At 73.5% G+C, this 42,459-nt stretch carries 32 protein-coding genes and 1 other RNA gene (1 of these 33 only partly in view); 16 read left to right on the top strand and 17 right to left on the bottom strand.

Annotated features, from left to right (window positions below):
- Together ACWDCZ_RS06620 and pulA are read right to left on the bottom strand one after the other, a co-directional pair.
- Nucleotides 1-2,051: M4 family metallopeptidase (locus ACWDCZ_RS06620; protein ID WP_449815378.1), on the bottom strand; the 2,051-nt coding region annotated here is incomplete at its 3' end.
- Between the two features lie 629 nt (nt 2,052-2,680).
- Entirely contained in the window at nt 2,681-8,215 is a 5,535-nt protein-coding gene (gene pulA, locus ACWDCZ_RS06615) for a pullulanase-type alpha-1,6-glucosidase (RefSeq protein ID WP_449815377.1), read from the bottom strand.
- A gap of 318 nt (nt 8,216-8,533) precedes the next feature.
- Here pulA and ACWDCZ_RS06610 point away from each other — a divergent pair, with 318 nt between their 5' ends.
- On the top strand, nt 8,534-9,502 hold the full coding sequence (locus ACWDCZ_RS06610; RefSeq protein WP_416873412.1) for a phosphatase PAP2 family protein: 969 nt from the start codon (nt 8,534-8,536) through the stop codon (nt 9,500-9,502).
- 76 nt (nt 9,503-9,578) lie between these two features.
- Here ACWDCZ_RS06610 and ACWDCZ_RS06605 read toward each other — a convergent pair whose 3' ends face one another.
- On the bottom strand, nt 9,579-12,605 hold the full coding sequence (locus ACWDCZ_RS06605) for a bifunctional [glutamine synthetase] adenylyltransferase/[glutamine synthetase]-adenylyl-L-tyrosine phosphorylase (protein ID WP_074000859.1): 3,027 nt from the start codon (nt 12,603-12,605) through the stop codon (nt 9,579-9,581).
- 184 nt (nt 12,606-12,789) lie between these two features.
- On the opposite strand from ACWDCZ_RS06605, the gene ACWDCZ_RS06600 reads away from it, so the two are divergent.
- Complete coding sequence (locus ACWDCZ_RS06600) at nt 12,790-13,998, top strand: acyltransferase family protein (protein WP_449815376.1); 1,209 nt, start codon at nt 12,790-12,792, stop codon at nt 13,996-13,998.
- Here the strand turns inward: ACWDCZ_RS06600 and ACWDCZ_RS06595 are convergent.
- Nucleotides 13,965-15,389 (bottom strand): hypothetical protein, encoded by a 1,425-nt coding sequence (locus ACWDCZ_RS06595; protein WP_449815375.1) that lies wholly within the window; start codon nt 15,387-15,389, stop codon nt 13,965-13,967. The two genes, ACWDCZ_RS06600 and ACWDCZ_RS06595, sit on opposite strands and share 34 nt — an antisense overlap.
- A gap of 182 nt (nt 15,390-15,571) precedes the next feature.
- Entirely contained in the window at nt 15,572-16,933 is a 1,362-nt protein-coding gene (gene glnA / locus ACWDCZ_RS06590; protein WP_049652796.1) for a type I glutamate--ammonia ligase, read from the bottom strand.
- 174 nt (nt 16,934-17,107) lie between these two features.
- On the opposite strand from glnA, the gene ACWDCZ_RS06585 reads away from it, so the two are divergent.
- A complete protein-coding gene (locus ACWDCZ_RS06585) occupies nt 17,108-18,862 on the top strand; it encodes an NAD+ synthase (protein WP_449815374.1) in 1,755 nt (584 codons plus the stop codon).
- A gap of 33 nt (nt 18,863-18,895) precedes the next feature.
- Here ACWDCZ_RS06585 and ACWDCZ_RS06580 read toward each other — a convergent pair whose 3' ends face one another.
- The 3 genes from ACWDCZ_RS06580 to ACWDCZ_RS06570 all read right to left on the bottom strand — a co-directional run bounded on the left by ACWDCZ_RS06580 (nt 18,896) and on the right by ACWDCZ_RS06570 (nt 22,594).
- On the bottom strand, nt 18,896-19,951 hold the full coding sequence (locus ACWDCZ_RS06580; RefSeq protein WP_049652793.1) for an endonuclease/exonuclease/phosphatase family protein: 1,056 nt from the start codon (nt 19,949-19,951) through the stop codon (nt 18,896-18,898).
- Between the two features lie 245 nt (nt 19,952-20,196).
- Nucleotides 20,197-20,826, bottom strand: a complete 630-nt coding sequence (locus ACWDCZ_RS06575) for a TetR/AcrR family transcriptional regulator (RefSeq protein WP_074000856.1) — start codon at nt 20,824-20,826, stop codon at nt 20,197-20,199.
- A gap of 160 nt (nt 20,827-20,986) precedes the next feature.
- Nucleotides 20,987-22,594: an MFS transporter gene (locus ACWDCZ_RS06570; protein ID WP_117487485.1), complete on the bottom strand. Its 1,608-nt coding sequence runs from the start codon at nt 22,592-22,594 to the stop codon at nt 20,987-20,989.
- A 322-nt stretch (nt 22,595-22,916) separates the two neighbouring features.
- On the opposite strand from ACWDCZ_RS06570, the gene panB reads away from it, so the two are divergent.
- The 3 genes from panB to ACWDCZ_RS06555 all read left to right on the top strand — a co-directional run bounded on the left by panB (nt 22,917) and on the right by ACWDCZ_RS06555 (nt 25,791).
- Nucleotides 22,917-23,786 carry a 3-methyl-2-oxobutanoate hydroxymethyltransferase gene (panB, locus tag ACWDCZ_RS06565; protein WP_049652786.1) on the top strand — a complete coding sequence of 290 codons (870 nt, stop codon included), beginning with the start codon at nt 22,917-22,919 and terminating at the stop codon, nt 23,784-23,786.
- Nucleotides 23,787-23,938: 152 nt separating this feature from the next.
- Complete coding sequence (locus tag ACWDCZ_RS06560; RefSeq protein ID WP_387966165.1) at nt 23,939-24,961, top strand: ATP-binding cassette domain-containing protein; 1,023 nt, start codon at nt 23,939-23,941, stop codon at nt 24,959-24,961.
- Nucleotides 24,958-25,791, top strand: coding sequence for an ABC transporter permease (locus ACWDCZ_RS06555; RefSeq protein WP_074000854.1), 834 nt, complete (start codon nt 24,958-24,960; stop codon nt 25,789-25,791). Before ACWDCZ_RS06560 ends, ACWDCZ_RS06555 begins: the two co-directional genes overlap by 4 nt.
- A 200-nt stretch (nt 25,792-25,991) precedes the next feature.
- Here ACWDCZ_RS06555 and ACWDCZ_RS06550 read toward each other — a convergent pair whose 3' ends face one another.
- Nucleotides 25,992-29,342: an ATP-binding protein gene (locus ACWDCZ_RS06550; RefSeq protein WP_449815373.1), complete on the bottom strand. Its 3,351-nt coding sequence runs from the start codon at nt 29,340-29,342 to the stop codon at nt 25,992-25,994.
- Nucleotides 29,343-29,526: 184 nt separating this feature from the next.
- Here ACWDCZ_RS06550 and ACWDCZ_RS06545 point away from each other — a divergent pair, with 184 nt between their 5' ends.
- Nucleotides 29,527-30,342 (top strand): site-2 protease family protein, encoded by an 816-nt coding sequence (locus tag ACWDCZ_RS06545; RefSeq protein ID WP_049660242.1) that lies wholly within the window; start codon nt 29,527-29,529, stop codon nt 30,340-30,342.
- Nucleotides 30,343-30,361: 19 nt separating this feature from the next.
- Here the strand turns inward: ACWDCZ_RS06545 and ACWDCZ_RS06540 are convergent, their stop codons facing one another.
- Complete coding sequence (locus ACWDCZ_RS06540; protein WP_074000852.1) at nt 30,362-30,550, bottom strand: hypothetical protein; 189 nt, start codon at nt 30,548-30,550, stop codon at nt 30,362-30,364.
- Between the two features lie 118 nt (nt 30,551-30,668).
- A complete protein-coding gene (gene npdG / locus ACWDCZ_RS06535; protein WP_049660247.1) occupies nt 30,669-31,361 on the bottom strand; it encodes an NADPH-dependent F420 reductase in 693 nt (230 codons plus the stop codon).
- A gap of 47 nt (nt 31,362-31,408) precedes the next feature.
- On the opposite strand from npdG, the gene ACWDCZ_RS06530 reads away from it, so the two are divergent.
- Entirely contained in the window at nt 31,409-32,110 is a 702-nt protein-coding gene (locus ACWDCZ_RS06530) for a hypothetical protein (RefSeq protein ID WP_449815372.1), read from the top strand.
- Between the two features lie 86 nt (nt 32,111-32,196).
- Nucleotides 32,197-33,534 (top strand): MFS transporter, encoded by a 1,338-nt coding sequence (locus ACWDCZ_RS06525; protein WP_375874052.1) that lies wholly within the window; start codon nt 32,197-32,199, stop codon nt 33,532-33,534.
- Nucleotides 33,535-33,562: 28 nt separating this feature from the next.
- Here ACWDCZ_RS06525 and ACWDCZ_RS06520 read toward each other — a convergent pair whose 3' ends face one another.
- A complete protein-coding gene (locus tag ACWDCZ_RS06520) occupies nt 33,563-33,790 on the bottom strand; it encodes a hypothetical protein (RefSeq protein WP_049659898.1) in 228 nt (75 codons plus the stop codon).
- 112 nt (nt 33,791-33,902) lie between these two features.
- Between ACWDCZ_RS06520 and map the strand changes: the two genes are divergently transcribed.
- Complete coding sequence (map, locus tag ACWDCZ_RS06515; RefSeq protein WP_049659897.1) at nt 33,903-34,748, top strand: type I methionyl aminopeptidase; 846 nt, start codon at nt 33,903-33,905, stop codon at nt 34,746-34,748.
- A gap of 22 nt (nt 34,749-34,770) precedes the next feature.
- On the opposite strand, the gene ACWDCZ_RS06510 is transcribed toward map, so the two are convergent.
- Nucleotides 34,771-35,466: a bifunctional DNA primase/polymerase gene (locus ACWDCZ_RS06510; RefSeq protein WP_049659894.1), complete on the bottom strand. Its 696-nt coding sequence runs from the start codon at nt 35,464-35,466 to the stop codon at nt 34,771-34,773.
- A gap of 413 nt (nt 35,467-35,879) precedes the next feature.
- Between ACWDCZ_RS06510 and ACWDCZ_RS06505 the strand changes: the two genes are divergently transcribed.
- Nucleotides 35,880-36,098 (top strand): hypothetical protein, encoded by a 219-nt coding sequence (locus ACWDCZ_RS06505; RefSeq protein ID WP_053112518.1) that lies wholly within the window; start codon nt 35,880-35,882, stop codon nt 36,096-36,098.
- Nucleotides 36,099-36,160: 62 nt separating this feature from the next.
- Nucleotides 36,161-36,358, top strand: coding sequence for a hypothetical protein (locus ACWDCZ_RS06500; RefSeq protein WP_380776478.1), 198 nt, complete (start codon nt 36,161-36,163; stop codon nt 36,356-36,358).
- Between the two features lie 75 nt (nt 36,359-36,433).
- Here the strand turns inward: ACWDCZ_RS06500 and ACWDCZ_RS06495 are convergent, their stop codons facing one another.
- Nucleotides 36,434-37,030 carry a PadR family transcriptional regulator gene (locus ACWDCZ_RS06495; RefSeq protein WP_107418642.1) on the bottom strand — a complete coding sequence of 199 codons (597 nt, stop codon included), beginning with the start codon at nt 37,028-37,030 and terminating at the stop codon, nt 36,434-36,436.
- A gap of 289 nt (nt 37,031-37,319) precedes the next feature.
- On the opposite strand from ACWDCZ_RS06495, the gene ACWDCZ_RS06490 reads away from it, so the two are divergent.
- Together ACWDCZ_RS06490 and ACWDCZ_RS06485 are read left to right on the top strand one after the other, a co-directional pair.
- The gene (locus tag ACWDCZ_RS06490) at nt 37,320-37,718 is read left to right on the top strand and encodes an ACT domain-containing protein (protein ID WP_049658024.1); all 399 of its coding nucleotides are present in this window, start codon (nt 37,320-37,322) and stop codon (nt 37,716-37,718) included.
- A 103-nt stretch (nt 37,719-37,821) separates the two neighbouring features.
- On the top strand, nt 37,822-38,079 hold the full coding sequence (locus ACWDCZ_RS06485; RefSeq protein WP_049658025.1) for a hypothetical protein: 258 nt from the start codon (nt 37,822-37,824) through the stop codon (nt 38,077-38,079).
- A 20-nt stretch (nt 38,080-38,099) separates the two neighbouring features.
- On the opposite strand, the gene rnpB is transcribed toward ACWDCZ_RS06485, so the two are convergent.
- The 3 genes from rnpB to ACWDCZ_RS06470 all read right to left on the bottom strand — a co-directional run bounded on the left by rnpB (nt 38,100) and on the right by ACWDCZ_RS06470 (nt 41,573).
- An RNA gene (rnpB, locus tag ACWDCZ_RS06480) (RNase P RNA component class A) lies at nt 38,100-38,497 on the bottom strand.
- A 13-nt stretch (nt 38,498-38,510) separates the two neighbouring features.
- A complete protein-coding gene (locus ACWDCZ_RS06475; RefSeq protein ID WP_449815371.1) occupies nt 38,511-40,025 on the bottom strand; it encodes an MFS transporter in 1,515 nt (504 codons plus the stop codon).
- A 96-nt stretch (nt 40,026-40,121) separates the two neighbouring features.
- Nucleotides 40,122-41,573, bottom strand: a complete 1,452-nt coding sequence (locus ACWDCZ_RS06470; protein ID WP_449815370.1) for an RNB domain-containing ribonuclease — start codon at nt 41,571-41,573, stop codon at nt 40,122-40,124.
- 111 nt (nt 41,574-41,684) lie between these two features.
- Here ACWDCZ_RS06470 and ACWDCZ_RS06465 point away from each other — a divergent pair, with 111 nt between their 5' ends.
- On the top strand, nt 41,685-42,134 hold the full coding sequence (locus ACWDCZ_RS06465) for a DUF3995 domain-containing protein (protein WP_079271747.1): 450 nt from the start codon (nt 41,685-41,687) through the stop codon (nt 42,132-42,134).
- A gap of 10 nt (nt 42,135-42,144) precedes the next feature.
- Nucleotides 42,145-42,459, top strand: partial view of a peroxide stress protein YaaA gene (yaaA, locus tag ACWDCZ_RS06460; protein WP_049659172.1) — the start only. 471 nt of this gene lie beyond the right edge of the window; 315 of the gene's 786 nt are visible here — the first part of the coding sequence; its start codon is at nt 42,145-42,147; its stop codon lies beyond the right edge, outside the window.

Below are 42,459 nucleotides of genomic sequence, written 5' to 3'. Positions count from 1 at the left end.
TGCGACAGCGAGTCCGAGTGGGTGGAGCCGTAGCCGTTCAGCCACGCCTTCCAGGAGCCGCTGTGGGCCGCCTGCGAGGCGCTGCTGTCCACCACACCGCTCGACGCGGTCCACGGCGTGGCCGTGCCCGACTCGAAGCCCTCGTTGCCCAGCAGCTGGGCCGGGGTGCAGCCGCCGCCACCGGTGGAGACGGTCCAGGTGAAGCTGGTCGTACCGGTCTTGCCGGCCGAGTCCTTCGCCGTGACGGTCACGTTGTAGGTGCCCGCGGTGGAGGCGGTGCCGGTGATCGCGCCGGTGGAGGCGTTGATCGACAGGCCGGTGGGCAGGCCGGTGGCCGAGTAGGTCAGCGGGGCGGTGCCACCGGTGGCCTTGATCGCCAGGTTGACCGCGCCGCCGACGGCGGTGGACTGGTTGCCCGGGTTGGTGACGGTGACGCCGCCCGGGTTGGGCGCCGTGCCGACGTTGACGCCCGCCCAGGCGGTGCCGACCGCGGCCAGCTCGGCGCTGCCGGCCCCGTACAGGTCGGTGGCCGCCTTCTCCGTCGCGGTGCGCGCCGCGGCGTAGTTGGTGCTGGAGGTCATGTAGGTGGTCAGCGCGCGGTACCAGACGGCCGCCGCCTTGTCCCGGCCGATGCCGGTGACCGCGATGTTGCCCTGGGTCGGCGAGTCGTAGTTGACGCCGTTGATGGTCTTCGCGCCGCTGCCCTCGGACAGCAGGTAGAAGAAGTGGTTGGCGACGCCGGACGAGTAGTGGACGTCCTTGTTGCCGACGGTGGAGGACCAGTAGTCGGCCGAGGCACCGTCCTTGGACGGCTTGTCCATGTAGCGCAGCGGGGTGCCGTCCCCGTTGATGTTGATCAACTCACCGATCAGGTAGTCGGGGTTGTCGGTCGGGATGTTGGCGTAGAACTCGACCATCGTGCCGAAGATGTCCGAGGTGGCCTCGTTGAGGCCGCCGGACTCGCCGGAGTAGGTCAGGTTGGCGGTGGCCGCGGTGACGCCGTGGCTCATCTCGTGGCCCGCGACGTCCAGCTCGGTCAGCGGCGCGGTGTTGTTGCTGCCGTCGCCGTACGTCATGCAGAAGCAGGAGTCGTCCCAGAACGCGTTCACGTAGTTGTTGCCGTAGTGGACGCGGCTGTAGGCGCCGACACCGTCGTTGCGGATGCCGTTGCGGCCGAAGGTGTTCTTGTAGTAGTCCCAGGTGGCCGCGACGCCGTAGTGGGCGTCGACCGCGGCGGACTCGCCGTTGTTGACGGTGCCGTCGCCCCAGGTGTCGGTGGACTTGCTGTACAGCGTGCCGGTGCCCGAGGTCCCGTGGTTCAGGTTGGTGGTGTACATCCCACCGCGGGTGCCGTCCTTCAGCTGGTACGACGAACCCGACTGGGTGGTGCCGATGGTGACGTTGCCGACGAAGACGCCCTTGCCGGAGCCGGTCTCGATGCCGTCCCACTGCTGGATGACCTGGCCGCTGGTGGCGTCGGTGACGACGTGCATCTTGCTCGGGGTGCCGTCGGACTTGGTCGAGGAGACGACGGTCTCCCAGGCCAGCCGGGGGCTGTTGTCCGCGGCCCAGACCACCAGGCGCGGCGCGGTGTCGACCGCGGTGCCCTGCTCGGCGGCGAGCGCGGCGGTCTGCGCGGCCGGAGCGGCCAGCTTCGGCGTGGTGCTGACACCGCTCAGCGGGGCGGTGCTGGCCCGGTCAACGCTCTTGGTCGCACCGGTGGGCGCCTGGTGCACCACCAGGTCCCCACCCAGGACGGGCAGTCCGTTGAGGGTGCGCTCGTACCGCAGGTGGCGGGTGCCGTCCGCGTCCTGGAAGACGTCCTTGGTGACCAGCTTCTCCTCACCGCTCAGCCCGAGGCTCTGGGCGAGGCTGGTGGTCTGCTGGTTCGCGGCGGAGATCAGCTGGGCGCGGTTCGCCTGCTGGGCCGCGACGGCGGCCGGCGCGTCCGGCGTGGCCGCCTGGGCGATCACCGGTATGCCGGTGACCAGCAGCGCGGTGGAGGCGGCCATGACAACCGCCGCCTTCCGTGCGTGAGCGTAACGGGACATGCGGACTCCTTTTCCGACCGGCGCTGGGTCGCGCACGGTGGAGAGAAACCTGAGCCGCGGGGTCGCGGCGCAGTGGGGGCCCCCGCCGGGTGCGACGGGAGTGCGGATGCGGTGCTCACAACTCGTTGCAGGGTCGGACGCGCTGCACCTGAACTGGAACAGCTGCACCGGGGGGTGGGGTCCCCTCGTCTACAGCCGGGGGAATCGTGGCAGCAAACGAGCCGTTAATGACAGATGCATGCCACGGATTGGCCGATTCATTACCGAAACCGTATGGAGGGCGCTCCGTCAGTTGTGTTACCCCACGACGAACTCGTGAACACGGTTTTCATGGCCCCGGACAAAGTTCGATCACCACCGGCAGTCGGTGACCAGCACTCAGGGCCGGTTCCGGCCCCGGCGGGTGGCCGACAGCGCCCGGCAGACCCGGCACGTCACAGTTCCGGCCGTGCCATCAACGGTTTCCGGCCATCGCGCGTCCGGAACGCAACCGTGCCCCCGCCGCCCGCGAACGGGCCCCGCACCACCTGAACAGTGGTACGGGGCCCGGGAGTTGTCGGGGTGTACGAATCAGTGTCGGACGGGTCGGCGCCGGAACGAACCGGTGCCGACCGGTCGGCGACGGCGGGTCAGCGCTGGACGAACACCGCCACGGTGCGGCCCGGCACGGTGAAGGTACCGGTCGCGGCGTCGAAGCCGGACCGCTGCACCACCCGGTCCGCCCCGCCCGCCTGGACGGGGTGCAGCGCCTGGCCGGTGCCCTTCAGCGCCGGCACGGTCTGCGCCTGCGCCGTGGGCGTCGCGTTGAAGACCACCGTGACGCCCTTCTCCGCCCCCGGCAGCCCGGTGCCGTCCAGGTGCAGGGTGATCACCCCGGGCGTCTCGCCGGCGGTGCCGGAGAGCGGGTAGGAGAGCCGCTGCTGGACGGCGGCCAGGCTCGGCAGCGAGAACAGCGGCGAGGACTGCTTGATCCGCAGGAACTCCTGGTACTGCGCCGAGGCCGACCGGATGTCGGCCGCGCCGACGGTCAGCTCCGGGTTCGCCAGCAGGGACCGGGCGGCCGGCCACTGCTCCTGGTTGTCCTTCGCCATCGGCAGGCCGCGGCCCCAGCCGTTGCCCTGGGCCGGGTCCCAGTGGATCGCGTTGAACCAGTCCCCCGAGTCGTAGGAGTTGGAGTCGAGCGACTTGGAGCGCAGCAGGTCGCTGCCGGCCTGGGCGAAGCCCGCGCCCTGGGTGAGCGCGGTCAGCGAGAGCCCGAGCGCCTGCATCCGGGCCCGGTCGGCGGGCGCGGTTCCGGTCGGCAGCTTGTACGCGAGCGCGTCGAAGAGGTCGGTGTTGTCGTGGGCGTCCACGTACTCCACCGCCTCGCCGGGCTTGGCCGCGTACCCGGTCGGGGCGCCGTTGTAGTCGACCTGGGCGCCGGTGACGGGCTTTCCGGAGCTGTCGGTGAAGGAGTAGCCGGCCAGGTTGCCGGTCAGCCCGACCTTCAGCTGGTCCATCTGGTGCAGCAGCCGGGCCTTCTGCTCCTCCGGGGTGCCGTTCGCGGCCGAGCCGTTCGGGTCGGTGTACAGGCCCGAGGCGAAGCCCTGCTGCGGGGCGGAGTTCAGCATGAAGTTGCCGCCGCGGGCGGCGTCCCGGATCCGGTCGTCGAAGGTGGCGATGCCGGTGCCGGCCATGTTCTGCTGGGTGGCCTGCTCGAACCGGGCGTTGTTCGCGACGGCGCCGAAGTTCCAGCCCTCGCCGTAGAGGAACACGTTCTTCCCGTCCACGCCGTCCGAGTCCGGCGTCATCTTCCGCAGCGCGGCCTGCACGTCCAGCATGGTGGACTTCGGGTCCAGGCCCATCAGGTCGAAGCGGAAGCCGTCCACCTTGTACTCGCGGGCCCACAGCGTCACCGAGTCGACCACCAGCCGGTTCATCATGGCGTGCTCGGGCGCGGTGTCGGCGCAGCAACTGTCCGCCGTCACCTTGCCGTCGGCGTCCAGCCGCTGGTAGTAGCCGGGAACCACCTTGTCCAGCACCGAGTGCTCGGCCTGGCCGCTGGCGGCGGTGTGGTTGTAGACCACGTCGAGCACCACCCGCAGCCCGGCCGCGTGCATCGCCTGCACCATCTGCCGGAACTGCACCGTGCGGGCGACCCCGTTCGGGTCGGTGGCGTACGAGCCCTCCGGCACGTTGTAGTGCAGCGGGTCGTAGCCCCAGTTGTACGCGTCGTCGGCGGCCACGGCCGCCACGCACTCCTGCTGCTTCGGGCCGTCCGCCGGAAGGGACTTGAGGTCGCAGGCCGGCAGCTTCTGGTCGGCCCGGTTCTCCCGGACGGTGGCGATGTCGAAGGTCGGCAGCAGGTGGACCGTGGTCACCCCGGCCTTGACCAGGTCCCGCAGGTGCCGCATGCCGGCCGAGTCCGACTCGGTGAACGCCAGGTAGGTGCCGCGCTCGGCGGCCGGGACGGTGGGGTCCTCCACCGAGAAGTCCCGGACGTGCAGTTCCTGGATCTGCTGCTGCGCGGGCGGGACGGCCTGCGGGCGAGCGTGGTCGTCCCAGCCCGCGGGCTTGAGCGCCTTGGCGTCGAGGTCGGCGACCAGGCTGCGCCGGGAGTCGGTGGACAGCGCCACCGAGTACGGGTCGGTGACGGTGTTGACCACCAGCTGCTGGGTGGACGGCGCCCAGACCTTCACCTGGTACAGGTAGTACCTGCCGTCCAACTCGCCCTTGTCGCGGACGACTTCCCAGACGCCGGTCTCGTCGTCGAGCTTCAGCGGCAGCGTCTTCGGGGTGCCCCCGGTGGCGCTGTCGAAGACCTGGACGGAGACCTCCTGCGCGGTCGGTGCCCAGAGCGACAACGCCACCTTGCCGTTGTAGTAGGCCGGGCCGAAGTCGACCTTGCCGGTCCGCCCGGCGTACAGGTCGTCCAGCACGCCCGGGGTCTGCACCCCGGTGCCGGCCAGGACGGCGCCGCTGGGCAGGTGTTCGGTGAACAGCAGCTGGCCGCGGAGTGCGGCCGGGACGCGGGCGGCGTCCCTGGGGTCCACGGTGAAGGCCCGGTAGCCCGCCAGGTGCGGGTACTCGGCCTTCTGCGCGTCGGTCAGCCCGCCCTTGGCCGGGGTGAGCCGCAGCCACTTGCCGGGCTTGGTCAGCGCGCCCTTGTCGGCCCGGATGCCGCCCTCGGGGTCGTAGACCAGCTGGGCGCTGGTGCCGCCGGCCAGGGCCTCGTCGCCCGCGCCGTAGTTCGCCGGGACGACGACGGTCCTCGCGTCGATCCACTGGGCCTTGGCGCCGGTGAGGTCGATCTGCGAGGAGGCGGCCGGGTTCTGCGGCAGCAGGTAGCCCTCGCGGCCGCCGAGCACCCAGACCTCCCTGCCGTTGACGGCGAGGTCCAGCGACTGGTCGGCGGGCAGGTCCTTGTCGTTGCCCTTGTGCAGGATGTAGCTGAGGCTGGTCGCCCCGGGGGCGAGCGGCACCTCGAAGACGGCGCCGAAGGCGTCGCGGCGGGCCGGGGTCAGCGGCTTGCCCCAGTCGGTCGGGGTGGCGGCGCCGGTCCAGTCGTGCAGGCCCCAGCCGTCGTAGTCGCCGTCGGCCCGGTTGTAGTGGATGACGGCGGTGTTCGCCGGCTGGCCAGGACCGGTCGACCCAGCCGGCGGTCCCGGGTTCGCCGTGCGGACGGTCGCGTCCCCCTGCTTCAGCCACACCTCGCCGGTGCTGCCGACGTCGAGGTGCCGGTCGGCGTCGACGTCCTTGACGCCGTCCTTCTCCACGATGAAGCCGACGTCCGAGGCGCCGGGCTTGAGCTTCACGTACGCGAAGGCGCCGTACGCGTCCCGCCCGGTGAAGGCGTGCCCGGCCGGCCACGGGGTGGCCTCGCCGTCGGCGAGGTCGCCCCAGGCGTAGAGGTTCCAGCCGTCGTAGTCGCCGTCCGGCCGGTTGTAGTGGACGACGGCGTACGGGCGGGAGCCGGCGGTGGGCGCGGACTTGGGCGCGGGGGTGCCGGTGGTGAAGCTCGCGGTGGCGGAGCGCAGGTGGCCGCTGGAGTCCCGGACGACGGCCTTGTAGCGGACCACCGTGCCGGGGGCGACGGCGGCCAGGTCCTGGGTGACCTTGTACCCGCCGTTGTCGGCGGTGCCCAGGGTCTGCCAGGGCCCGTTGCCGATCTGGGCGGCGAAGCTCACCCGGTTGAAGCCGCCGTCCGTGGTGGCGCCGACCGTGACGAGCCCGGTCGAGCCGTCCGCGGGCGGCTGCACCGAGAGCTGCGGCGCGGCGGCCACCGGCGCGAGCCGGCCGCCCGCCTTGAGGACGAGCGAGGACAGCGCGGGCACGGTGACCGTCACCTTGCGGTCGGCGCCGCTGGTGACGCGGGCGCCCGCCGCCGGGTAGACCGGGTCGAAGCCCATCCCCGCCGAGAAGGTGTCCAGGGTGACGGTCTTCGCCTCGGCGGCGTTGTTGACCGCGACCAGGTACTCGACCTGCTGCCCGGCGTCGATCCGGGAGAAGGCGTACACGCCGGCGCCGTCGGCGGCGTACCGCTCGATCTGGGCGCCGTCGGCCAGAGCCGGGTTGTCGCGGCGCAGCTTGGCCAGTCCGGCGATGCCCTGGTAGAGCTCGCCGCCCTGCCCGTACCGGTCGGCCGGGCCGGAGGGGCCGCCGAGCACCCGGTCGCCGTTGTAGGAGGCCGTCTTCGAGGCGAACAGGTCCTGCCGGGCGTCCTTGTCGCCGCCCGCGCCGGTGAAGCCCTGCTCGTCGCCGTAGTAGACGACGGGCTGGCCGCGGGTGAGGAACTGCAGCTCGTTGCCGAGCCGGTCCTTCCTGAGCAGGGTGGCGTCGTCGGCGCCCGGGTTGTCGGCGAGCAGGAAGGAGCCGAAGCGGCCCATGTCGTGGTTGCCGAGGAAGGTGGGCAGCTCGTACGCGTCGGTGTCGGCGCTGGTGTAGCGGTAGTCCTGGGCGTAGACGTCGGCGAGGCCGCGCGCCGAGCCGCCCTGCGAGACGTAGGAGCGGGCCGCGCCCTGGAACGGGAAGTCCAGGGTGGCCTGGAGCCTGCCCTTGGTGACGTACGGCGAGGTGACCGCCGGGTCGCCGGAGTAGACCTCGCCGAACATGAAGAACTTCTTGTTGCCCTGCTTGGCGGCGAAGTCCTTGAGCGCGGGGGCCCACTGCTGCCAGAACGCCATGTTGACGTGCTTGACGGTGTCGATCCGGAAGCCGTCCACGCCGGCGTCCTTGACCCACTGCTGGTAGACCTTCTCGAAGCCCTTCACCACCTTGGGGTTCTGGGTGTCGAGGTCGTCCAGGCCGCTGAAGTCGCCCTCGGTGGCGGACTCGCCGACGAAGGTCGAGTCGCCCCGGTTGTGGTAGAGCGCCGGGTCGTTGAGCCAGGACGGGGTCTTGGCCGCGGCGTCTGCCGGGGTGCGGAAGACCGGGGTGTAGGGGAAGGAGTCCTTGGTGGTCCGCGGCCAGGGGGCGCCCGCGTCGGCGACGGCGGTCTCGTCCACCGGGTTCCCGTCCGCGTCGAGCGTCGGGTAGGCGCCGGCGGAGCGGTAGCCGTACTGCTTCTCGGCGTAGTCGATGACGTCGGCGGTGTGGTTGGTGATGACGTCGAAGAAGACCTTGATGCCGCGGGCGTGCGCCTTGGCTATCAGCTCCTTGAGCTGCTCGTTGGTGCCGAAGTGCGGGTCGACCTGGGTGAAGTCGGTGATCCAGTAGCCGTGGTACCCGGCCGAGGCGTCGGCCCCGCTGCCCTGCACCGGCTTGTTCTTGAAGATCGGGGCCAGCCAGATCGCGGTGGTGCCGAGGTCCTGGACGTAGTCGAGCCGCTGGATCAGCCCGGCCAGGTCGCCGCCGTGGTAGAAGCCCTTGTCCGCGGGGTCGAAGCCGTTCTCCAGCCGCCCCCCGGTGATGCCTCCGGCGTCGTTGGCGGTGTCGCCGTTGGCGAAGCGGTCGGGCAGGACGAAGTAGAACTGCTCCCGGGTGAGGTCGTGCCGCCCGGCGGTGGCCGCCAGCGCGGCGTCCGAGGGCGGGGCAGGCGGGGCGGCGGCGAGGGCCGCGGGGGCGCCGCCGAGGGTGGCGGCGGTCAGGGCCGCGGCCAGCAGGACGGCCGTGCGGCCCGGGGGTCTGCGGCGGCCAGGGGTTCGTTCGGCAGTGCTCCGTCGGGGGCGGAGCGGGGCATCGGCCACTGAGGGCTCCCTTAGGGGGAAGGGGCGATCGATTTCCCAGGAAGCTAGCGGCCTGCAATATGTTTCAGCAAGATGCAGAAATCGTTTCGTCGCCGGAAGTTCCAGCTGGAGGACCGTCTCCGACCACCCCGATTACTCCCCTGGAGCGACGCGCGTGACAATGGGACGTATGTCCGTCCCACCGGTATGCACCCAACCCCCGAGCACCCCCTACCCCGGTGGGCGCCGGCCCCTACCCCTCAAGGGGGACAGCCGGTGAAGAATCCACTTCCAGAGGATGAGCAGACGGCTACGAGCGGTCTGGCAGACTTGCCGTCCATGGGGGAACCGACCGAGATCCAGCGAGGCGACGCCCGGCGCGCCGACGCGGCCAGCGGTGGCGGTTCCGAAGCAGCGAAGGCCGTCCCCGGCCGCCTGCCCGATGGAGCCACCCGTGCCGCCCAGTCCCGTACCGCCGCCCTGCGCAGCCGCATCAGCGCCCAGCGCCGCTCACCGGCCAGGCCGCGGATCTGGTTCGAGCTGGCGCTGATCGGGATCAGCTACTGGGTCTACTCGATCGTGCGCAACGCGGTTCCCGAACAGGAAGCGATAGCCCAGAAGCACGCGAGCTGGATCTGGGACCTGGAGAACCACCTCGGCATCGCCGTCGAGCGCTCGATCAACCACGCCGTGGACAGCGTCGGGTGGCTCATCACGGGGATGAACTACTACTACGCGACCCTGCACTTCGTGATCACGATAGGCGTGCTGGTCTGGCTCTACCGCAGCCACCCCGGGCGCTACGTCGCGGCCCGCACAGTGCTGTTCGTGACCACCGGGATCGCCCTGGTCGGCTTCTACTTCTTCCCGCTGGCCCCGCCCCGGCTGATGACCGACGGCGGCTTCATCGACACCGTGAAGGTCCACGGCACCTGGGGCTCGATGGCCTCCGGGCCCGCCGCGCACGTCTCCAACCAGTACGCGGCCATGCCCTCGATGCACATCGGCTGGTCGATGTGGTGCGGCCTGGCGATCTTCTTCCTGGCCCGCCGCACCTGGGTCAGGGTGCTCGGCCTGATGTACCCGGCCGCCACCCTGGTGGTGATCGTCTCCACCGCCAACCACTTCTGGATGGACGCCGTCGGCGGCGAGCTCTGCCTGATGGTGGGCTTCCTCACCGCCCGCTGGATGTACCACGAGTGGGTCTACCGGCTGCCGAAGGTGCCCGCCCGGGAGACGCCGGCCGACCGGCCGATCACCGTCCCGGAGCAGTGGAGCGAGCCCGCGGTCAGCAGCGCGCGCCGCTAGCGCCCGTCTTCGAAGGGGCCCCGACCGGGGCCCCTTTCGCGTACCCGGGGCGGGCCGTCCCCGTGCGCGGCCCCGGTCAGTCGGCGCCGTAGAACAGCCGGTCCACCACCGCCCGGGCCCGCCGGGTGGTCCGCCGGTAGTCGTCCAGCAGCTCGCCGCTGTGCCCGGAGCCGTACCCGAGGTAGCGGGCCACCCCGGCCAGCTCCCGGGCCTCCCCCGGGAAGCTGTCCCCGGGCCGCCCGCGCACCAGCATCACCGCCGCCCGCACCCGGGAGGCCAGCACCCAGGCCGTGTCCAGCACCTCGGCGTCCTCCGGCTCGACCAGCCCGGCCTCCGCGGCCGCGGCCAGCGCCGCCCTGGTCCGGGTGGTGCGCAGGGCCGGCAGCTCGTACCCGTGCCGGAGCTGCAGCAGCTGCACCGTCCACTCGACGTCCGCCAGCCCGCCCCGGCCGATCTTGGTGTGGGTGGTCGGGTCGGCCCCGCGCGGCAGCCGCTCGGCCTCGATCCGCGCCTTGATCCGGCGGATCTCCACCAGGTCCCGCTCCGGCACCCCGCCGCCGGGGTAGCGCAGCGGGTCGATCAGCTGCCGGAAGCGCGCGCCCAGCTCCTCGTCCCCGGCCACCGGTTCGGCCCGCAGCAGCGCCTGGCTCTCCCAGGCGTGCGACCAGCGCCGGTAGTACGCCGCGTACGAGGCGAGGGTGCGCACCAGCGGGCCGCTGCGGCCCTCCGGTCGCAGGTCGGCGTCGACCAGCAGCGGCGGCTCGGTGGACGGCGCGCCCAGCTGGGCGCGCAGCTCGTGGCAGACCGCCTGGGCGGCCCGGGCGGCCGCCTCCTCCAGCGAGCCGAGCAGCGGCTCGTGGACGAAGAGCACGTCCGCGTCCGAGCCGTAGCCCAGTTCGTGGCCGCCGAAGCGGCCCATCGCGATCACCGCGATCCGGGTCGGCAGGTCCCCGTGCTCGGCCTCCCAGCCGGCCACGCAGGCGCGCAGCGCGCCGCCCAGGGTGGCGGCGTTGAGCGCGGTGAGCGCCTCCCCGGCGGTGTCCAGCGCCTCGGCCGGGTCCTCCCCGAGCCGCCCGAGCACGTCCGCGGCGGCGGTGCGGAACAGCTCGCGGCGGCGCACCGAGCGGGCGGCGGCCACCGCGGCGTGGGTGGACCCGGCCCGGCCGACGGCGGCCAGTATCTCCGACTGCAGCGCCGCCCGGCCGCGTGGTTCCAGGCCGTGCGGGTCGCCCAGCATGGCCACCGCCTCGGGGGCGCGCAGCAGCAGGTCGGGGGCGAGCCGACCGGCCGACAGCACCCGGGCCAGCTGTTCGGCGGCGGCGCTCTCGTCGCGCAGCAGCCGCAGGTACCAGGGGGTGCGGCCGAGCGCGTCGGAGACCTGGCGGAAGTTGAGCAGCCCGGCGTCCGGGTCCGCGGACTCGGCGAACCAGCCGAGCAGCACCGGCAGCAGGGTGCGCTGGATCGCCGCCTTGCGGCTCACCCCGGAGGCGAGCGCGCTGAGGTGCCGCAGCGCGGCGGCCGGGTCCGCGTAGCCCAGCGCCTCCAGCCGGGCCCGGGCCGCCTCCGGGCTGAGCCCGGTGGCGCCCGGCGGCAGTTCGGCGACGGCGTCGAGCAGCGGCCGGTAGAACAGCTTCTCGTGCAGCCGCCGGACCTCCATCGCGTGCCGCTTCCACTCGCGCTGCAGCGCGGCCACCGGGTCGGCGCGGGTGTCGTCGTTGATCAGCGCCGCCAGTGAGCGGGCCAGCCGGCGCAGGTCCTCGGCCCCGGTGGGCATCAGGTGGGTGCGGCGCAGCCGGTACAGCTGGATGCGGTGCTCCAGCGAGCGCAGGAAGCGGTACGCGGCGTCCAGCGAGGCGGCGTCCGCCCGGCCGACGTAGCCGCCCCGGGAGAGCGCGGCCAGCGCCTCCAGGGTGTTGCCGCTGCGCAGCGCCGGGTCGGTGCGGCCGTGCACCAGTTGGAGCAGCTGGACGGAGAACTCGACGTCGCGCAGCCCGCCCGGGCCGAGCTTGAGCTGGCGGTCCAGCTCGGTGGCCGGGATGGAGTCGATCACCCGGCGACGCATCTGCTGCACGTCGGCGACGAAGTTCTCCCGGGCGGCGGCCTGCCAGACCATCGGGGCGAGCGCCGCCACGTACGCGGCGCCGAGCTCCGCGTCCCCGGCGACCGGGCGGGCCTTGAGCAGCGCCTGGAACTCCCAGGTCTTGGCCCAGCGCTGGTAGTAGGCGAGGTGGCTGGCCAGGGTGCGCACCAGCGGGCCGTTGCGGCCCTCGGGGCGCAGGTTGGCGTCCACCGGCCAGATGGTGCCCTCGCCGGTGGTGTCCGCGCACAGCCGGGTGAGGGCGGCGGCCAGCCGGGTGGCGGCCTTGAGCGCCTCGTGCTCGTCCACGCCCTCGCGCGGCTCGGCGACGAAGACCACGTCCACGTCCGAGACGTAGTTGAGCTCGCGGCCGCCGCACTTGCCCATGCCGATCACGGCGAGCCGGCAGGCCGCGGCCGCCTCCGGGTCCTGCTCGGCGGCGAGGTCCAGGGCGGTCTGGAGGGTGGCGCCGGCCAGGTCGGCGAGTTCGGCGGCGGTCTGCGCGAGGTCGGTGGTGCCGGTGAGGTCGCGGGCGGCGATGGCGAGCAGGCAGCGGCGGTAGGCGACGCGCAGCGCGTTCGCGGGGCCGAGGGTGTCGTCCCGGACGCCCTCGGCGAGGGAGCGGCGGAAGTCCTCCGGGCCGGGGTGCATGTCGCGCAGTTCGAAGGTGACCAGCACGTGCCAGTCGTGCGGGTGCCGGGCCAGGTGGTCGCCGAGCGCGGTGGAGACGCCGAGCACGCCGAGCAGCCGGTCGCGCAGCGGCTTGGAGGTGGTGAGGGTGTCGCGCAGGGTGTGCCGGTCGGCCGCGTCGGCGGCCTCCAGCAGCCGGGACAGGCCGAGCAGCGCGAGGTCGGGGTCGGCGGTGGCGCCGAGCGCGTCCAGCAGCACGGGGTCGTCGGCCAGGCCCTCCAGCCCGGGGCCCTCCAACAGCCGCACCGCCCGCGCCGGGTCGGTGAACCCGCGCCGGACCAGCCGGTTCTCCGGCCGGCTGACCCGGCTCCCGGCCCGCTGCTCCTCCACCGCCATCGGCCCCTCCATCCGTCCGCCCAGGGGCCCGTCCGGGCCTGGCAGGTCCGTCCGGGCCCTAGCAGGTTACGCGCCCCGGCACCCGGTCGCCGGACGCGACCGCCCGCCGCCGTCGGCGTGACCTCGGCCCCGCCGTGCTCGTTCACCCGGGCGCCGCCCCCGTCCCCCCGCCCCCGGAGCGCCGATGCCCACGACCGGCCCCAGCCGCCTGCCCTCGCTCACCGGGCTGCGCTTCTGGGCCGCCCTGCTGGTGGTGCTCTACCACCTCTCCCGCAAGGTGGGCGAGGTGCCGCTGCTCAGCCCGCTCGCCTGGTACGGCCGTTCGGGCGTGACGTTCTTCTTCGTGCTCTCCGGTTTCGTGCTGGCCTGGACGTACGGGGCCTCGCCCGCCCGGCCGTGGGTCTTCGCCCGCCGCCGGTTCGCCCGGATCTGGCCGTTGCACGTGCTGACCACCGCGCTGTCCCTGGGCGCGGACGCGGCGATCGGCGCGGTGCTGCCGGTGGCGGCGGCGCTCTGGTCGCTGGCGCTGGTGCACCCGTGGACGCTGCCCACCCTGTACGGCGGCAACCCGGCCTCCTGGTCGCTGGGCGCCGAGGCCTGGTTCTACCTGCTGTTCCCGCCGCTGCTGCGCCTGCTGGCCCCGCGCCGGCGCGCCTGGCTGCCGCTCGCGGCCCTGTGCGCCGTGCTCGGCCCGGTGCTGTGGGCGGCCGGTGCCGTGCTGCCCGCCGACCCGACGGTGCGCGGCTGGCTGCTGGACTACCTGCCGCCGGCCCGGACCCCGCAGTTCGTCCTGGGCGTGGTCACCGGCCTGGCCGTGCGGCACGGCGTGCTCCCCCGGGTGCGCCTCCTGCGGCCGGGGCTCCTCCCGGCGGCCGCCGCCGTGCTGCTCTTCCACGTCCTGCTGGTCCCCTGGCACGCCGCCGTCCCGGACTCCTCCTGGTACGGCCCGTACAGCGCCTCCCAGTTGCTGTCCGCACCGCTGTTCGCCGCCCTGCTGGCGGCCGCCGCCCGGCGGGACGCCTGCGGGGCCCCGCCCCGGCTGCTGGCGGGCCGGACGGCCGTACGGCTCGGCGAGTGGTCGTACGCCTGGTACCTGGTGCACGAGATCGGCGTCCGCTGCTGGCTGGCCGTCCAGGACCGCCCGGCGCCGGGGGCCGCGACGCTCGGCGTCTGGCTGCTGCTGGCGGGCGGCTCGCTGGTGGCCGCGGGGGCCCTGTACCGCTGGGTGGAACGCCCCTGCGAGCGGCTGCTGCGCGGCGCCCCGCGGGGCCAGGACGCGGCGGCGCCGCTGCCGCCCCGCGCGGTGCGGGTGGTGCGGCAGCGGCGCCGTGGCCGGACGGTGGATCAGCCCTCGGCGGATCAGCCCTCGGTGGAGCCGTCCAGGTTGACGTAGGCGTAGAAGACGCCCAGGTCGTAGCCGTCCTTGTCGGTGTCGAACAGCACCTTGATGTCGGTGTCGCCGTTGCGCAGGAACGGCGAGATGTCCCAACGGTTGGAGTCGTAGCCGAAGTTGTTGCGGTTGTACGGGGTGCGGATGAACTGGTCGGCCGGGGTCAGCTCCTCGATGGTGGAGTTGAACGCGTCGTTGGAGGCGTGGTTGAGGTCCGAGAAGAGCGCCTGCGGGCCGTTGGTGGACTTGATGGCGAGGGTGTCGCCGGTCCACTTGAGGTCGCCGTCGTAGACCACGAAGCCGAGCTTGCCCGCGACCGGGCCGGCGGCGGGGGTCCGGAGCCCGGTGAGGTCGAACTCGCGCGGCGGGCTGTCCGGCAGCTCGACCCGGAAGCCGTCCCACAGGTGGATGTGCCGGTACGGCTTGCAGTCGTTCTCGTACGCGACCACGATCGTCCAGCCGCCCCAGCTGTGCGGCTTCACCACCGAGTCCATGTTGGCGACGGTGTAGGTGCCGTTGCCGGCCTGCCGGACCAGGTCGGTGATGTCGGCGGAGGCCTGGTAGCTGCTCTCCACGTCGGTGGTGATGTAGCCGATCGAGGGCTGGTCGTTGGCGATGTTGCGGTACTGGCCCTCGCCCGGGACCTTCAGGTACACCTCGTCGATCTGGTTCTCCGGCAGCACGACGTCGTCGATGCCGCGGGTGCCGCCCCAGTACAGCCGGGCGTACTTGACCCGGGAGCCGTCGATCAGGCCCAGGTCGGCGGAGCTGGCGGAGTAGATCCCGTCGCCGAGCGGGCCGACCGAGCCCGGGTCGATGTTGATGTACTTCATCTCGTACTTGTTGTTGATCGGCCGGGAGCCGAGGCCCTTGCGGGCGTCCTCGCAGGGCGGCTGCTCCGGGTCGAGCGGCGCCTTCGTCTCGTCGCAGGTCATCAGCGAGTTGCTGATCCGGGTGATGGAGCCGTGGAAGTCGCCCTCGAAGCGGGTGGTGAACGGCAGCTGGTTCTCGGCGATCGTGGTGGCCCGCTGCTGCGGGCGGTGCGGCTGCGGCGCCTGCAGCGCCTGGAACGACTGGAGCGGGTTCTTCGACTGCAACGACTGCAGCAGCTCCAGCGGGTTCTTCGGGTGCAGCGGGAGCTGCGGGAGCTGCGAGCTCTGCGGGCTCTGCGAGTTCTGCGAGCTCTGTGGGGCCTGCGAGTTCTGCGAGTTCTGCGAGCTCTGCGGGTACTGCGCACCCGCGTTCGCACCGGTGCCCGTACCCGAACCGCGGGCGTCGGCGACGGTCGGGACGGCCAGCAGCTGGCCCGCGACGGCGGCCACGGCGGCACCCACGACGCAGGTCCGGCGGACGAGCAGTCGGGTGGCGGCGGCGCGACTGACGGAGGAGGTCATGTGATCCTCTTTCAGGATGAAACGGACATTCAGGCCCCATCGGACCATGACACCCGGTCATACAAGCTTCACATTCCGCCACCGCGACCGGCGATCCGTCGCAGATCCACTCCATAGGACGGCCCGCCGTCGTCCCTTCGGGCGACAGCGGGCCGGAAACGGTTTGAGCGGCCGTCAGCCGCTCACAGCACCTGGAGGTTCTTCCGCAGCTCGAACGGGGTGACCTCGGAGCGGTACTCCTCCCACTCCTTGTGCTTGTTGCGCAGGAAGAAGTCGAAGACGTGCTCGCCGAGGGTCTCGGCGACGAGTTCGCTGCGCTGCATCAGGTCGATGGCCTCGCCGAGGTTCTGCGGCATCGGCTGGATGCCGAGGGCACGGCGCTCGGAGTCGGTCAGCGCCCACACGTCGTCGTCGGCGCCGGGCGGGAGCTCGTAGCCCTCCTCGATGCCCTTCAGGCCGGCCGCGAGGGTGACGGCGTAGGCGAGGTACGGGTTGCAGCCGGTGTCCAGGGAGCGGACCTCGATCCGGGTGGAGCCCTGCTTGCCCGGCTTGTACATCGGCACCCGGATCAGCGCCGAGCGGTTGTTGTGGCCCCAGCAGATGTACGAGGGCGCCTCGCCGCCGGCCCCGGCGGTGCGCTGGGAGCCGCCCCAGATCCGCTTGTAGGAGTTCACCCACTGGTTGGTGACGGCGGCCGTCTCGGCGGCGTGCTTCAGCAGACCGGCGATGAAGGACCGGCCGACCTTGGAGAGCTGGTACTCGGCACCGGACTCGTGGAAGGCGTTGCGGTCGCCCTCGAACAGCGAGACGTGGGTGTGCATGCCGCTGCCGGGGTGCTCGGAGAACGGCTTGGGCATGAAGCTCGCGTGCACGCCCTGCTCCAGCGCGACCTCCTTCATGACCAGCCGGAAGGTCATGATGTTGTCGGCGGTGGAGAGCGCGTCGGCGTAGCGCAGGTCGATCTCCTGCTGGCCGGGGGCGCCCTCGTGGTGCGAGAACTCGACCGAGATGCCCATCGACTCCAGCATGGTGATCGCCTGGCGGCGGAAGTCGTGGCCCACCCCGCGCGGGGTGTGGTCGAAGTAGCCGGACTGGTCGGCGGGGATCGGCGGGGTGCCGTCGCCGGGCAGGTTCTTCAGCAGGAAGAACTCGATCTCCGGGTGTGTGTAGAAGGTGAAGCCCTGCTCGGAGGCCTTCTCCAGGGTGCGCTTGAGCACGAACCGGGGGTCGGCGAAGGAGGGCGAGCCGTCCGGCATCAGGATGTCGCAGAACATCCGGGCGGTGCCCGGGGTCTCCGAGCGCCACGGCAGGATCTGGAAGGTGGTCGGATCCGGCTTGGCGATCATGTCGGACTCGTACACCCGGGCGAACCCCTCGATCGCCGAGCCGTCGAACCCGATGCCCTCCTCGAAGGCCTGCTCCAGCTCGGCCGGCGCCACCGCGACCGACTTCAGGAAGCCGAGCACGTCGGTGAACCACAGCCGGACGAACCGGATGTCACGCTCTTCGAGCGTCCGAAGCACGAACTGCTGCTGCTTGCCCATGGGGACAGTCTCACCTCTGCTCTTTACGCTCGTGTTACGCCCCGGAGGCCGTGGAAAGACCTCGTAAAGCGGTTGCCCCCATCATGGCCGATCCCCGCCCGGCCCGGCAGTGCCGACCCCCGCCGCCGGATCCCGCCCAGGACATCGCGTCAGTTAGACGATTACACTCGGGGCATGCCCAATCTCCGTCTCGCCCTGTGCCAGACCGACCCCTGGGTCGGCGACCTCGCCCGCAACGGCGACGAGGTGGTGCGCCGGACCAAGCAGGCCGCGGAGGCCGGCGCGCAGCTGGTCGCCTTCCCCGAGATGGCCCTCACCGGGTACCCGGTGGAGGACCTCGCCCTGCGCCACTCCTTCGTCGAGGCCTCCCGCGCCGCGCTGGTCGCCCTGGCCGCCCGGCTGGCGGCGGAGGGGCTGGGCGGGGTCCCGGTGGTGGTCGGCTACCTCGGGCGCTCCGAGCACGCCTCGCCGCGCTTCAACCGCCCGGCCGGCTCCCCGCAGAACTGCGCCGCCGTGCTGCACCGGGGCGAGGTGGTGACCCGCTTCGCCAAGCACCACCTGCCCAACTACGGCGTGTTCGACGAGTTCCGCTGGTTCGTCCCGGGCGACCAGCTGCCGGTGCTGCGGCTGCACGGGGTGGACGTCGCGCTGGCGATCTGCGAGGACATCTGGCAGGACGGCGGCCGGGTCACCGCCGCCCGCGAGGCCGGCGCCGGGCTGCTCCTGGTGGTCAACGGCTCCCCGTACGAGCGGAACAAGGACGACCAGCGGCTGGAGCTGGTGCGGCGCCGGGCCGCCGAGGCGGGCTGCGCCCTGGCGTACGTCAACATGGTCGGCGGCCAGGACGAGCTGGTCTTCGACGGCGACTCGATCGTGGTCGGCGCGGACGGTGAAGTCCTGGCCCGCGCCCCGCAGTTCGAGGAGCACCTGCTGGTGCTGGACCTCGACCTGCCGGCCGCCGCCGGCGACGACACCGACGGCCTGCTGCTCAGCGACGGGCTGCACCTGGTCCGTACCGAGCTGGGCGGCGGGCCGCAGGCCGCGCCCGCCGAACCGCTCACCGCCGGGGTGGCGCCGCGGCTGTCCGACGAGGCCGAGATCTGGGCCGCGCTGGTCTCCGGCACCCGGGCGTACGTGGCCAAGAACGGCTTCGACTCCGTGCTGATCGGCCTGTCCGGCGGCATCGACTCGGCACTGGTGGCCGCGATCGCGGTGGACGCGGTCGGCGCGCCGAACGTGCACTGCGTCTCGATGCCCAGCCGCTACTCCTCCCAGCACTCCCGGGACGACGCGGCCGAACTGGCCCGCCGGACCGGGCTGCGCTTCCGGACCGTCTCCATCGCCCCGATGTTCGACGCCTACCTGGGCGCCGTCGAGCTGACCGGCCTGGCCGAGGAGAACCTCCAGTCCCGGCTGCGCGGCACCCTGCTGATGGCGATCTCCAACCAGGAGGGGCACCTGGTGCTCGCGCCCGGCAACAAGAGCGAGCTGGCGGTCGGCTACTCGACCCTGTACGGCGACTCGGTGGGCGCCTACGGGCCCGTCAAGGACGTCTACAAGTCGCTGGTCTTCCGGCTGGCGCGCTGGCGCAACGAGGAGGCCGGACGGCGCGGCGAGGTGCCGCCGATCCCGGAGCACACCATCACCAAGCCGCCGTCCGCCGAACTGCGGCCGGACCAGGTGGACACCGACTCGCTGCCCGACTACGACCTGCTGGACAGCCTGCTGGCCCGCTACATCGAGGGCGACGAGGGCCGGGACGCGATCGTGGCGGCCGGCTTCGACCCGGCCCTGGTGGACCGGGTGGTCCGGCTGGTCGACACCGCCGAGTACAAGCGGCGCCAGTACCCGCCGGGCCCGAAGATCTCGGCCAAGAACTTCGGCCGGGACCGCCGCCTGCCGATCACCAACCGCTGGCGGCGCGGCTGATCCCCACCCGGCCGACCCGTACCCGGCCGACCCTCAGGAGGAGTACCGGTACGTGGCGGCCACCGGGAGGTGGTCGCTGCCGTCCCGGGGCAGGGTGCGGGAGTCCACCGGCTTCAGCCCGCCCTTGCTCATGATCTGGTCGATCCGGGCCATCGGGAAGGCGGCCGGCCAGCTGAAGCCGAAGCCGTCCCCGGCGGCGCCCTGGGCCGAGCGCATCTGCGAGGTGACCGGCGCCAGGCTGCGGTCGTTCATGGTGCCGTTGAGGTCGCCGAGCAGCAGGACCTTCTTCAGCGGCTCGGCCTGGATCGCGTCGCCGAGCGCCTGCGCGCTGACGTCCCGCTGGTTGACGGTGAAGCCGCCCTCGGCCTTCAGCCGCACCGAGGGCAGGTGCGCGACGTACACCGCGACCGGGCCCTGCGGGGTGGTGACCTCGGCCCGGAAGGCCCTGGTCCAGCCGATCTTCAGGTCCACCGGGGTGACGTCGCCGATCGGGTACTTCGACCAGAGCCCGACGGTGCCCTCCACGGTGTGGTGCGGGTAGGCGGCGGCGAGCCCGGTCTCGTACGAGCGCAGCTGCTTGCCGGCCAGCTCCTGCAGGGCGACGATCTGGGCGCCGGAGTCCACCAGGGTGCGGACGGTGCCCGGCACGTCGGTGTTGGCGGCGGCGACGTTGTGGCTGACCACCGTCCAGTCGCCCTTGCCGCCGCTCTTGTCGCTCAGCAGGCCGCCGAACAGGTTGGCCCAGAGCACGACGGGCAGCAGCAGGGCGATCAGCGCGGTGGCGGAGCGGCGCAGCAGCGCGGGCACCAGCAGCACCGGGACGGCCAGGCCCAGCCAGGGCAGGAAGGTCTCCAGCAGGCTGCCGAGGTTGCCGGCGCTGTTGGGGACCTCGGCGTGCAGGGCGATCAGCGCGGCGGTGAGCACGGCCAGCACGGCGACCACCAGGCCGCGCCGCCAGGTGGTGCTGCCGCGGGCGTCCCGGCCCCAGTGGCGCAGGCCGAGGAAGCCGCCCCGACGCGACGCGGGGGCCGGGCCGTCGGCGCCGCCCCCTGGGGCCGCGATCCGTTCGGTCCTGTCCGCCTGCGCCATGAAGTGGCTCCCGTTCGCTCGTGCCGCCGCCGTTCCGGTACCCGGACCGTCGAAGGTGCGGGCACGACCGGACCGGTGCCGGTTTGATCGGATACCCGGCTCAGCCTATGCCGGGACAGACGTCGGGCCCGCTGAGCGGGTTCCGGCGTGGCCCGGTTTGGTGAGCGAGGCCACGTCCGGTCCGGTGAGCGAGGCCACGTCCGGTCCGGCGGGCGAGGCCGCGTCCGGGGCACCGTCCGGCCGGGTCAGCGGGGTGCCAGGCCTTCGAGCATGGAGTCGACCAGCTTGCGGGCCAGGTCCGGGTCCTCCAGGTCGGAGTCGTCCCACAGGATGCTGCGGTAGAGGATCGGCCCCATCAGCAGGTCGTTGAGCAGTTCCAGGTCGAGGTCGTCGCGGATCACGCCCTCGGCGACGGCCCGGCGGATCAGGCCGAGCCCGACCTCCCGGCGGGGCTTGATCACCCGGTCCCGGTAGGCGGTGTACAGCTCGGGCAGGGTCTGCATCTGGCCGAGGGCGGCCTTGAGCACCCAGCGGGTGCGCTTGGCCAGGCCGCGCCGGCGGACGTGGTCCACCAGGGCGATCAGGTCGGCCCGGGCGCCGGCGCCGGTGGGCTCCGGCAGCGGCTCCTCCAGTCGGCTGACCACGTCGACCAGCAGGGCCTCCTTGTTGGGCCAGCGCCGGTAGATGGTGGCCTTGCCGACGCCGGCGGCGGCGGCGATGCCCTCGATGGTGAGCTCGGACAGCGCGGTGCCGCCGGCCATCAGGTCCTCGACGGCCCCGAAGATGGCCTGCTCGGCGGCCTCGCTGCGGGGCCGGCCACGGCGTACCTCCGCGCAGTGCTGCCCGGTGCCGGCGGTCGGCGTGTCCGTCTTCATCCCCGCTGTCTCTCCCTCGTCCTCCCCGGTCGCCCTGGCGCCGTGGGGTGTCCTCCGGTGGGCCCTCGGCAGGGGGCCTGCCGGGACCGAGGCCCCGCCACCCGGGCGTACCCGGGTGACAGGGCCATTGTCACTCAGTCGCGGTACGGCCGGCCGCCGGTCAGGCGTCCGCGGCCGCGGACTCCCGCTCCTGGCCGCGCTGCTCGGGGGCCGGTCCGGCCGGTCCCGCGGGGGCGGCCGAGCGGCCCGGCAGCAGGAACCAGGCGACGACGGCGCCGATCACCGAGACGCCCACCGAGAGCGAGGCGACCACGTGCATGGCGTGGATGAAGGAGTCGTTCGCCGGGGCGACCAGCGCCTCGCCGCCGGGGATGCGGCCGGCGATGGCCAGGGTGGCCTCCAGCGACTCGCCGGCCTTGTCGCGCAGCCCCTCGGGCAGGTGGGTCAGGGTGTCGGCCATCCCGTCGCGGTAGACGGTGGAGAGCACCGCGCCGAGCACGGCGACCCCGAGCGAGCCGCCGACCTGGCGGAAGGTGTTGTTGACGGCCGAGCCGGCGCCGGCCTTCTCACGGGGCAGCGAGGCCATGATCGCGACGGTGACCGGCGGCATGACGTGCGCCATGCCGGCGCCCATCACCAGGCCGAGCAGGACCAGCACCCAGATCGGGGTGGTGGCGGTCAGCACGACGTAGCCGACGAAGCCGAGCGCGACCAGCAGCATGCCGCCGGCGGCGGTGGCGGCGACGCCGAGGCGGTCGACCACCAGCCGGGCCCGCGGCGCGAACACCAGCTGGGCGGCGGCCAGCGGCAGCATCAGCACACCGGCCTGGAGGGCGCTGTAGCCGCGCACGCTCTGGATGTAGAAGACGCCGAAGAAGGAGACGCCCATCAGCGCGAAGAAGATCACGCCGACGACCACCACGGAGGCGCTGAACACCCGGTTGCGGAACCAGGTGACGTCCAGCGCGGGGAACGCGGTGCGGCGCTCGTACCAGACGAAGGCGACCAGCGCGACCACGCCGACCAGGGTCGGCACCCAGGCCCCGGCCGCGGTGAAGTCGGCCAGCTCGCCGCCCTTGATGATGCCGTAGATCAGCGCGACCAGGCCGATGATCGACAGCAGTACGCCGATCGGGTCCATCCGGCCCGGGTTGGGGTCCTTGGACTCGGGGACCAGGATCACCATCGCTATCACCGCGACGACCACGATCGGGACGTTGACCAGGAAGACCGAGCCCCACCAGAAGTGCTCGATCAGCAGGCCGCCGGTGATCGGGCCGATGGCGATGGCCAGGCCGACCGCGCCGGCCCAGATCCCGATCGCCTTGGGCTGCTCGGAGCGCTCGAAGACGTTCATGATGATCGCCAGCGTGGCGGGCATCGCGAGCGCGCCGCCGACGCCCATCAGGGCGCGGTAGCCGATGAGTTCACCGGGCGAGGCGGCCAGCGCGGACAGCAGCGAGGCGATCCCGAAGACCACCATGCCGGCCAGCAGCGCGCGCTTGCGGCCGAACCGGTCGCCGAGCAGGCCGGAGGTGAACAGCAGCCCGGCGAAGACCAGGGTGTAGGAGTTGATCGACCATTCCAGGTCGCTCTGGGTGGCCCCGAGGCCGACCGGCGCGGGGGTCGCGATGGTCTTCATCGCGACGTTGAGGATCGAGTTGTCGAGCACGACGACGAGCAGGGCGAGCAGCAGGGTGCCGAGGATCGCCCAGCGCCGACGGTGGATGGCTTCCGGCACGCGGGGTGGCGCGGCTGCGGTGGTCATGGGTGTTCCCGTCCGTGGTGGTGTGGCACTGGCGGGCAATTCCGAGCCGAATGCGTCTCGTAACCCCCCGCACCAGACTAGCGGCCGATACGATACGAGACGAACCCGTTTCGTAAAGAGCAGGCAAATTCGGGGGCCTCCCGCGCACCCCGGCGCGGGGCGCCCGCGCACCCGGTGCGGCGCGGATCGCACCCGGTGTGGCGTGGATCGCACCGGGACGAACGCACCCCTCTTTGCGCCGGAGCCGGGGCGTGCAAGCATGGAGGTGATCCGGGGACGCCGTACGGCGCCACGAGACGACAACCCTTCAGGAGTCCGTTCGATGAACGCTTCTACGCCTTCGCCTGCCCAGAACCAGGCGTCGACCACCACCCTCTACGGCGGGGTCACCAACCGCCGGGTCACCGTCCGCGACCTCGCCGCCGCCAAGCAGCGCGGCGAGAAGTGGTCGATGCTGACCGCCTACGACGCCCTCACCGCGGGCGTGTTCGACGAGGCCGGCATCCCGGTGCTGCTGGTCGGCGACTCGGCGGGCAACTGCCACCTCGGCTACGAGACCACCGTCCCGGTGACCATGGATCAGATGGTGATGCTCTCCGCCGCCGTCGTCCGCGGCACCAAGCGGTCCATGATCGTCGCCGACCTGCCGTTCGGCTCGTACCAGGAGTCCCCCGCGCAGGCCATGCACAACGCGGCCCGGCTGATGAAGGAGGCCGGGGTCGGCGCGGTCAAGCTGGAGGGCGGGGAGCGCAGCGCCCGCTCGATCGAGCTGCTGGTCGAGGCCGGCGTCCCGGTGATGGCCCACATCGGCCTCACCCCGCAGTCCGTGCACGCCCTCGGCGGCTACCCGGTCCAGGGCCGCGGCGACGAGGCGGCCCACCAGCTGCTCCGCGACGCCAAGGCCGTCCAGCAGTCCGGCGCCTTCGCGGTCGTGCTGGAGGCCGTCCCGGCCGAGCTGGCCGCCCAGGTCACCGAGCAGCTGGCGATCCCGACCGTCGGCATCGGCGGCGGCCCGGACACCGACGCCCAGGTGCTGGTCTGGACCGACATGGCCGGCATGACGGCCGGCCGGGTGCCCAAGTTCGTCAAGCAGTACGCCGACCTGCGCACCGTCCTCGGCGACGCCGCCCGCGCCTACGCCCAGGACGTCCGCACCGGCGCCTTCCCCGCGGCCGAGCACAGCTTCACGTAAGGACCGCCGCAGTGGCCCCGCTCCCCCGCCGGGAGCGGGGCCGCCGCCGTTCCCGGCCCCTCCGCGGCCGCTGACAGCGGCGTGACAGCGAACCGACAGCGCACCGCCCCGGCCGACAGGGAGCTGACAGCCGGGGCGGACAGCCTGGGGGCATGACACGAATCGCGACAGCCCCGAACGACCGGGGAACCACTTCCGGGAACGCCGTGGAGGTGCGGGGCATCGTCAAGCACTACGGCGAGACGAAGGCCCTCGACGGGGTCGACCTGACCGTCCGGGAGGGCACCGTGCTCGCCCTGCTCGGCCCCAACGGCGCGGGCAAGACCACCCTGGTGCGCGTCCTCTCCACCCTGATCAAGCCGGACGCCGGCACCGCGTACGTCGGCGGCTACGACGTGCTGCGCCAGCCCAAGCAGCTGCGCCGCACGATCGGCCTCACCGGCCAGTACGCCTCCGTGGACGAGCTGCTCTCCGGGTACGAGAACCTCTACCTCATCGGCCGGCTGCTGGACCTCCCGCGCCGGGAGGCCAGGGCCCGGGCCGCCGAGCTGCTGGAGCGCTTCTCGCTCACCGAGGCCGCCAAGCGGACCGCCAAGACCTACTCCGGCGGCATGCGCCGCCGCCTCGACCTGGCCGCCAGCATGATGGGCCGCCCCCGGGTGCTCTACCTGGACGAGCCCACCACCGGCCTGGACCCGCGCACCCGCAACGAGGTCTGGGACGAGGTGCAGCGGATGGTCGCCGAGGGCAGCACCGTGCTGCTGACCACCCAGTACATGGAGGAGGCGGAGCAGCTCGCGAACGAGCTGACCGTCATCGACCGCGGCCGGGTGATCGCCAACGGCGCCGTCTCCGAGCTCAAGGCCAAGGTCGGCGGCCAGACCCTCCAGGTCCGCCCGGCCCACCCGGCCGAGCTGCCCGAGATGGCCCGCTGCCTGCACGAGAGCGGCATCCTCAACGCCACCGTCTCCACCGACACCGGGCTGCTCGCGGTGCCGATCACCGGCGAGGAGCAGCTGACCGCGGTGATCGGCGTACTCGGCACCCGCGGCTTCGCCATCGCCGGCATCGACACCAAGGTGCCCAGCCTGGACGAGGTCTTCCTCGCCATCACCGGCAAGCCCGCGTCCGCCGCCGTGCCCGCCCCCAGCCTCGCCAAGGAGCCCGTCGCATGACCACCGCCACGCTCACCCCCTCCCGGGCCCGGGACACCCGGCCCCCGGCGGAGGACTCCCGGATCGGCCTGACCGGCACCCTGCGCCACGTCGGCGCGCTGACCCGGCGCAACCTGATGCGGATCAAGGCCGACCCGGAGTCGATGTTCGACGCCGTGCTGATGCCCGTCATCTTCACCGTGCTGTTCGTCTACGTCTTCGGCGGCGCGATGGCCGGCGACCAGGACACCTACAAGCAGTACCTGATCCCCGGCCTGCTCGGGCAGACCGGCCTCACCCTCGCGATGGCCGTCGGCACCGGCCTCAACAGCGACTTCCAGAGCGGCGTGATGGACCGCTTCCGCACGCTGCCGATCGGCCGGGCCTCCGTCCTGCTGTCCAAGATCGTCGCCGAGACCCTCCGCGGGCTGCTCTCCTTCGCGATCCTGATCGGCTTCGCGATGTGCATCGGCTTCGAGGTGAAGACCGGACCGCTGGAGGTGCTGGCCACGATCGGCCTGGCCCTGCTGTTCGGCATGTCGATCGTCTGGATCTCGATGCTGCTGGGCATGGCCCTGCGCAGCGCCCAGGCCGTCCAGGGCGTGGCCATGCTGGTCCTGATGCCGATGCAGTTCGGCAGCTCGATCTTCGCCCGGACCGACACCATGCCGGGCTGGCTGCAGTCCTTCACCAAGGTCAACCCGCTCTCGGCGCTGGCCGACGCCTCCCGCTCCCTGCTCAACGGCACGGGTCCGGTGGCCCACCCGGTGATGATCGTGCTGATCTGGTCGGCCGCCGTGACCGCCGTCTTCGCCCCGCTGGCGGTCGCCCGGTTCCGCAAGCGGACCTGACCCCCATGACCACCGTCGGCTCCCCCGGCCCTCGCCGGGGAAGGCCGCCGGGCAGGGCGGCCGGCCGCCCCGGACAGGCGCCGGCCGCCGTACGGGCCCGTGCGGCCGGTGACCAGGGGACGGGCACCGGCCGTACGGGCACCGGCTGTGCGGGCACCGGCTGTACGGGATCCGACCGCCCGGGCCCGACCGCGCCGTGGCTAGCCGAGCAGCCCCTCCAGCAGCTCGAAGACCTGCTCCTGGGTCATCCCGACCCCGCCCGCCCGGGCCTCCTCGTACCCCGCGTCCCCCAGCGACTCCCGCAGGGCCGCCTCCGAACGCGCCCGCTCGACCCGGTCCAGGTAGCCGCCCTTCGGGCCGTTCAGCCCGCCGTGGGCGCCGGCCAGCACGGCCGCCGCCCGGGCCCGCCCGAGGTCCCCGTCGCGCTGGGCGAAGCTGCCCAGCACCGCCGTCACCGCGGGCACCACCATGACCGTCATGTGCTCGGCGAAGCCGCTCGCGGCCGTCACCGCCCGCAGCTGCCGCCAGCCGGCGCGCAGCAGGTCGAGCCCCGCCTCCGGGTCCCCGGCCCGGGCGGTGATCCAGCCGCGGGCGCTCATCAGCATCCCGGTCACCAGGCTCGGCGCGAAGCCGCCGACCCGGACTATGTCCAGCTCGTCCAGCTCGGCCAGCGCCTGCGCGAACTCGCCGCGGTGGGCGTGGATGCCGCAGAGCGTCAGGTGGCCGAACATCAGCGCCCCGGTGGTGGCCTGGTTGAGGCCCGGGGTGTCGATGGAGGCCAGCGCCTCGCGGACGACCCGCTCGCCGTGCTCCATGTCCTGCTCCAGCAGGGCGGTGCCCAGGTTCACCCGCAGGATCGGCACCTCCTGCGGCGCCCCCAGCTCCTCGATCAGCTCGATCGCCCGCGCGTACGCCTCGGCGGCGGCCGCGGCCTCGCCCCGGTTGGCCAGCGACTCGCCGTGCGCGGACAGCGCCTGGGAGATCCCCCAGAGGTCGCCCGACTGCTCGTACAGCTCCAGCGAGCGGGCGCCGTCCTCGATGCTCTGCTCGGCGCCGCTCGGCCAGTCGTTCATCATCCTGGCCCGGACCTGCAGGATGAACGCCAGGTCGCTCGGCCCGCCGTACTGCTCGCAGCCCTGGACGGCGTCGTCCATCAGGTCCTTCATCATGTCCAGGCGGCCGGCCAGGAAGGCGCCGAACACCCGCATCAGCGCCGGGAAGCGGTAGGACTGCGGCAGGTCCGGGGTGTAGGCGTCCATCAGCCGCTGGGCGACCTCGATCGCCTCCGGGTCCCCGAGGACGTCCAGGTTGCCCTCGAACAGCCCGATCAGCCGGAACATCGCGAGCAGCCGGCGGGCCTCCTCGACCACCGCCGTCGGCAGCGGCAGGTCGTACGCCAGCACGCCGTGCTCCAGCGGCACCGCCCGCGGGGCGTCCGGGCCGAACGGGTCCGGGCCGAGCGCGGCGATCGCGGTGTACCAGGTGCGCGCCTCCATGCTGTAGCCGCGCAGCGACCAGTACCAGCTCATGCCGATGGCGAGGAGCAGCGCCTGCTCCTCGTCCCGCAGGTCGATCGCGCGGCGCAGCGCCGTCCGGACGTTGTCCTGCTCGCGCTCCAGCACCGTCAGCCAGTGCAGTTGCCGGGGGCCGTGGATCTCCGCGTCGGCGGCGGCGAGCAGGGTGCGGAAGTGCGCCAGGTGGCGGGCCTCGGTGGCGGCGCGCTCGGCGGCGGACCCGGCGAGGCGCTCGGTCGCGTACTCGTGGATGGTCTCCAGCATCCGGTAGCGCGGCAGGCTGGCCCCGTCCAGGTCGGCCACCAGCAGGGACTTGTCGACCAGCGACAGCAGCAGGTCGGCGACCTCGCCGGGGGCCACCTCGACACCGTCGGCGCAGACCGCCTCGGCGTCCTCCAGCTGCCAGCCGCCCGCGAACACCGAGAGCCGGCGCAGCACCGCCCGCTCCCGCTTGCCCAGCAGGTCCCAGCTCCAGTCGACCACCGCGCGCAGCGTCTGCTGGCGCGGCAGCAGGGTGCGGCTGCCCGCGGTGAGCAGCGCGAACCGGCCGTCCAGCCGGTCGGCTATCTGGCGCGCCGTCATCACCCGCAGCCGGGCCGCGGCCAGTTCGATGGCCAGCGGCAGCCCGTCCAGCCGGCGGCAGATCTCGGCGCAGGCCTCCGGGTCGCCCTGCGGGTCGAAGCCGGGACGGGCGGCGGCGGCGCGCTCAACGAACAGCCGCAGCGCGACCGGGTCGGGCAGCGGCTCGACCGGCAGCACCGTCTCCCCGGGCACGCCCAGCGGCTCGCGGCTGGTGGCGAGCACCGTCAGCCCGGGGCACTCGGCGAGCAGGACGTCGGCGAGGTCGGCGGCGGCCTGGATCAGGTGCTCGCAGTTGTCCAGGACGAGCAGCATCCGGCGGTGGCCGCAGTGCTCGACCAGCCGGCGCACCGGGTCCTCGGCCCGCTTCTCGATCACCTCGGCGACCATGCTGGTGCTGTGCAGCACGATCTCGCGCAGGCCGAGCGCGGAGACCACGGCGGCGGGCACCGCGTCCGGGCTCTCCAGCGGGGCGAGTTCGGCCACCCAGACGCCGCCCGGCCAGCCCCCGGCGGCCTGTTCGGCGCGCCCGGCCTCGGTCGAGAGGCTGGTCTTGCCGGAGCCGCCGGGGCCGGTCAGCGTCACCAGCCGACGGTCCGTCAGCATCCCGCGCAGCGCGGCGAGATCGTCCTCGCGGCCGACGAAGCTGGTCAGCCGGCCGCGCAGGTTGCCGACGGCGCGCGGGAGTTGTGGAGCGGCGGCGGCGGGTACGGGCGCGGGCGCGGCGTGGACCGGCTCCGGCGCCTCCGGGGCGAGCAACTCGGCGTACAGGGACTGGAGTCCGCGGCCCGGGTCGGCGCCGAGCTCCTCGGCCAGGGCCCGCCTGGTCCGCTCGTAGTGGCGCAGCGCCTCGGCCGTCCGTCCGCTCTCGTGCAGCGCCCGGATCAGCAGCAGCTGCAACGACTCGTCCAGCGGCTGCCGTTCGCACAGCTCGGCCAGCTCGGCGACCAGGTCGGCGGCGCGGCCGAGGCCGAGGTCGGCGGTGATCCGGTGGCGGCGGGCCTCCTCGCGCTGGGCCTCCAGCCGGACGGCCGGGCCGGTGCGGTCCGGCAGGTCGGCCAGCGCGGGGCCGCGCCACAGCGCCAGGGCGGCGCCCAGCCGCTCGGCGGCGAGCGCGTGGTCCCCGGTGTCCAGGGCGCGGCGGCCCTCGCCGGTCAGCCGCTGGAAGTCGGCGAGGTCGGTGGCCGGACCGGTCAGCCAGTACCCGGCCGGGCCGGAGCCGACCTCGTCCCGGCCGATGGTGCGGCGCAGCCGGCCGACCAGGGTCTGGAGCGCGGCGGAGGAGTCCTGGGGCGGCTCGGCCTCCCACACCTCGTCCACCAGCAGGTCGGCCGGCACCGGCCGGCCCTGCCGGAGGGCCAGGGCCGCGAGCAGGGCCCGTAGCCGGGCGCCGCCGATCGGTACCGGGGTGCCGTCGTCGTGGTGGGCCGTCGTGGTTCCGAGGATGCCGTAGTGCACCGGACCATTCTGGTCGATCGGCGGGGGAAGGGCCGCACAATTGTGCAGGGCCCGGCGCCCCGGCGGAACCGACCCCGGGCCCTCGGACGTTCACCGGAGGCGGCTTGTCCGGCCACCGGCCCGCCCGGCATGATCGGTCCCTGCCGGTCCTTCCCGTTCCCTCTGCCCACGGAGCACCCACACCATGACCTTCGCCGCCACGCCGCGCTCCCGCAGCGAGGACCGCCGGATCAGCCCGGTGTTCTGGGTGCTCCTCGCCGTCCTCGGCACCTCCGGCTGGGCGGTGTACCAGGGCTACGGCAACGCCTCGTTCGGGGTGTTCCTGTTCGTGGTCGCGGGCTGGATGGTCTCGCTCTGCCTGCACGAGTACGCCCACGCGCGCACCGCGCTGCACGGCGGCGACATCTCCGTCGGCGCCAAGGGCTACCTCACGCTCAACCCGCTGAAGTACGCCAACGTGCTGCTCAGCTTCGTGCTGCCGATCGTCTTCGTGATCCTCGGCGGCATCGGCCTGCCCGGCGGCTCGGTCTGGATCGAGCGGCACCGCATCCAGGGCCGGCTCAAGCACAGCCTGATCTCGGCGGCCGGCCCGCTGGTCAACCTGCTCATCGCGGCGGCGCTGCTGGTCCCGATCGGCGCGGGCTGGCTGGACGACCCGACCGTGCACGCGTTCTGGGAGGGCCACGAGCTGATCATCTCGCCGTTCTCCGGCGCGCTGGGCTTCCTCGGCTTCCTCCAGCTGAGCGCGGCGGTGCTGAACCTGCTGCCGGTGCCCGGACTGGACGGCTACGGCATCGTCGAGCCCTGGCTGTCGTACCAGACCCGGCGCGCGATCGAGCCGTTCGCGCCGTACGGGATGCTCGCGGTGTTCGCGCTGCTGTGGCAGCCCCAGGTGAACGAGTTCTTCTTCGGGATCGTCCACGGCCTGATGAACCTGTTCGGCGTGGACCAGGACTACGCGACGCTCGGCCGGTACCTGTTCAGCTTCTGGAAGAACTAGCCCTGCTCGGCGGCCGGCGCTACTCGGCGGCGGCCGCGGTCGCGGCGGCGATCCTGGCCCGGCGGCGGTCCATCCACAGCACGTTGCTGGCCACGCCGGCCAGCGGCAGCCAGATCAGGCCCAGCCAGAAGCCCTGGACCAGCGAGACCACCAGGGCCACGAGCGCGAGGACGACGGCGGCCAGGGCGAAGCGGGACGTGCGAGGCATGGCGGATGGCTCCTAGAACGGGTGCGGGCGGCCGGGTCACGGCCGCCACCCATTGTCGCCGACCTCACCTCCGGACCGGGTCCAGGGGTGAGGTCGACACGCCTCTGCCCGGATCCGCTCAGACGTCGGTGATCCGCAGGCCCGCGTGGGCCTTGTACCGGCGGTTGACCGAGATCAGGTTGGCGACCAGCGCCTCGACCTGGTGGGCGTTGCGCAGCCGGCCCGCGAAGATGCCGCGCATCCCGGGGATGCGCGCGGCCAGGCCCCGGACGACGTCGGTGGCCTCCCGGTCGTCGCCGAGCACCATGACGTCGGTGTCGATGCTCTCCACCGACTCGTCCTGCAGCAGCACCGCCGAGAGGTGGTGGAACGCGGCGGTGACCCGGGAGTCCGGCAGCAGCGCGGCGGCCTGCTCGGCGGCGCTGCCCTCCTCCGGCTTCAGCGCGTACGCGCCCTGCTTGTCGAAGCCCAGCGGGTTGACGCAGTCGACGACGATCTTGCCCGCGAGCTCCTCGCGCAGCGCGGTCAGGGTGGCGGCGTGGCCGTCCCACGGGACCGCGATGATCACCACGTCGCTCTCCCGGGCGACGGTGGCGTTGTCGGCGCCGCGCACGCCGAGGCCCAGCGCGGCCGCCGAGGCCTCGGCCCGGGCGGCGTCGCGGGAGCCGATGATCACCTGCTGGCCGGCCTTGGCCAGCCGCAGGGCGAGTCCTCGCCCCTGGTCGCCGGTGCCACCGAGGACACCGACCACCAGCTGGGAGACGTCCGGGACCTCGTGGGCCGGGTTTGTCGCTGAATCGAGGGAAGTCATGGGCCGATCCTGCCAAATCCCCGGCCCGGCGGGACATCCTGGCCCGCATGGACGCGGTGAGAGTTTCGGCACTCCGGGAACGGCTGACGGGAACGGGCTGGCTGGAGGAGGTCGGCGGCTTCGCCGGCGCGCTGCGCCGCTCCGTGGAACGCCGCAGCGCGAGCGGGCTGCTGCTGGTCGGCACCGAGGCGTACGAACCCTGGCACCTGGCCGCCCACCTGGACGACGAGGCCGCCTGGTCGGACGTCCCCCGGCTGGCGCCCACCCTGCTGCGGCACAGCCCGCCGGCCGACGCCCCGGCCCACCTGACCCACGACCTGCGGCGGCTCACCGAGGCCGGGCGCGGTGACACCGTGCTGGTGGTGGTCCCCCGGGCAGCGGGCGCCGCGCTGCTGGAGCGGGTGCACGACGCCCGGCGGCGCGGCGCGACCGTGCTCGCCCTGGACGGGGGCTCCGCTGACGCCGACGGGTCGGACGGACCGGACGGGCTCACCGCACCCGACGGGACCGGTACGTCCGGCGGGCCCGGTGCGTCCGGCAGCCGTGGCGAACCCCACGGCCTCGACGAACTCCGCAGGCTCGCGCACGAGCGGCTGACCGTCGGCACCGCCGCCGAGGGGCCGTTCGACCTCGCCCAGCACCTGGTCAGCGTCGCCGCCGGGCAGCGGACCGGCCGCCGCTCCGTCCGGGACCGGCTCGCCGACCTCGCCGGGCGGCTGGCCTCGGGGCCCGCGATCACCCGCTGGTGACCCTGTTCACCGCCCGGCCGAAAAGTTCACACCCCGGTCGAAAACCCTTTGCGGAAGCGGTGGCCGCCGCCCGAGGATGACGGTTCGTGAACGTCGACGAACCCCCGCATCCCCCCGTGCCCGGGCGCGCCCGGAGGCTGCTGCACTCGCTGACGCCCGACCTGTCGCCCTGGCGCGCCTCGCGCGACTTCCGCTACCTGTGGACCTCCGGCTGCGTCACCAGTTTCGGCGGCTTCCTGACCCTCGTCGCCGTGCCGATGCAGATCAAGGAACTCACCGGCTCCTCCTTCGCGGTCGGCCTGATCGGCGCCGTCGAACTGGTGCCGCTGATCGTCTTCGGCCTGTGGGGCGGCGCCCTCGCCGACGCCCTGGACCGCCGGAAGCTGGTGCTGCGGGCGGAGGTCGCGCTCGGCCTGCTGGCCGGGCTGCTGCTGGTCAACGCCCTGCTGCCGCACCCGCTGCTCTGGCCGATCTACCTGGTCGCCGCGCTGGTCGCGGCCGCCGACGGCATCCAGCGCCCGGCACTGGACTCGCTCCTCCCCCGGCTCGTCCCGCACCAGCACCTGACCGCCGCGTTCGCCCTCAGATCGCTGTACCACAACGCCGCTTCGGTGGCCGGCCCGGCACTGGCCGGTGTCGTGGTGGCCTTCGCCGGGGTGCAGACCGCGTACGCGCTGGACGTCCTCTCCTTCGCCCTCTCGCTGCTGCTGCTCGTCCGGATCAAGGCGGTGCCGCCGCCCACCGGCGCCGAACGGCCGTCCGTCCGGGCGGTGCTCACCGGGGTCCGCTACGCGTGGAGCCGCAAGGACCTGCTCGGCACCTACGCGATCGACGTCTGCGCCATGCTGTTCGCCTACCCGGTGGCCGTCTTCCCGTTCCTGGCTTCGGAGTTGGGGGCGGACTGGGCGCTCGGCCCGATGTACGCGGCCTCCGCCCTCGGCGCCCTGCTGGTCGGCGCGACCAGCGGCTGGACCTCCCGCGTCCACCGGCACGGGCGGCTGCTGGTGGTCGCCGCCGTCGGCTGGGGCGCGGCGATGGCGCTCGCCGGGCTCACCGAGCACATCGGGCTGGTGCTGCTCGGCCTGGCGCTGGCCGGCGGCGCCGACGAGATCAGCGGGCTCGCCCGCTCGACCATGTGGAACCAGTCCATCCCCGACGAGCTGCGCGGCCGGATGGCCGGCGTGGAACTGCTCAGCTACTCCGTCGGCCCGCAGCTCGGCCAGGTCCGGGCCGGCACCATGGCCGGGCTGGTCGGCGTGCGCGCCGCCGTCTGGGCCGGCGGTGCCGCCTGCGTCGTCGCCGTGCTCGCGGTCGCCGCCGCCCTCCCGAAGCTGCTCGCCTACGACGACCGCACCGACCCGAACGCCGCGGCCGTGCGCGCCGAACACGAACGCGCCGCACGGGAGGCCGCGCCGACCGCCTGACCGGGCCGGGGCCGGGGTTCCGCCGGGGTTACTCGGCCTCGTCCTTGGGCCGGTCGCTCCAGCGCGGGTCGTTCCGCCACTCGCGGTTGCGCTCGTCCGCGATCCGCAGCGCCTGGGCGGCCTCCTCGGGGCTGCCGTACGGGCCCAGGCGGTCCTTCGCCGGGCACTCCGGGCCCTCTTCGACCTTGTTGTGCTTGATGCAGTAGAACCACTCGCCGGGTTTGCCGGTCGGCTTGCGGTTGAATCCGAGGGGCATGGCGCTCTCCCGTTCAGAAGGCCAGAAGGATGGGTCGGTACCGATCATTCCCCGCCCCGGGCCCGGCCGCACACCACCCGGGGCCGCGGAGCCCGACGACTAGACTCGCGGCATGGCTCTCGTACCCGGCATCCAGTCCCCCACCCGCAAGGTCCCGGCGCACATCGCGCGCCCCGAGTACGTCGGCAAGCCCGCGCCGACGCCGTACACCGGGCCCGAGGTGCAGACCGCCGAGACGATCGAGAAGATGCGGATCGCGAGCGGGATCGCCGCCCGGGCGATGGCGGAGGCGGCCAAGCTGATCGCCCCCGGCGTCACCACCGACGCGCTGGACGCCGTCGCCCACGCCTACATGTGCGACCACGGCGCCTACCCGTCCGACCTCGGCTACCGGGGCTTCCCCAAGTCCGTCTGCACCTCGATCAACGAGGTGATCTGCCACGGCATCCCGGACTCGACCGTGCTCCAGGACGGCGACATCGTCAACATCGACGCCACCGCCTACATCCACGGGGTGCACGGCGACCTCAACGCCACCTACCTGGTCGGCGACGTGGACGAGGAGTCCCGGCTGCTGGTCGAGCGCACCCGGGAATCCCTCGACCGGGCGATCAAGGCGGTCAAGCCGGGTCGTCAGATCAACGTCATCGGGCGGGTCATCGAGTCCTACGCCAAGCGCTTCGGCTACGGCGTGGTGCGGGACTTCACCGGACACGGCATCAACACGTCGTTCCACTCCGGCCTGATCATCCCGCACTACGACAGCGAGCGGGCCACCGAGGTGATCAAGCCGGGCATGACCTTCACCATCGAGCCGATGCTGACCCTGGGCACCTACGACTACGAGATCTGGCCGGACGGCTGGACGGTCGTCACCAAGGACCGCAAGCGCACCGCCCAGTTCGAGCACACCCTGGTGGTCACGCCGACCGGCGCGGAGGTCCTCACCCTGCCGTGACCCACCCGGCCCGGTGGGCGCCCTAGCCGATCAGCCACTGCTCCTCGGCGACGGCGCCCACCTCGGTACAGGCGTCGGTGAGCACGTCCAGGACGCGCAGCGGGTCCGGCAGCGGCTGCTCGGGCCCGCGCAGCCACCGCACGTGGGAGCCGTCCGGCAGCGCGGCCGGCGGCAGCAGGGTGTACGAGCCGCGGCAGTGCCAGCGCAGGCCGGGGTGCTCGGACATGGTGTCCGGGGTGGAGTCGAGCGCGCTCGGCCACCACTCGTCCTCGTCCTGCGGGGTGCCGCGGGTGGCGGTGAAGAAGAGGTAGCGGTCCTCGCCGACGGCGGCGACGGGGCCCTCGACGCCCAGCGCCGTCAGCCGCTCCAGCGCCAGCCGTCCGGCCTCCGCCGGGACGTCCAGCACGTCGTGCACCCGGCCGGTGGCGGTGATGAAGTTCGCCTCCGGATCGCGGGAGAGCCAGCGGGAGAGCTGCTCCGGGTCGGTGGTGGCCTGGGTCTGCCAGGCGAAGGAGACCGGGTGCTGCGCGGGGGCCGGACAGGCCACCCGGTCACAGGAGCACCGGTAGCCGGCCGGGTGGGCGGCGGGCGCGAGCGGGAATCCGGCGCGGACCGCGCCGAGCAGCTGATCGAGGTCGGCGGCCGGCCCGTCCGGGCCCCCCGCCCGCTGACGATCACGCTTCTGCCACCAGGTCGTCCACCTGCTGCCGGCTTCCATCGGGCCCCTTCCGCGCAACTGCCGTGCCTGGTGCGACACAGCGTTCGACGTACCACTCCGACGCAACGCACGGCGCCCCCGTCTGCTTCCCGGGGTGCTCGGCCCTGACGTCGGCGCCCTGCCGGCCGCGGCCCGGGGTCACCGGACGGCCGACGCCCGGGTCACGGTACGCAGTCGCGGCAGCACGCTGTCCGCGCCAAATCGGCCGGAGGGCGCGCGGATTCGCGCCTCGCCCGGCCCGTACGGGCCCGCTGACCCGGGTGGACCCCGAGGGCGTAACAGGAAGGATAAGGGTGCGGAGGGCCTCCGGATGACCGGGGGCGGTGCCTCTCCGGTCACACTCCCGGCGACGGCCGCGGGTGCGGCCCACGGGTGCGCCCCGGGCTCGTCCGCGGAGGTGAGACCCTGGAGGGATGAAGAGCGCGGACACCGCATTCGTCGGCGGCCCCCTGGACGGGAAGATCCTCCCCATCCCGCTGGGGCCGATGCTCGGCGTGCCCAAGAAGTACAAGGTCCCGGTCCCCGCGCACGGCGGGACGCCCGCGCGCACACTGGTGTACGTCCGGAGCAAGCAGGTTCGGGGCCTGAGCTGGTTCTGGCGCTACGAGTACGACGAGGCGGCCTCCGGCTGACGGCCGCCCCCTCCCTCCGCGGTCCCCCCGGAGGTCGGCCGCAGTCTCCCCCGGAGGTCGGCATGGCGAGGACGGTACGGCACCCGCGGGACCACTCCCGGGCGGTCCGGCACCACAACCGGGAGGTCGCCGGCGTCACCGGGGTGCTGCTCCTGGCGGTGTGCCTCTACAGCGTGGTCATCGAGCCGAACGCCTGGCTCTGGTTCGGCTGGGCGGTGCTGCTGCTGGTGTGCGTGGCCCTGTTCACGGTCCGGCCGTGAGGCCCTCCCCCCGGCCGCCCGGACCACTCGGGCCACCCGGGCAGCAGCACCGCCCGTCCCGCTCCCCCCGGTCGGTCAGTCATCCTCGGCGAGGATGAGGTACAGCTTCTTGCGGGCCTCGGTCAGCACCGTCAGGCCCTTGGCGCGCTGCGCCTCGGTGCCCGTGGCCATGACCTGGCGGATCGCCTGGTCGACGGCGGCGAGCGCCTGGCCGACCTCCTGGACGGCCTCCCAGTCGACCTCCCGGCCGGCCTCCGCCCACGGCTCGGCCGGCCCGGCGTCGGCCTCGGCCCGGCCCGCCTCGGTGAGCGAGACCAGCCGCTTGCCGCCGACCTCCTCCGCGGTGATCAGGCCCTCCTCCTCCAGCAGCTGGAGGTTGGGGTAGATCGACCCCGGGCTGGGCCGCCAGGCCCCGCCGGTCCGCTCGGCGATCTCGGCGATCATCTCGTAGCCGTGCATCGGCCGCTCCTTGAGCAGCGCCAGCAGCGAGGCCCGGACGTCACCGCGCCGGGCCCGCCCGCCGCGCCGTCCGTGCGGGCCACCGCGCCGGCCGCCGTGCCCGCCGAAGCCGTGCCCGTACGGGCCGCCCATCGGCCGGCCGGGACCGCCGCCACCGAACGGCGGGCCGAACCCGCCGAACGCCTCCCGGCCCTCGAAGCCCTCCCCGGGCATCCCCCGGAACTCCGGCCCCGGGCCCGGCCCGCGGCGCCGACCGCCGCCGAGGCCGCCGGGGCCGCCGGGGCCGCCACCGTCACCGCCGCGCGGGCCCTCCCAGCGGAATCGCCTTCCTTGACGTTCTGAGCGCATCGCGCCCACCTCCTCGAATCTCTGAGGTTCAACGAGGCAGTCGAGTCACTGTCTCGATAGCTCGACGATATATCGGCGACTGTCGCTCGTCAACGGATTCCGACACGCCCACGGAGCACCGCGCAGCCCCCGCCCAGCCGCTACGGTGGCGGGCATGGCCGCAGAACGAGACCTCGCGACGCTGCTGCGCGGCATGAGCCCGCAGCTCAACCCCGGGCGGTACGTCTACTGCACGCTCCCCGCCCGGGTGCCCGCCGGCATGCGGCCGGTGGTGACCGTCGCCGAACCCGAGGGGGTGACGATGGTGATCGCCCAGGAGGAGGCGGACGCGCTCGGGCTGCGCTACGAGTACGTGGCGGCCTGGATCACCCTGCGGATCCACTCGGCGCTGGAGGCCGTCGGACTGACCGCCGCCGTGTCCGGCCGGCTCGCCGAGGAGGGCATCAGCTGCAACGTGGTGGCCGGCTTCCACCACGACCACCTGTTCGTCGCCGCCGCCGACGCCGACCGCGCCGTCCGCGCCCTGGAGGACCTCGCCGCCGGCTCCGGCTGAGCCCCCGCCCGCCCCCTCCGGGTGGCCGCCGCCGACCGGGCCTTCGACACTGGGAGACGAGCCGCCCCGCCGGGGTCGGCCCCACCGGAAGGAGACGGCCGCCATGGCCATCTGCGTCACCTGCGGCAACGACTACTGGCTGGCCTTCGAGATCAGGACGGTCACCGGCGACACCTACACCTTCGACAGCTTCGAGTGCGCGATGGAGAAGCTCGCCCCGCGCTGCGAACAGTGCGACGTCCGCATCGTCGGCCACGGCGTCGAAGTCGCCGGCATGTTCTTCTGCTGCGCCAACTGCGCCCGCGTCAACGGCGGCCTCGGCGACCAGATCCGCGACGCGGTCGGCGCCCGCCCCGCCTGACCGGCGGGCGGGAAAGGGGGCGGAAGAGTCGGCCTGTACGCCGGGTTCTGTCTCCCGGGTTGCTTGCGCGGCCCGGGGAGGCGGCCATCCATCTAGGGCTGCCGTTGCCGACAGCCTCGTGCGGTCCACCCGCGGACTCGGGCGAGCAGCCTTCAATCGTCCGCGCACGGCGCCCGAGGGCGCCGATCTTGACCTTGCTCCAGGTGGGGTTTACCTAGCCGGCCGGGTCACCCCGGTCGCTGGTGGTCTCTTACACCACCGTTTCACCCTTACCCACCACGAAAAGCGGTGGGCGGTCTGTTTTCTGTGGCACTGTCCCGCGGGTCACCCCGGGTGGGCGTTACCCACCACCCTGCTCTGTGGAGCCCGGACGTTCCTCGGCGGGTCTGGGACCCGTCGCGACCGCCCGGCCGGCTCTTCCGCCGTAGTGGTCATCGTAGCCGCTCGGGCGGCGCCTCCCGTACACCGGACCGGACGGCCGGCGCCTCGGCGCCGAGGCGGGCGGCCACCCGGGCCGCCGTCGCGCTCGCCCGGGCGGTGGTGGTGGCCAGGCCGAGGGCGAGGACGGCGCCGCCGAGGCCGACCAGGATCCACCAGCCGGCGTGGCTGGCCGGGGCGAAACCGGTCGCGACCGGTCCGACCACGGCCGCGGTGACGACCGTACCGATCACTGCCACGCCCAGCGACTGGCCGACCTGACGGCTGGTCGAGGCGACCGCCGCCGCCACGCCCGCCTGGGCGCGCGGCATCCCCGCGACGGCGGCGTTGGTGATCGGCGCGTTCACCATGCCGAAGCCGAAGCCGAACAGCGCGTACGCGACCAGCAGCAGGGCCGGCGGGGAGTCGGCGGCGAGCCGGGTGAGCAGCAGCCCGCTCGCGGCGAGGCCGATCCCGGCCGCGACCAGCGGCAGGCGCGGGCCCCAGCCGGCGACGATCCGTCCGGACAGCGGCGCGCAGACCAGCATCATCCCGGCCATCGGCAGCGTCCACAGGCCGGCCTCGACCGGGCTGTAGTGCCGGACGTCCTGGAGGTAGAGGGTGCTGAGGAAGAGGAAGCCGCCGAGCGCGGCGAACGCGCAGACCGCGGTGACGGCGGCGCCGGTGAACGGCACGCTGGCGAAGAACCGGGGGTCCACCAGCGGCTCGGCCACCCGCCGCTCCCAGAGCGGGAAGGCGACCAGCGCGGCCAGCGCGGTCGCGGCCAGGGTGAGGATCAGCGGGGAGGTCCAGCCGTTGGCCGGGCCCTCGATGATCGCGGCGGTGCCGCAGCCGAGCAGCACGATCATCAGCAGCTGCCCCACCGGGTCCAGCCGGCGCGGCCGGGGGGCGCGGGACTCCGGGACGTAGCGGGCGGTCAGCGCGATGGCGGCGAGCGCCACCGGGACGTTGATCAGGAAGATCGACGGCCAGCCCGCGCCGTCCACCAGGAAGCCGCCGAGCAGCGGGCCGAGCGCCATCGAGATGCCGACCACGCCGCCCCAGACGCCGATCGCCCGGGCCCGCTCCTTCGGGTCGGTGAAGGTGTTGGTGATGATCGACATCGCCACCGGGTTGAGCATCGAGCCGCCCACCGCCTGGAGCGCCCGGAACGCCACCAGCCAGCCCAGGCTCGGTGCCTGGCTGCACAGCAGCGAGCCGAGCGCGAAGCAGACCAGGCCGGTCTGGAACACCCGGCGGCGGCCGAAGCGGTCGGCCACCGAGCCGAACAGCATCAGCAGCGAGGCCAGCACCAGGGTGTAGGCGTCGATGATCCACTGCAGCCCGGACGCCGGGGCGTCCAGGTCCCGCTGGATCACCGGCAGGGCGATGTTCACCACGGTGTTGTCGAGGCCGACGATGAACAGGCTCAGGCAGCAGATCGCCAGGACGAGCAGACGGCGGCGGCGCCCGAGCGCGGGCCCGGGGGCGGGCGCGGCTGCGGCGGCGCGGGGCTGGGGGGCGGGCACGGGACCGATCCTCCCACCGCGGGGCGGGCCTGGGCGGGTGAGCCGCGCGTCCGGGTGGCGGGTGGCGTAATCCAGGTGGCACGGGGACGCGGCCCGCTAGACCGCCGTGAAGCGGACGGTCCGGGTGGCCGGGTCGGCCGTCGTCAGCCGGACATCGATCACCCGGCCGAGCGGCAGCCCGTCCGCGGCCGTGTCGCAGCGGGCCCGGACGGCCGGGTCGCGCAGCTGGACGGTGCCGGAGCCGGGCCGCCGCTCGTCCACGTCGATGACCACGGCGGCGAAGTCCTCGCCCTCCCGGCCCGCGAGCAGCTCCGCCTCCACCAGGTCCACGCAGGCCCGTTCGACCTCCGCGGCGCGGCGGTCCCCGCCCGCCATCAGCGCCGGGACGGCCGGCAGCGCCTCGCGCACCCACTCCGGCACGTCCTCGCCCGCCGCCACCGCCGCGCACACCTCCTGGGCGAAGCGGTCGCCGAGGCGGCGCAGCGGCGCGGTGCAGTGCGCGTACGGGGCGGCGAGCGCGGCGTGGTCCGGCTCGGCGGGGGCGGGCAGGCCGCGGGACTCGTCGAAGGCGTGGTAGCCGGCGCCGCGCAGCAGGCCCGTACAGGCGTTGAGGAAGGCGGCGTTGAGCGGGACGTCCGGGTCGAGGGAGCGGATCAGCTCGGGGTACGGGACGGCCTGCGGCCAGTCCACGTCGAGGGCGGCGGCGATCCGGCGCAGCCGCTCGTACCCGGTGGCGGGCGCGGCGGGCAGGGTGCGCAGCAGGCCGACGCCCGCGTCGAGCATCAGGTCGGCCGCGGCCATGCCGGTGAGCAGGGAGATCTGGGCGTTCCAGCCGTCGGCGGGGCCGGGGGCGCGGTAGCCGAGGACGTAGCCGTGCAGGGTCTCCTCGACCTCCTGCTCGGGCACCGGCAGGCTGATCCCGCCGCGGGCGCGCTCCTGCTCCTCGCGCAGCCGTCCGACGGTCGCGAACAGGGCGAGCTGCTCGTCGGCGCCGCCGAGGTCCACCGCGCGCTCGACCGCGGCGTAGTCCAGTCGGCGGTGCGAGCGGACCAGGGCGCGGCGCAGGTCGGCGAGGACGACGGCGCCGTCGGCGTCCAGGTCCAGTTGCCAGAGCAGGGCCGGGCGGGGCTCGCCGGGCAGCAGGCTGGCGGCGTCCTCGGAGATCCGGGTGGGGTGCAGCGGGACGCGGTGGTCGGGGAAGTAGAGGGTCTCGACCCGGCGGCGGGCCTCGGTGTCGATCGCGCCGCCGGGGTGGACGAAGGCGGCGACGTCGGCGATCGCGTAGTGCACCCGGTAGCCGCCGCCGGGCCGGTGGGCGAGGTGCACGGCCTGGTCGAGGTCGCGGGAGCCGGGCGGGTCGACCGTGAACAGCGGCAGGTCGGTGGCGTCGTACTCCGGCAGCCGGGGGCGCTCGGCCGCCTCCTCCGCCTCGGCGAGCACGGCCCGCGGCCACTCGGTGTGGACCTCCAGGCGGGTGCGGAGCTCGGTCAGCTCGGTGTTGATCCGGGCGGAGTCGGCGGCCTTGACGCGCAGTTTTCGGCGAGGCATGCACGCCAGGGTAGAGCGGGGCCGGGCGGTTCCGGGCCAGGCTCTGCCCGGGGGCGGCGTAAGCACTCGTACGGTGGGGGCAAGTGGCCGTGCACGAAGGGGGTTTGGGCGATGGGTGCGGTGAAGGTGGCCGGGGGTGTGGTGGCTGCGGTGCTGGGGGCGACGGGGGCGCTGCACGCGGTGTGGGCGGTGACGCCGTGGCCGCTGGGGTCGGCGGAGGAGTTCGCGGACGTCGTGGTGGGGCAGGGTGAGGGGGTGCCGCCGGTGGGCGCGTGCCTGGCGGTGGCGGGGGCGCTGGGGGCGGGGGCGTACCTGGTGGGGGCGGAGGCCGGGGTGCTGCCGCAGGTGGGTCCGCGGCGGCTGCGGCGGGCCGGGGTGCGGGTGGTGGCGGGGGTGCTGCTGGCGCGCGGGGTGGCCGGGCCGGTGGTGTTCGGCCGGGTGAGTGAGCGTTCGGAGCGGTTCCGGCGGCTGAACGTGCGGTACTACTCACCGCTCTGTGTGGCGCTGGGGGCCGGGGCGGCCGCAGTAGGGTTGCGGGGTTCGTCCGCCACAGATTGTTGAGGAGTCCGCTGTGCTGGTGCTGTTGCCGCCCTCGGAGGGCAAGGCCGGGTCCGGGGACGGCGGGCCGGTGGCGCTGGAGCGGCTGTCGCTGCCGGGGCTGACGGCGGCGCGCGGCGCGGTGCTGGACGCGCTGGTGGGCCTGTGCCGGGGCGACGAGGACGCCGCCTCCGAGGTGCTCGGCCTCTCCCCCGGTCTGCGCGGCGAGGTCGCCAAGAACGCCGGGCTGCCGACGGCGGGTGCCCGTCCGGCGGGCGAGGTGTACACCGGGGTGCTGTTCGACAACCTCGGCCTGGCCACCCTGGACGCCGCCGCTTACGACCGGGCG

This window comes from Kitasatospora sp. NPDC001225 (genome assembly GCF_053597855.1).
The sequence above is the reverse complement of the archived record's forward strand: the minus strand, read 5'-3'. Positions and strand labels throughout refer to the sequence as shown.

Excerpts from the sequence above, each read along its gene's own strand:
- ACWDCZ_RS06605 (WP_074000859.1), bottom strand. The coding sequence starts at position 12,605 with ATGGCGGTGGAGGAGCAGCGGGCCGGGAGCCGGGTCAGCCGGCCGGAG.
- ACWDCZ_RS06540 (WP_074000852.1), bottom strand. The coding sequence starts at position 30,550 with ATGCCTCGCACGTCCCGCTTCGCCCTGGCCGCCGTCGTCCTCGCGCTC.
- ACWDCZ_RS06500 (WP_380776478.1), top strand. The coding sequence starts at position 36,161 with ATGGCGAGGACGGTACGGCACCCGCGGGACCACTCCCGGGCGGTCCGG.
- ACWDCZ_RS06595 (WP_449815375.1), bottom strand. The coding sequence starts at position 15,389 with ATGACCTCCTCCGTCAGTCGCGCCGCCGCCACCCGACTGCTCGTCCGC.
- ACWDCZ_RS06490 (WP_049658024.1), top strand. The coding sequence starts at position 37,320 with ATGGCCGCAGAACGAGACCTCGCGACGCTGCTGCGCGGCATGAGCCCG.
- ACWDCZ_RS06545 (WP_049660242.1), top strand. The coding sequence starts at position 29,527 with ATGACCTTCGCCGCCACGCCGCGCTCCCGCAGCGAGGACCGCCGGATC.
- npdG (WP_049660247.1), bottom strand. The coding sequence starts at position 31,361 with ATGACTTCCCTCGATTCAGCGACAAACCCGGCCCACGAGGTCCCGGAC.
- ACWDCZ_RS06520 (WP_049659898.1), bottom strand. The coding sequence starts at position 33,790 with ATGCCCCTCGGATTCAACCGCAAGCCGACCGGCAAACCCGGCGAGTGG.
- ACWDCZ_RS06470 (WP_449815370.1), bottom strand. The coding sequence starts at position 41,573 with ATGCCTCGCCGAAAACTGCGCGTCAAGGCCGCCGACTCCGCCCGGATC.
- ACWDCZ_RS06530 (WP_449815372.1), top strand. The coding sequence starts at position 31,409 with ATGGACGCGGTGAGAGTTTCGGCACTCCGGGAACGGCTGACGGGAACG.
- ACWDCZ_RS06505 (WP_053112518.1), top strand. The coding sequence starts at position 35,880 with ATGAAGAGCGCGGACACCGCATTCGTCGGCGGCCCCCTGGACGGGAAG.
- ACWDCZ_RS06555 (WP_074000854.1), top strand. The coding sequence starts at position 24,958 with ATGACCACCGCCACGCTCACCCCCTCCCGGGCCCGGGACACCCGGCCC.
- ACWDCZ_RS06485 (WP_049658025.1), top strand. The coding sequence starts at position 37,822 with ATGGCCATCTGCGTCACCTGCGGCAACGACTACTGGCTGGCCTTCGAG.
- ACWDCZ_RS06570 (WP_117487485.1), bottom strand. The coding sequence starts at position 22,594 with ATGACCACCGCAGCCGCGCCACCCCGCGTGCCGGAAGCCATCCACCGT.
- ACWDCZ_RS06575 (WP_074000856.1), bottom strand. The coding sequence starts at position 20,826 with ATGAAGACGGACACGCCGACCGCCGGCACCGGGCAGCACTGCGCGGAG.
- ACWDCZ_RS06580 (WP_049652793.1), bottom strand. The coding sequence starts at position 19,951 with ATGGCGCAGGCGGACAGGACCGAACGGATCGCGGCCCCAGGGGGCGGC.
- panB (WP_049652786.1), top strand. The coding sequence starts at position 22,917 with ATGAACGCTTCTACGCCTTCGCCTGCCCAGAACCAGGCGTCGACCACC.
- ACWDCZ_RS06465 (WP_079271747.1), top strand. The coding sequence starts at position 41,685 with ATGGGTGCGGTGAAGGTGGCCGGGGGTGTGGTGGCTGCGGTGCTGGGG.
- ACWDCZ_RS06560 (WP_387966165.1), top strand. The coding sequence starts at position 23,939 with ATGACACGAATCGCGACAGCCCCGAACGACCGGGGAACCACTTCCGGG.
- map (WP_049659897.1), top strand. The coding sequence starts at position 33,903 with ATGGCTCTCGTACCCGGCATCCAGTCCCCCACCCGCAAGGTCCCGGCG.
- ACWDCZ_RS06495 (WP_107418642.1), bottom strand. The coding sequence starts at position 37,030 with ATGCCCGGGGAGGGCTTCGAGGGCCGGGAGGCGTTCGGCGGGTTCGGC.
- ACWDCZ_RS06610 (WP_416873412.1), top strand. The coding sequence starts at position 8,534 with ATGGGGGAACCGACCGAGATCCAGCGAGGCGACGCCCGGCGCGCCGAC.
- ACWDCZ_RS06585 (WP_449815374.1), top strand. The coding sequence starts at position 17,108 with ATGCCCAATCTCCGTCTCGCCCTGTGCCAGACCGACCCCTGGGTCGGC.
- ACWDCZ_RS06510 (WP_049659894.1), bottom strand. The coding sequence starts at position 35,466 with ATGGAAGCCGGCAGCAGGTGGACGACCTGGTGGCAGAAGCGTGATCGT.
- glnA (WP_049652796.1), bottom strand. The coding sequence starts at position 16,933 with ATGGGCAAGCAGCAGCAGTTCGTGCTTCGGACGCTCGAAGAGCGTGAC.
- ACWDCZ_RS06600 (WP_449815376.1), top strand. The coding sequence starts at position 12,790 with ATGCCCACGACCGGCCCCAGCCGCCTGCCCTCGCTCACCGGGCTGCGC.